This is a genomic window from Bacillus sp. 05T21, from assembly GCF_056396785.1.
Map to the genome: position 1 here is coordinate 1 of NZ_JBFTMD010000005.1, position 57671 is coordinate 57671.

The following is a 57671-nucleotide window of genomic DNA, read 5'->3' on the forward strand; positions in this document are numbered from 1 at the left end:
TATAAAAAATAGTAGTGCGAACCAATGCCTTGGCCTGCACTACTAATCTTAGTATGTTTTCTTTTTTCAACTGTTCAATTGCTATAGGATAAGCTGGGTTCTTATCGACCGTTATCACACGTGGCTTTGAAACATGAAAAGACCGCAAAGCTTTCTTGAAAAAGCGCTTTGCAGCCTTATGATTTCTTGTTTTGCTTAGGCAAAAATCGATTGTGTTTCCGTTCGAATCAACAGCACGATACAGGTACATCCATTGACCTGTTACTTTGATATATGTTTCATCGACTCTCCAAGAGTCATTTATTTGTTTGAGGTAACGTCGGATCCGTTTGTCCAATTCAAGACCATACTGATGAACCCAACGCATAATCGTTGTATGAGAAATGGATAAACCCCGTTCCTCCATTATTTCCACCAAATCACGAAAACTTAGGTTGTACCGTAGGTACCATCTTACCGTTAATAAGATAATATCAGACTGATAGTGCTTACATTTGAACCGATTTTTCTTTTCCATACCGATCACACACCTTTTTAGAGTAATAGTATCAGTATGTCCGAATTTTAGAGATTACTTGTAATTACATTGAAGTTTTTGCACCAGAACCAGAAAATGAATATGATAAAGTAACGAATACGATTATCATTAAACATGAAAATATAGTACATTAAAAAGAGTAAAGTATTTTATTAAGTAGGTGAGAAAATGATAGATACGGCAGATGCTTCAATAAGTAATCATATGTATACAGAAGAAGAACAACAAAAAGTATATAAACGAACGTTAATCATCGTAAGTATTTCACAAATGTTTGGCGGGGCGGGGTTAGCTGCTGGAATTACAGTGGGGGCACTTCTTGCGCAGCAAATGCTTGGAACAGATGCATATGCAGGATTACCGGCCGCTATGTTTACATTGGGATCTGCGGTAGCGGCTTTCTTTGTTGGGAAGTTATCGCAAAAATATGGTCGCCGAATAGGGCTTGCAACAGGGTTTATAGTAGGGGGACTAGGGGCTATTGGAGTTGTATCGGCTGCGTTAACAAATAGTATTATTCTATTACTAGTCTCTTTACTCATATATGGTGCAGGTACAGCGACGAATCTACAAGCTCGTTATGCTGGTACAGATTTAGCGAATAAGAAGCAACGAGCAACTGCTGTTAGTATTACGATGGTCATGACGACTTTTGGTGCGGTAGCTGGTCCGAATTTAGTAGGCGTAATGGGGGATTTTGCCCATTCAATTGGAATTCCTGAACTAGCTGGCCCGTTCATATTATCAGCAGCGGCATTTATACTTGCGGGCCTTGTCCTTTTTGTTATGCTTCGTCCAGATCCATTAATTATCGCTAACATAATAGAAACATATAAACAAGAACATACATATAAAGGGCAACCAGTAACAGAAGAAATGATAGAAAATAAACGTGGTGTTACTGTTGGAGCAATCGTAATGATACTTACTCAAATAGTGATGGTTGCGATTATGACGATGACTCCAGTTCACATGGGACACCACGGTCATGGTTTAAGTGCAGTAGGTCTCGTGATTGGTTTTCATGTAGGCGCAATGTACCTTCCATCGCTTGTTACAGGAATGTTAATTGATAAAATTGGCCGTACTACGATGAGTATAGCTGGTGGGATGATTTTACTTGCAGCGGGTGTCATAGCTGCGATAGCACCGAGTGATTCTTTATTATTATTAATTGTTGCTCTTTCTTTACTTGGATTAGGATGGAATCTCGGATTGATTAGTGGTACAGCACAAATCGTTGACTCCACAACTCCTTCTACACGTGCTAAAACACAAGGGGAAATAGATGTTTTTATTGCGTTAGCCGGAGCTTCAGGTGGAGCGATGTCAGGAATGGTAGTAGCTAATTCCAGTTATGCGGCATTATCATTAGCGGGAGGCGCTGTAGCCTTATTACTTATTCCTGTTGTGATATGGTCTCGGAAAGGTAAATAAATTTCATGAAATTAAAAAGAGGTTCTAGTTATTTCTAGAACCTTTTTTCATACATTTAATTCAAATCCCACTCCACAATAAGCCCTAAATGCGTAAGTCCACCGCCAAACCCGTACAGTAAAAGTGTATCTCCATTATTTAATTTTCCTTCTTTTCTAGCTAAATCTAAAGCGAGTGGAATGGAAGCTGAAGATGTATTCCCCCTGTATTTTACACTGGTTAAAGTTTTTTGAATTGGAATTTCGGTTTTCTCGCAAATAGATTCAATCATTCGTAAGTTAACACTGTGTGGTACGAACCAGTCTATATCATCTATTTGCATATTTGTGGTATGTAATAGTTCTTTTATACCTGCTGGCACTGTGCGTGTTGCCCATTTATATACTTCTCTTCCGTTTTGAACGATTTTTTCATTTGTTTGCAGTGGTGTGCCATTCATAGTAGTAGATAAGTTTGTTCTGTATAGATGAATGCCACCGTCACCGTTTGTTCCCATGTGAGCAGCGATAAAGCTTGGTTTGATTTCATCTCTTTCTAATAAAATAGCTCCAGCACCATCGCCAAATAAAATGCAGGTCGTTCTATCGGTGTAATCAGTAACTTTAGATAATGTCTCTGTCGCTATGACGAGTACTTTTTGATGTGATCCAGAAGTGATTAAGCTATTACCGACATGCAGTCCGTATGTGAAACCAGCGCAAGTTGCATTTAAATCAAAAGCTAGTGTATGAGGTATGTTGAAGTATTGTTGTATTTGGCAAGCAACACTAGGGAAAACATAGTCAGCAGTAGTTGTAGCGACGATGATACAGTCAATATCTTCTAAGTTTTTCTTATATGTTGTACACAAATTTTCGATTGCTTTAATGGCTAAGTGTGAGGAGTATTCGTCTTCGTTAGCAATTCTTCTTTCTTTCATGCCTGTTCTTTGTACAATCCATTCATCATTCGTATGGACCATCTTTTCTAAATCGTTATTAGACAATACTTGATCTGGAACATAAGTACCAATTGCGGTAATACGAGATTTAGAATTCATAGGGACATCTCCTAATTTTTATTTTGTAACCTGATACTAATATCAGGTTATAAAAATGTCAATAAAGACTTTTATTGTATGGAAACGATAATGTTTAATTTACTCTGGAGGAATTTGGCGAGTAGCGTAAAAAGAATATACGAGAAGCTTTTGAAATTGATAATGAAGGGAGTGGGGCTCCTTGAAAAGAATTTTGCGCATGTTGCCTGTTGTCATTATTTGTAGCTTTATTCTTATTGTTTTTCCAGATAAATCTTATGCTTGTGACTGTATTAAAAAATCTCCAGAGGATGCATTTCAAAAAAATGATGTGGTGTTTGAGGGGAAAGTAATTGAGGTTGGAAGGAAAGAGGGGATTGGAACTGAATTTCTATTTGAAGTGAAGAATATTTGGAAAGGGACAAGTTCTTCGCAAATTATTATGTATACAAGTGTTAGTAGCTGTGAATTTCCTTTTGCAGAGGGAGGAGAGTACCTAGTCTTTTCTTCTTACAGAGGAGAAGAAAAGTTAGAGACATCTATCTGCAGTGGAACGAAGAGATTAGATGAGGCAGAGATTCAGAAAAATGCTTTAAGTCATATTGCAAAAGAGTCTGTTCCGACGAAGAAAGTGTATTTAAAAGATGAAATGGTAAGCGGTTTAAGTTGGTGGCAAGTGACTATCATTTCTATAGGTGTGTTATTAATAATTGCTGTTGTTATTTTCATTGTGAGAAGAACTCGCAAAAAATGACGATTAAAGTAAAAATATAAAGATTTTCTTTCGGTTTCTATAGGTGGTTTAATCTTGTGAAAGCGAATTACTTATGCTACACTTTATTTAACTTAAAATGAACGGAGGGGCTTCCTTTGATCTTAATCAGATTACGTCTCAATACTTTGTGCCGATAATTGAATAGCGCTCAAAGGCTCTGTCTGTGTACAGAGTGAACGGGATTGGTCTGCCTATTTTAAAGGAACCCTTTATTAAGCTTATATGTGAAAAAGAGGGAGGGACGAATACGCCCTCTTTTTGTTTTGCCTTTATAAATAGAATGGGATAGTATAGGTGAACACTTGTTGGATACGTATACTATCTTGGGACTTTTTGACCATGTATAGGACGAAAGCACTGCTTTCTTCTATTTCTTTGGTGAACCCTTATCCGTTTACGAAAACACAGGCAGTGACCTGTGTTTTTTATTTTGCGTAATCGAAATGGAGGAATAAATATATGGAAGAATTATTACAAAGAGCAATATTAGTTGGAGTAAATTTAGGTAAGGAAGCTGATTTTGCATATTCGATGGAAGAGTTAGCAAATCTTACGGAAGCTTGTGATGTGGAAGTAATCGGTCAAGTGATGCAAAATTTACAACGAGTAAATCCGTCGCATTATATTGGAAAAGGGAAGATTGAAGAAGTAGCAGCGTATGTGAAAGAAGCAGATGCAAATATGGTCATCTTTAATGACGAATTATCTCCTTCACAAATTCGAAATTTAGAAGAGGATTTAGATTGTAAAGTAATTGATCGTACCATTTTAATTTTAGATATCTTTGCGCAACGTGCGAAAACGAAAGAAGCGCAGTTGCAAGTAGAAGTGGCCCATCTTCAGTACATGATGCCTCGTTTAATCGGTCTTCGTGAATCTTTAGGAAGACAAAGCGGGGGAGTTGGCACGAAAAATAAAGGTGTCGGTGAGAAGAAGTTGGAATTAGATCGTCGTAAAATTGAAGAACAAATTGCGGCTTTAAATAAAGAATTAGAAGCACTTGTTGCACAGCGTCAAACGCAGCGTAAACAACGTAAGAAAAATGAAGTTCCGGTTGTGTCATTAGTAGGATATACGAACGCAGGTAAATCAACGATAATGAATGCGATGCTTGAAATTTTTAATGGTACTGTAGAGAAACAAGTATTTGAAAAGGATATGTTATTTGCGACGTTAGAGACATCTGTACGAAATATTGATTTGCCGGATAATAAATCATTTTTATTAACGGATACTGTTGGATTTGTAAGTAAATTACCACATCATCTTGTGAAAGCATTCCGTTCAACGTTAGAGGAAGTGGCGGAAGCAGATTTACTTATTCACGTCGTAGATTACTCAAATCCTAATTATGAGCAATTAATTGATATTACAAATGAAACGTTAAAGAAAATTGGCGTGGAAAATATCCCGACGATTTATGCATACAACAAATCAGATTTGGTAGATGTTGAAATCCCGAAAGTGCAAGAAGATCGCGTTTATCTATCTGCGAAGAAACATGTTGGAATTGAAGAGCTTGTAGAAGTAGTTCGTTCACACATTTATAAAGAGTATACGAAGTGTGAAATGTTAATTCCGTATGATCAAGGACAGGTAGTTTCGTATTTCAACAATCATGCACACGTTTTATCTACGAGTTATGAAAACGAAGGTACGAAAATGGCACTAGAATGTAAGACGAGTGATTATGAGAAATATAAGCGTTTTTCTATTTAATAAAAAAAGGCGATCTTAATATGTTTTAGGATCGTCTTTTTCTTCATAGTTGCAAGCCTTCCTTTCATCCTGCCTTAGTATAAAAGAAAATACAAAGAGCTCATATAAATAAATCCGACAAAGCAGATAGAAAAAATATATTTTTTTAGAAGTTGAATTTCTGGAAAAAGAAATGAAACCAGTATAGAATAGAAATGTTTCAAAACTCAGAATTTATTCTGATTAAAGTCTAAATTTATTACACTAACTGTAATAAATATATATTTTGTACAGGAAGGAGAAATACACATATGCAGGCAGTTTCACAAAAAAATACAGTAGAAACACCGACGATATATCGAATATTATTTGCGATTAGTTTCGGACATTTTTTAAATGATTCGATGCAAGCGGTTGTGCCCGCGTTGTTTCCTATTTTGGAAAAAACGATGAATTTATCCTACATGCAAGTAGGGTGGATAGCGTTCGCGTTAAATATGACGTCATCGATTATGCAGCCGGTTTTTGGTATGTATTCAGATAAGAAGCCGTCACCATTTTTATTACCACTCGGTATGTTTTCGAGCATGCTTGGGATGATTGGGCTCGCGTTTGCCCCGAATTTTATTATTGTTATTATTTCTGTTTTATTTATTGGATTAGGTTCCGCAGTCTTTCATCCAGAAGGTGCCCGAGTTGCTTATATGGCGGCAGGTGCCAAACGTGGTTTAGCACAAGCGATTTATCAAGTGGGAGGAAATACAGGGAATTCTCTAGCACCTATTTTTACAGCATTAGTTTTCGTTCCGCTCGGTCAAATTGGTTCTTTAGGTTTTACAGCCTTTGCAGCAGTAGGAATTGTATTACTAATTTTCGTATCAAATTGGTATAAAAATGAATTAGCCACTGGTGCTGTAAGAAGGAAAAAGAGGGCTGCACTTGAGGCTGAAAATGCGATTGTAAGTACGCACATTAAATTTGTTATTATACTTCTTGTTTTTCTAACATTCGTACGTTCTTGGTACGGTGCTGGTATCGGGAATTTCTATCAATTTTATTTAATAGAGCATTACGGTTTATCTATAAAAAATGCACAGTATTTCGTCTTCGCTTTTATGATTGCTGGTGTATTAGGTACTTTCTTTGGTGGTCCGCTAGCGGATCGATTCGGTAAGAAAAAGATTATTGTCTTTTCGATGCTCGGTTCAGCGCCGCTTGCACTATTGTTACCTCACGTTTCTCTTATGTGGGTTGTACCGTTATTTTTATGCATTGGATTTATTAGCTCTAGTAGTTTTAGTGTAATCGTTGTATATGCACAAGAACTTGTTCCAGGGAAAGTTGGAATGGTGTCAGGATTAATTGTCGGTCTTGCGTTTGGCCTTGGAGCATTAGGTGCTGTAGTCCTTGGGAAATTAGCTGATATGTATAGTCTTCAATTTATTATGCTATTATGTAGTTGTTTACCATTAATTGGACTGACTTCATTGTTACTGCCAAATGATAAGAAAACGATAGAATAGGAGATGTGCTATGAAAGTATGTGAAAACGTTACAGAATTAATAGGAGATACACCTGTCGTTCGATTATCTAAATTTATTCCAGAAGGCGCGGCGGATGTGTATGTAAAACTGGAAATGTTTAATCCGTCACGCAGTGTGAAAGATCGTGCTGCTTATAATTTAATTCATATTGCCGAGGAACACGGCCTCATTAAGCCGGGTGATACAATTATTGAACCGACGAGTGGCAATACAGGAATTGGTTTAGCGATGAATGCAGCAGCTAAAGGATATAAAGCTATTTTAATTATGCCAGACAATATGTCCAAAGAGCGTATTAATTTATTGAAAGCATACGGAGCAGAAGTAGTTTTAACACCAGCGGAACAAAGAATGCCAGGAGCAATTGCGAAGGCGATAGAGTTACAAAAAGAAATTCCAAATAGCTTTATTCCGCAGCAATTTGAAAACCCAGCAAATCCGAATATTCATCGTTATACGACTGCACTTGAAATTTATGAACAAATGGATGGAGAGCTTGATGCATTTGTAGCAACCGCAGGAACAGGCGGAACAATTACAGGGACCGGTGAAACGTTAAAAGAGAAACTACCAAACTTATATATTGCAGTAGTAGAACCGAAAGGATCCCCAGTGTTATCTGGCGGTGTTCCAGGCCCTCATAAACTAGCCGGAACAAGCCCAGGGTTTATTCCCAAAAACTTAAATACAGAAGTGTATAACGAAATTATTCAAATTGCGGATGAAGAAGCATTAACTACAATGAGAAACATAGCAAGACAAGAAGGCTTATTAGTAGGACCATCTTCAGGAGCTTCTGTGTACGCTGCAATTATGATTGCAAAACGCTTAGGCGCTGGTAAAAAAGTTTTATGTATTGCACCTGATACAGGGGAGCGTTATTTGAGTATGGGATTATTTGAATGAAAATGATAGAAACCCCTTAATGGTGAAATAGAGCTATTAAGGGGTTTGTTGTAGGTTATTAAGAGAGGGGAAGCACAATGAAACTATTAAAACCAATAAATGAATATAGTGAACAAATTATGGAATATCGGGAGGTATTTTTACATACTGATGAACAACCACACGGTAGTAGTTCTCTACAAAATTTTGCTTCTCTTGATAAATGGTTTGCAAAAGTGAGTATACAAGAAGTAGGAGAAAACTTACCATCTAATCGAGTGCCGTCTAGTCAGTTTTTAAGTATTGAAAAAGGAGAACTTATTGGTTTTGTGAATATTAGACATCGATTAAATCCAGAATTATTACTGGAAAGCGGTCATATCGGTTATAGTGTCCATCCGAATAAACGTCGCCTAGGTTACGCGACAAAACAATTGAAACTTGCATTAAGTGAAGCGCAAAAGTTAGGGCTGAAGAAGGTGTTAATAACTTGTGATAAAGCTAATATTGGTTCGGCTAAAACGATTCAAAAGGTTGGCGGTGTGCTAGAAAATGAAGTAGTTTCTTCTAATTCTGGCGAAATTGTTCAGCGTTATTGGGTAGAAATATGATTTAGTGGAAATTTGAAAAGGTAATATAATGTTTAATATCGAAATAGATAAATGAAAAGTAAGGGGAGTACTGCAGTTTTAGGGGGAAATGCAATGGTATTAAAAGAGAAAGCGATAGAGATGTCGGAGATTTATAGGCAAAACCAGAAAGTCGAAGCTATTATTTTAGCAGGCTCTGTAGCGAGAAAATTAGAAGATGAGCATTCGGATATCGAATTACATATTTTATGGTCAACACCACCAGAGGATGAAGATCGTCTAGGTCCGATTAACAATATTGGTGGAACAATTTTGTCATATCATCCATACGAGGAAGAAGAATGGTCGGAAACGTATTTGACGAAAGAAGGAATTAAACTAGAGATTAGTAATTTTTTAACAGTGACAGTAGAAAGGGTTATTTCAGAAGTTATGGAGCAGTATGATATAAATTATGAGAAACAATGTATTGTATCATCGGTTCATGATGGTGTGAGTTTGTATGGGGAAGTGAAAGTACATGCTCTAAAAGATAGAGTTGAAGCATTGCCAGAAGAACTGGCGAAAAGGATGATTTTAGAAAACCTTTGGTTAAGCAATCGTTGGCATAATCGAGAGGCGCTTTTAAAACGAAAAGACTGGCTTATGCTTTATGATGTTATTTGTGAAGTGCAAAGGGATTTATTCGGTTTGAATAGAATGTACGTGCACCATCCTGCATTTAAATGGATGGCTTATAATGTAGAGCGCATGACTATCAAACCTGAAAATCTATATGAGCGTATGGCGGATACGCTGATAGGGGAACCAGAGTATAGTGTACAGGAGTTAGAAGTGTTGATCGAAGAGGTATTACATTTAGTAGAACAATATGCTCCAGGACTAAATATTGCTGAACAACAAAAGCTCATTCAATATGCGAAGTAAAAAAACAAGAGATGTAACAACGAGTTACATCTCTTGTTTTTTTATTTAACTAACTTTCCTAATACAGGTAAACGTTGAATACGATTACCGAGAATATGCGAAGCAAGTCCACTCGTTAATACGAATAAAAGATAAACAAGTCCTCCTGCTGATGCGCATATAAATACAATAATCAGTGATTCTACATAAGATTGGCCAGGAATAATCCAGCTTATAAATGCTCTTAATACGATCACAACAGCAGACATTGCTGTGGAGTAAATCGTAATAAGAAATACTGTTTTTGCTGTTTCGCCAATTTTAAATTTCGCAAACTTAACGATGCAGTACAACATAATAATATTTGAAACGAGATATCCAAGAATTGTTCCAAGTACAGCACCATGTCCACCGAATAAATGTAAGAGCGGTGTGTTCACCACAATTTTAACGAGAATACCGGCTGAGAATGCAATCATTGTTTTTCTTTGATAATCAATTCCTTGTAATATAGCTGCTGAAACTGTGAAAATTGCACTTAATACAGCAGAAGGTGCAAATGAAATTAAATATTGTGATCCACCAAGTGCAATTTCAGGATTTACATAAACCATGCGGAATGCATCGTAAGCGATACTAGCAAGACCGAATGCGGCTGGGATAGTGAAGAATAACAACACTTGAAATATCTTTGAAATTTGTCCTTGTAATTCATCTAGCTTCCCGCTTGTAAATGATTTCGTTATAGCCGGAATAATTGTTAATGAGAATCCAGTTGCAAGTGAAGCCGGAATCATAATTAACTTTTGGGCATAGTTCGTTATATAAGCGAAAACTGCATTCGCGGTTTCTAAAGGTTCTCCCATCGCTCTAAGGACATCAGCTACGGTATATTGATCTACTAACGTATAGAGCGGGATTGCAATGCCTACAAATACAATTGGAATTGCATAACGTAGTAACTCCATATAAATACTTCTTAACGGAATGTTTGATGATCTCGTTTTCAGCTCACCTTCAGGAGGTTTTAATCCATTATATTTTTTCCAGTACATCATTAAAATAGAGACGCTTGCAAGTGCCCCGATAACAGCACCAAATGTAGCAACTGCAACAGAAGAAGCTACTGAACCTCCTAATAGTTTTGAGACGATAAAACTACCAACTAAAATGAAAACGACACGTGCGATTTGTTCTACGACTTGAGAAACAGCACTTGGTTTCATATGTTGAAAACCTTGGAAATAACCACGTGTAACACTCATAGCTGGTACGATAATAAGCGCGAAGCTTAATGCTCGCATTGTAAGTGTTACGTCTGCGATAAATTGTGGATCTGGTGTTTTCGAGCGAATAATAAATTGTGATATGTACGGTGCTCCAATAAATAAAGTTAAAAATCCTAAAAAGCCCATAAACATCATTAATTTTACGCTCGAGTTATACAATTTTTTACTTGTACTATAATCACCAAGTGCATTATGTTTTGCAACAAATTTTGAGACGGCAATAGGAATACCAGCTGTTGAAAAGCTTAATAAAATACCGTACCAAGAGTATGCGTATCCATATAAAGCGACCCCTTGCGTTCCAACTAATAATTGAAAGGGGAAAAAGTATATAAAACCTAAAATTCGTGAAATCATTGTTGCACCACTTAATAAAGCGGTACCTTTTAAAACTTTTGAAGTAGACAAAATTCTTTCCTCCTACTCGTGCTGTCTTGCATTTATCCCGCTATTTGCGGGCAGTAAGACTCCCACCTCAAAATGCGACTGGAGCAAAGAAGTTAGGTGGGAGATCAACTGCCCGTAAACGCCCGATTGGTTCAACTAATAATCAGTGAGGGATGAACAAAACCCCCACTGATTAAAGTTTCACTTTATCGTATACTACTATAAACCTGCTAGAGAAGTTAATACAGTATAAACCATAAATGTTCTAATACTATTCATACAAAAGTCATATTTTGAATTTTTAAATAGAATGTAATGCATAAAATTTCAAAATATAAGTTGACACTATTTTTAATGTATGATAAAAATGATAGTAATCAATTCGGAAAATAATATTTGGGCAATGAAAGGGTATAGTAGTGAAAATCTCCCTATTTCAGAGAGCTGATGGTTGGTGTGAATCAGTATATAGATTATTCATGAAGTTCGTCCTGGAGCATCTTTCATAAATCTCACATTATGAGGAAATGAAAGACGGTAGTTTATACCGTTATCAAATAAAGTGGTGAAGATTGTTTCACAACTAGGGTGGTACCGCGATATTTATCGTCCCTACGTATTTACGTAGGGACGTTTTTTATTTAGGTCTTAACTTTGTTGTGTCTTCATAACTAGGGTGGTACCGCGATATTTTATCGTCCCTACGTATTTGCGTAGGGACGTTTTTTATTTAGGTCCTAACTTTGTTGTATCTTCATAACTAGGGTGGTACCGCGATATTTTTGTCGTCCCTACGTATTTACGTAGGGGCGTTTTTTATTTGAGAGGAAGTGGTTGGATTAGAACGGGCTAGTAATAGAACAATATGAACATAGAGCGAATTATAATGAAAAGAAAAAGAAAAAGAGAGGAGATAAAAAGATGAATTCACAGCAATGGACATCGAAATTAGGTTTCGTATTAGCTGCAGCAGGTTCAGCAATTGGTCTTGGGGCGATTTGGAAATTCCCGTATATGGCCGGCATCGGAGGAGGCGGAGCATTCTTCCTTATTTTCATCGGTTTCACATTATTAATTGGTTTACCGCTATTATTAGCTGAATTCGTTATTGGAAGAAGTACACAAAAAGAGGCTGTTGATGCGTATAGAGAGATTGCTCCTAAAACGTTATGGCCGTGGTTAGGTAAATTAGGGATTGTAACATGTTTCATATTACTTTCTTTCTACAGTGTTGTAGGGGGTTGGATTTTATTATACTTATGGAATGCAATTACAGGTAGATTATGGGAAGGAAATGGAGCATACGAAGCTACGTTTGGTGAAATCATTTCCAATCCGTATTTAGCAGTTGGATCACAGCTATTATTCATCCTTATTACTATTTTTATCGTAAGTAAAGGTGTACAAAATGGTGTTGAAAAAGTAAATAAATATTTCATGCCAGCACTATTCGTTTTATTCTTTGTATTAATTGTTCGTGCACTTACGTTAGACGGTGCTGGAGAAGGAATTCGATTCTTCTTACAACCTGATTTCTCAAACGTAACATCAGAAATCATTTTATATGCAATGGGGCAATCGTTCTTCTCGCTATCCGTCGGTGTAGCCGTTATGGTAACGTATAGCTCATACTTACCGAAAGAAGAAAGTTTACCGCGTTCAGCATTTTCTATCGTAGCTTTAACGCTTGTTATTACATTACTTGCAGGGCTTGCAATTTTCCCAGTTGTGTTCGCATTTGGAATGGAACCATCTCAAGGACCAGGACTATTATTTATCGTATTGCCAGCTATTTTCAGTAAAATGGCGTTCGGAAAATTATTCTTCATCGTTTTCTTATTACTATTCTTCTTTGCTACTGTTACATCAGCAATTTCGATGTTAGAAATTAGCGTTGCGTCCTTAACAACAAAAGGTAAAAGCAAAGGGAAACGTGAAAAAATGGCTTTAATTGTTGGGTTGTTAATCTTTGTTGTTGGGGTTCCATCAGCATTATCATTCGGTTTGTTAAGCGATGTGAAGCCATTTGGAAAAACAATTTTTGATTTAGCAGACTATGCGGTTAGTAACATACTAATGCCGCTTGGTGTTTTATTAGTTTCCATCTTTGTTCCGTTGAAAATGAAGAAAGATGTATTAATGAAAGAGCTTGGTGTAAGTAAAAATAAAGGCTATAAACTATTCGTATTATGGTTATTCTTACTTCGCTATATTGCACCAATTGCGATTGTTATCGTATTCCTAAATGTATTAGGAATCATTTAATGTAAAGCGTTAGTCTATCGTTTTAACGAAAAGACTAGCGCTTTTTTTAAAAAAGATTATGAAGATGCAAGGCGAGAAAAATTAGCATATAATAAAATACAAAAGGTATATTAGGAGGTATTGATATGGCGATTACAATTCAATTGCCAGACACTGCAGCGTCTCATGCAAAGCCAAGTATGGAAATGGCGATACTTTGCGTGAGGTAGACAAGTAATATACAATCAATCGCCAAAATGAGCTCGTATCATTTTTTATATTTGGCTTTGCACCTTATTGAAATGAACCATAAAAAATAAGGGGCGAGCAGAAATGAAATACGTAAAGGCTAAGGCCGTTTTACCAGAAAGTTTAATTGCTGAAATTCAAAAGTATATACAAGGTGAAACAATTTACATTCCAAAACAAGAAACAAAACATTATAAATGGGGTACACGATCTGGCGGAAGAAAACAACTGGATGAAAGAAATAAAGCAATTAAAGACGCTTTTAAAAGTGGAATTGCAATTCATCAATTAGCAGAAGAATATTTTCTGTCTGGAGAAACGATTAAGAAAATCGTGTATTCTAAATAAGGAAGCCGCCTTTAATTGGAAACTTAGAGGCGGTTTTGTTATGTAATGTTCTTTTGTAAATCGTCTTTTACATACCGTAAAAGATAATTATTGTATACAATAAAACTAATTCAACAATTTGTATGGAGTGATAAAGATGGAAGCTTTTATTAGAAGTGATCAATACAATTTTATAAAGTCACAAGCTTATATTTTAGCAAATGGACACGCGACGGCAAATGATAGAGGAGTAATTCAAGCGTTAAAGTCACTTGCAATTGAAAAGATAATACATGTATTTGAGAATTTAACGGATGAACAGAAAGAGTTAATTGATACAGTATTAATAGTTCAAAATAGAGAAGATGCAGAATCGTTTTTAATGAAAATAAATCCGTATGTCATTCCGTTTCAGGAAGTTACAGCACAAACGTTAAAAAAACTATTCCCTAAAGCAAAAAAATTAAAACTGCCTGATATGGAAGAACTGGACATGAAAGAATTATCTTATTTAAGCTGGATTGACAAAGGATCAAGTAGGAAATTTATTGTAGCGAAAAATGATAAAAATAAGTTTGTTGGTCTGCAAGGAACATTTCAAAGTTTAAATAAAAAAAGCATTTGTTCATTATGTCATGGGCATGAAGAAGTAGGAATGTTTTTAGTTGAAATTAAAGGTGATGTACCAGGAACTTTCGTTAGAAAGGGAAACTATATTTGCAAAGATGGTGTAGCTTGTAATCATAATATGAAATCGCTTGATAAATTACAGGATTTTATCGAGAGATTAAAGAAATAAAATGGAAGACCTCTAGTACTTAAACTGGAGGTTTTTATTTTTTGAAGAAGTAATAATAGGCTTCTTTTGTAGCTGTAGATTTATAAAAAAAGTCAGGTCATTTATAATGAAATTTGATAAAAACATCTATTTGGATACAGTTACTTATATGCAAGGAGGTAAAACATGAATTACATTTCACCGAAAGATGAGGTGTTAAAGGTGAAACGATGGCCTAAAGATACGATAGCGGCGGGGCGTGGTCATACTGTTGGTCTTAAATCGGATGGCACAGCGGTAGCGGTGGGGCGAAATAAAGAAGGTGAATGCAATGTAAGCGGCTGGCGTGATATTGAAGCGGTCGCGGTGGGGAATGTTCATATGGCGACGAACACAGGTAATGCTCATACAATAGGTCTTACCGCTGACAGTACTGTGGTAGCAGTGGGGTGGAATAAGCATGACCAATGCGATGTAAACGATTGGCGCGATATTGTAGCGATAGCGGCGGGGTGGCGTCGTACCATTGGTCTTAAATCGGATGGCACGGTGGTAGCAGTGGGACGAAATAAAGAAGGTGAATGCAATATAAATAGCTGGCGTGATATTGTGGCGGTCGCGGTGGGTGACTGGCATACAGTCGGTCTTAAATTGGACGGAACGGTGACGACTGTGGGTAATAATCGATATGACCAATGCAATGTAAGTGGCTGGCGTGATATTGTGGCGATAGCGGCAGGATATCTTCATACAGTTGGTCTTAAATCGGACGGCATGGTGATGGCTGTGGGTAATAATAAACATGGCCAATGTGATGTCAGTGGCTGGCGTGGTATTGTAGCGATAGCGGTGGGTAGTAATCATACAATCGGTCTTAAATCAGACGGCATGGTGACAGCTGTGGGTAATAATAAACATGGTCAATGTGATGTAAGTGATTGGCGCGATATTGTAGCGATAGCGGCGGGTTGTGCCCATACAGTCGGTCTTAAATCAGACGGCACGGTGGTAGCGGTGGGTGATAACGAATATGGCCAATGCGATATAGACAGCTGGCATGGTATCCGACTGCCCGATCCAAACATTTTGTCAATCTAAATATTTGTTGATGGGGAATAGGAATGTTTAATTTCTAATAAATCGCTGATAATATTATTTTACTCAAAGATAAAAACGCATCGCACTTTGAAAAGAAAGCACGATGCGTTTTTATTATTTTTTTTGCCAATTTTCTTTTATGAAATCTTCACGGCCAGATTCTTTTTGCTCGGTAGCATATTTCTCTGGATTCTTTTTATAGAAATGTTGGTGATATTCCTCTGCTTCATAAAAAGGTGCAGCTGAGCGAATTTCAGTCACAATAGGATCTTTAAACATACCGCTTTCTGCTAGAGTTTGCTTCGATTTTTCTGCAAGCTCTTTTTGTGTTTCATTATGATAAAAAATTGCTGTGCGGTAAGAGGGACCACGGTCAAAAAATTGTCCGCCGTCATCAGTTGGATCAATTTGTGGCCAATATAAATCTAGTAATTTTTGATAAGGAAAAATAGAAGGATCGAATGTAATTTGTACAACTTCTAAATGTCCAGATGTTCCAGTCTTTACTTGTTCGTATGTTGGGTTTTCTACATGACCACCTGCATAGCCGGAAAGTATTTTATGAATACCAGGAAGTTCATCAAATGGTTTTACCATGCACCAAAAACAACCGCCTGCGAAGGTTGCGAGTTCGTATGTTTTTTCAGACATTGCTGTAACCCTCCTAAATATATATGTTTTATACAGTATTATATAAATTGTTTTATTGCGCAATAAAAAAGATTTGAAAATATATGTTTTTTATAAACAAGATCCTCCGCTCACATCAATCAATTGTCCAGTAACCCAGCGACTATCAGGAGAAGCGAGAAATGCAGCAGTGTCGGCAATGTCTTCTACTTCACCTAATCGATTGAAAGCTGAAATGTTAGTAGCGTACTGTTTCATCATTGGATCACTCAAGAGTTCCACATTCATATCTGTTTTAATGAAGCCTGGAAGTATTGCATTTACAGTAATACCTCGTGTGCCAAGTTGTTTTGCTAGAGTGAAAGTCATTGTGTTAATTGCACCTTTCGTCATACTATATGCAACGAAATCAGGTAAAGAAATGCGAGTTGCGGCTGATGAGATATTAACAATCCGGCTATTGTCACGTAAACGCGGTAGAGCTTGTTGGATGATGAAGAATGGTGCTTTTGCATTTACTGCAACGATTCTATCAAAAAATTGTTCAGTCGTTTCTTCAATAAAAGCACCAGGTCCAATTCCAGCGTTGTTTATTAAAATATCAAATTCCGTTCCACCAGTTCGCTTTTGCAATTCAGTATCTAAAGAATTATATAGGTTTTCTACACCGTGTAAAGATTCAAGATTTGCACCGATAGAAAAAGCTGATCCGCCATTTGATTGAATTTCATGAACAGTTTCTTCAGCATCTTCTTTTCGGTTACCATAATGAACAGCAACTAATGCACCATCGTTTGCTAACCGTTTTGCGATAGCACGTCCAATTCCTCGGCTTGCTCCTGTAACTAATGCTATTTTTCCTTTTAACATAGTTTTCTCATCTCCTCATAAATTTTATATGTTTTTAAGTTGTTTTTCTTTATGTAGTAATGCGAACATACTTAAGTAATATATGAGTATGTGTAAGAGGTTCATTCCGATTTTGTTTTGAGAAAAAATAAATAGATTTCTAGTGAATAGAATGAATTTTAATTTTTTTCTAAAAACATGTTGACAATGAAAAGAACCGCGTCCTATAATACGTGTAACAAATAAAAGCGAATTAAGAATTTTCTAACTTTATATGTTGTATATGCAAAGAAGAGGAAAGTAGATGATTATGGTCGTTTCAGAGAGCTACTCCTAGGCTGCGAGAGTAGTAGCAATCGAATCATTGAAGATCACCTCGGAGCATCGCTTGCGAAAGGGAAACTGAGTAGAGGGCGGCGGCATCGTCTCCGGTAAAAGGACGGAGGTCTGATTGGACCTATGAAGCTTATATTTCGTGAGAAGTATAAGGAAGCTGAGTGGTAACGCGAAACTCTCGCCTCAGCAATCAAAGCTACTAATTTGTAGTAGTTGATTGCTGAGGCGAGAGTTTTTATTTTAAAAATAGAATAAAAGAATGCGAGGAAGAGGAGAGTAAATGATAAAGATTGTTTCAGAGAGCCGCCCAAAGGCTGTGAGGGTGGTAACAATTGAATCATTGAAAATCACCTCGGAGCACTGCTTTTGAAGTTAGTAAAAAGTAGCGGAGTTGTTTCCGATAGAAAAACAAAAGTCTAATTGGACTTGCAGAGCTTATATTTCGTGAGAAGTGTAAGGAAGCTGAGTGGTACCACGAGTCTCTCGTCTCAGCAATGGATTGCTACAAGTGTGTAAGTAATCGATTGTTGAGACGAGTATATTTTTAAGATTAGTATACTGAATATTCTGTTAAAAATACTCATCTCAGCAATCGATATAGAAATAGATTGCAAAAACAGAGATAAAACAGAGGAGCGATGTGAGATGGGAAACCAGTACATTTATATGAATGGGGAATTTGTAGAGAAAGAAAAGGCAGTTGTTTCAGTATATGATCACGGTTTTTTATACGGAGACGGTGTATTTGAAGGGATTCGTAGTTACGGAGGAAATGTATTTTGTTTAAAAGAACATGTGAAACGATTATATGAATCGGCGAAATCTATTTTACTTACAATTCCAATGACGGTAGATGAAATGGAAGAAGCAGTTGTACAAACATTGCAAAAAAATGAATACACGGATGCCTACATTCGATTAATTGTTTCAAGAGGAAAAGGTGACTTAGGGCTCGATCCGAGAAGCTGTGTGAAACCGAGCGTAATTATCATTGCAGAACAATTAAAGTTATTCCCTCAGGAATTTTATGATAATGGACTAAGCGTTGTGTCTGTTGCATCAAGACGTAATACGCCAGACGCATTAGACCCACGCATTAAGTCAATGAACTATTTAAATAACGTGCTTGTAAAAATTGAAGCGGCACAAGCGGGAGTGCTAGAGGCTCTTATGTTAAATCAACAAGGATATGTTTGTGAAGGGTCAGGAGATAATGTTTTCATTGTGAAAGATGGAAAAGTGTTAACACCTCCTTCGTACTTAGGGGCGCTAGAAGGTATTACGAGAAATAGTGTGATTGAGTTATGTGAGCGTCTAAGTATTCCGTGTGAGGAAAGGCCATTTACTCGCCATGACGTATATGTAGCAGATGAAGTGTTTTTAACAGGAACTGCAGCGGAACTAATTCCTGTAGTGAAAGTAGATTCAAGAGAAATTGGAGATGGAAAACCAGGAGATGTAACAAAAAGATTAACCGAAGAATTTAAAAAATTAACGAGAGAAAGAGGAGTACGTGTTCCAGGATTGGTGGAAAGTTTAGCGTAAATAGGGAGAGGAGTTAATTAAAATGGAGGAACAGTATACAGCATGTGATGAACTGCAGAGTGAAGAAGCTACAGGTGCTGGACACGTTATTCAATGTTTGAAGAAATTAGGTGTAACGACCGTTTTCGGTTATCCAGGCGGAGCGATTTTACCAATATACGATGCGTTATACGAAAGTGGTTTAAAGCACGTGTTAACTCGTCATGAACAAGCTGCAATTCATGCAGCGGAAGGATATGCGAGAGCTTCTGGAAAGGTTGGGGTAGTCTTTGCTACCTCTGGCCCAGGGGCGACGAATTTAGTTACGGGTTTAGCAGATGCTTATATGGATTCGATTCCTTTAGTTGTCATTACAGGGCAAGTTGCAACGCCTTTAATTGGTAAAGACGGATTTCAAGAAGCGGATGTTGTCGGAATTACAGTACCTGTTACGAAGCATAATTACCAAGTTCGTGATGTAAATCATTTATCACGAACTGTGCAAGAAGCTTTTTACATCGCCAAAAGCGGGCGACCGGGACCGGTATTAATCGATATTCCAAAAGATGTTCAAAATGCAAATGTAACATGTTTCTTTAATGAAGAAGTGGAGATTCCAGGATATAAACCAGAACCTTTGTCAGACAGTTTGAAACTGAGGGAGGTAGCAAAATCAATTTCAAAAGCAAAACGCCCACTCCTTTATATCGGGGGAGGCGTCATTCATTCAGGCGGATCTGAAGAACTCATCAAGTTTGCGAGGGAGAATCGTATTCCAGTCGTTTCAACTTTAATGGGACTGGGTGCATATCCGCCGGGAGATCCGTTGTTTTTAGGAATGCTCGGTATGCATGGAACGTACGCTGCAAATATGGCAGTAACAGAATGTGACTTATTACTGGCGTTAGGTGTTCGTTTCGATGATCGTGTAACAGGAAAATTAGAACTTTTTTCTCCCCATTCGAAAAAAGTACATATTGATATTGATCCTTCTGAGTTCCATAAAAATGTAACTGTAGAGCATCCGATTGTTGGTGATGTGAAAAAGGCGCTATATATGCTATTACATATGTCTATTTATTCACAAACAGATGAATGGCTTCAGAAAGTGAAGAAATGGCAAGAAGAATATCCACTTTCATATAAGCAAAAAGAATTTGAGTTAAAACCACAGCATGTTATCAACTTAGTAAGTGAATTAACGAATGGTGAAGCGATTGTCACGACAGAGGTAGGACAGCATCAAATGTGGGCTGCTCACTTTTATAAAGCGAGAAAACCACGGACTTTCCTAACATCAGGGGGATTAGGGACGATGGGATTTGGTTTTCCAGCAGCAATTGGTGCTCAGCTTGCAAAAGAAGAAGAACTTGTCATCTGTATTGCTGGTGATGCTTCTTTCCAAATGAACATTCAAGAGCTGCAAACAATTGCTGAAAATAATATTTCTGTCAAAGTATTCATCATAAACAACAAATTTTTAGGAATGGTAAGGCAATGGCAAGAAATGTTTTATGAAAACCGTTTGTCGGAATCGAGAATTGGGTCACCAGATTTTGTGAAAGTAGCAGAAGCTTATGGTGTAAAAGGGCTAAGAGCAACAAATTCGTTTGAGGCGAAAAAGGTAATGTTAGAAGCATTTTCTCATGAAGGTCCTGTCGTAGTTGACTTTTGTGTAGAAGAAGGTGAGAACGTCTTTCCGATGGTTCCGCCAAACAAAGGGAATAACGAAATGATTATGAAGAGGTGGGAAGAATGAGTCATACTTTTTCATTAGTTATTCATAACGATCCGAGCGTCTTATTACGTATAAGTGGAATTTTTGCTCGGCGTGGTTATTATATTTCTTCTTTAAGCTTAAACGAAAGAGATACAAGTGGTGTTTCTGAAGTGAAACTAACAGCAGTTTGTACTGAAAATGAAGCAACGTTACTTGTCAGTCAGTTGAAAAAATTAATCAATGTACTGCAAGTAAATAAATTATAAGGAGTGTATGGAATATGAAAACTTATTATGAGAAAGATGCAAATTTAGAGCTATTAAAAGGGAAAACAGTTGCGGTAGTCGGATATGGATCTCAAGGTCATGCACAAGCACAAAATTTACGAGATTCTGGTGTGGAAGTTGTAGTTGGTGTTCGCCCTGGTAAGTCATATGAAGTAGCAAAAGCTGATGGATTTGAAGTAATGTCTGTTTCAGAATCGGTTCGAACCGCACAAGTTGTACAAATGTTATTGCCGGATGAACAACAAGCGTATGTATATAAAACAGAAGTAGAAGAGAATCTTCGTGAAGGACAAATGTTACTTTTCTCACATGGTTTTAATATTCACTTCGGACAAATTAATCCGCCAAGTTACGTAGATGTAGCGATGGTCGCGCCGAAAAGTCCAGGTCATCTCGTTCGCCGTGTATTCCAAGAAGGAAATGGTGTCCCAGCATTAGTCGCAGTGCATCAAGATGCAACGGGAACAGCATTAAGTGTAGCACTAGCGTATGCTAAAGGTGTAGGTTGTACACGTGCAGGTGTAATTGAAACGACATTCCAAGAAGAAACAGAGACAGACTTATTCGGTGAGCAAGCAGTACTTTGCGGAGGAGTAACAGCACTTGTGAAAGCTGGTTTTGAAACGTTAACGGAAGGTGGATATCGTCCTGAAATTGCATACTTTGAATGTTTGCATGAATTAAAGTTAATTGTTGATTTAATGTACGAAGGCGGATTAACGAATATGCGTCATTCTATTTCAGATACGGCAGAGTTTGGAGATTATGTAACAGGATCGAGAATTGTTACAGATGAAACGAAGAAGGAAATGAAACGTGTTCTTACAGAAATTCAGCAAGGTGAATTTGCGAAGAAATGGATTTTAGAAAATCAAGCAGGGCGTCCAACGTATAATGCGATGAAAAAAGCAGAACAAAATCATCAGCTAGAAAAAGTAGGAGCAGAGCTTCGTGAAATGATGAGCTGGATTCATGCACCGAAAGAATTAGTAAAGAAATAGATTAATAGAGTATAAGTGAAAAATATGTAAGAAGGGATTTGACAAGATGAGAAGTGACATGATTAAAAAAGGTTTTGATAAAGCTCCGCATCGTAGTTTATTAAAAGCAACTGGTTTAAAAGATGAAGATTTTGATAAACCATTCATAGCAATTTGTAATTCTTTTATTGAAATTATTCCAGGTCATAAGCACTTAAATGAGTTTGGGAAACTTGTTAAAGAAGCAGTACGTGCAGCAGGCATGGTTCCATTTGAATTTAATACAATTGGAGTAGATGATGGTATTGCGATGGGTCATATCGGTATGCGTTATTCGCTTCCGAGTCGTGAAATCATTGCAGATTCAGTAGAAACAGTTGTAAATGCACAMTGGTTTGATGGAATGATTTGTATTCCAAACTGTGACAAAATTACACCAGGTATGATGATGGCTGCACTTCGAATAAACATTCCAACTGTTTTCGTTTCAGGTGGTCCGATGGCAGCGGGGAAAACATCTAAAGGGGAAGTTGTCGATTTAAGTTCTGTTTTTGAAGGGGTAGGAGCCTATCAATCTGGGAAAATTTCAGAAGAAGAATTAAAGGATATTGAAGATCATGGCTGTCCATCTTGTGGTTCTTGTTCCGGTATGTTTACAGCGAACTCTATGAACTGTTTATGTGAAGTGTTAGGTTTAGCTCTTCCTGGTAACGGGAGTATTTTAGCGATTGATCCAAGACGTGAGGAGTTAATTAAACAAGCAGCAGAAAAATTAAAAATTTTAATTGAAAGAGATATTAAACCACGCGACATTGTAACAGAAGAAGCAATTGATGATGCGTTTGCACTTGATATGGCGATGGGTGGATCAACGAATACAGTATTACACACGTTAGCACTCGCACAAGAGGCGGGGTTAGATTACGATATGAACCGCATTGATGCAGTTTCAAGGCGTGTACCGCATTTATGTAAAGTAAGTCCAGCTTCTAATTGGCATATGGAAGATATCGATCGCGCAGGCGGGATTAGTGCAATTTTGAAAGAGATGAGCCGAAAAGAGGGGGTACTTCACCTTGATCGTATAACTGCTACTGGGCAAACATTAAGAGAAAACATTGCTCATGCAGAGATTCAAGATAAGGAAGTTATTCATTCTCTAGAAAATCCTCATAGTGAAGAAGGAGGATTACGTATATTAAAAGGAAACCTTGCGAAAGACGGAGCGGTTATTAAAAGCGGAGCAACAGAAGTAAAACGATTTGAAGGACCTTGCGTTATTTTTAATTCACAAGATGAGGCGCTTGCCGGTATTATGCTTGGAAAAGTTAAGAAAGGAGATGTAGTTGTTATTCGTTATGAAGGGCCAAGAGGCGGACCTGGTATGCCGGAAATGTTAGCACCAACATCAGCAATTGCTGGTATGGGATTAGGAGCAGATGTTGCACTTTTAACTGATGGTCGCTTCTCTGGTGCTTCACGTGGTATTTCAGTAGGGCATATTTCACCAGAAGCAGCTGCTGGCGGAACGATTGCACTTCTTGAACAAGGAGATATTGTATGTATTGATGTTGAGGAACGCTTGTTAGAAGTGAGAGTTAGTGATGAGGCATTAGAGAAGCGTAAAAAAGGATGGAAACGACCAGAACCAAAAGTGAAAACTGGGTGGCTTGGACGTTATGCACAAATGGTAACATCGGCGAATACAGGTGCAGTTCTGAAAATCCCGAATTTTGATTGAGCCAATATAAAAAGAGATAAGGATGATATAAAATGGTGCAAAATGTAAAGGAGAGAGTGAAAATTGAAGATATCTTAATGGCTCATAATTGCATGAAAGATATCGTTATTAAAACACCGTTACAACGAGATTCAGTTTTATCTGAGAAATATGAATGTGACGTATATGTTAAGCGAGAAGATTTACAAGTTATTCGTTCTTTCAAAATTCGTGGTGCGTATAATTTAATTCAAAGTTTACCGAAAGAAAAGTTACAAAATGGTGTTGTTTGTGCAAGTGCTGGTAATCATGCACAAGGAGTTGCTTATACGTGTAATTTATTGAAGATTCCGTCAAAAATTTTCATGCCAACAACGACACCTAAGCAAAAAGTATCACAAGTTGAATTTTTCGGTGGTGATTTCGCAGACATTGTATTAGTTGGTGATACATTTGATAGTTCTTTCCAAGAGGCGCAGCGCTATTGTGTGGAAAATAGGATGACATTTGTACATCCGTTTGATGATCCGTATGTCGTTGCTGGTCAAGGAACAGTCGCTGTTGAAATTATGCATGATATGGAGAAACCAGTTGATTATATATTTACAGCAATTGGCGGTGGTGGATTAGCATCTGGTATTGGTACATATGTAAAGGGGGTTAGTCCTACTACAAAGGTAATCGGTGTAGAACCGATGGGAGCTGCATCTATGAAAGAAGCTTTTCTTCAAAATGAGAATGTTGCATTAGAAAAGATTGATAGTTTTGTTGATGGTGCAGCTGTTAAGAAGGTAGGAAAGTTAACTTTTGAAACATGTAAAGATGTAATTGATGACATAGTTTTAGTACCAGAGGGAAAGGTTTGTACGACGATTTTAGAACTGTATAAGAAAAATGCAATTGTAGCAGAGCCAGCTGGTGCGCTTTCTATTGCGGCACTTGATCTATACAGAGATGAAATAAAGGGAAAAACAGTTGTATGCGCGTTAAGTGGTGGAAATAATGATATTGATAGAATGCAAGAAATGAAAGAACGATCCCTTATTCATGAAGGATTAAAGCACTATTTCATCATTGAATTTCCGCAACGTTCAGGAGCACTACGAGAGTTTCTTGATAAAGGATTAGGACCGGAAGATGATATTACTCGCTTTGAGTATATTAAGAAACATAATAAAGAAAATGGTCCAGCTTTAGTGGGGGTAGAATTAAAGCATAAGGAAGACTATGAAGCTTTAATTACTCGTTTTCAAGAAAATAACATTCAATTCGTGGAGCTTAATAAAAATCCTGTGCTGTTTGATTTACTTATTTAATAAATGAAAAGAGTTAACATACAATTCTACTTGAAATAAAAAAGGTAGATACAAGCGGAGGGAAATCCTGCTTGTTCTATCTTTTTTATTCTTTGAAAGTTAAACGAAATACGCTCCATATTCAAGAAGGATAAAGCTAGTTAACCAAAAAAGTATTGCAATACAAATGATTACATACATTGTAAATTCAAAGGGAATAAGTTTTCTCTCTCGCTTTATTTTTCTTAGAAGTCTAACAGAAAAAAATGAACATAAAAGCAGGATCGCTATAGATATTTTATACACGTTTTCTAACAGACTTATATTTTCTAATAAGTTTTTCAGCATATACATCACCTATCCCATAATGTATGTTACAGAGAAATGAATCTCGTGCTGTTTAGTTGCGTTTATTTATTATTTTCCCAGTATCATCAATTTCTACATCAGTTGAAACCGTTTGTAAATATTGCAGTGCTTTTTTCTTTTCTTCTTCATTTACAGGAGAAACTTGGTTGTTGCGAATGATGTAAGGATTGAATGACATTTGGACATCCTTATCTCTAAAGGTTAAAGTTAATACGCCTGTTTCGGCACTCTTTCCATTTACATAATTCGGGAATAAAAAGTTTCCTAACGAGTATGCGATAGGAACTTTATTGTAATACTCAAATCCTTGTAACCAATGCGGGTGACTTCCAACGATTGCATCAGCACCCGCCTCTACCATTTTCGGAACATATTGTTTCTGGTATTCTATTGGACGATTAGATTTTTCGACGCCCCAATGCATATAGACGATTACATAATCAGCATCTTTCTTTTGCTCTTGAATCGTTTTTGTTACAAGATCTAGGTCATATCCGTTTGCAACGCCGGGTTTATTGTCACCAGCTACCCAATTAAAGTTGGGCATAAAGCGTACAAAGGAAAGAAATTTAAACTTTTTTCCTTTTACAGTTAGTTCACGAGCAGTATAAGCATCTTCAGCATTTTTTCCGGCTCCAGTGTAAGGTAGTTTTAATTTTTCGACGTGAGAAATGGTGTCTAGTAGTCCATCTTGCCCATAATCAAGCGTATGGTTATTGCCAATGTTCACGATGTCATATCCGGTGTTTTTAATGGCTTGTAGTGTGGATGGATCACTTTTAATCCAAAATTGTTGCCCAGGTACTTTTTTTTCTCTCGTTGTAAATGCTGACTCTAAATTAACAAAAGAAATATCAGCTTTCGCTATTTCTTCTTTTACGTGTTGGAATGGATAATCAGCCCCATTTTTTTCGATTACGGGACGTAATTGCCAATCGAACATTGTATCACCAGAGAAGGTGAGTGTGATTTCCGGGTCTTCTATTTTCTTTGCACTTGTTGAAGCTGTTTTACTAGATTTGTTTTGCAAATCGGGTTTGTCTTTCGCTTTTGAAATAAAAGAGTAGTTGATTAATAAAACAATTGGTGTAATGCAAAAGGCTATTAACAGAAATCGTTTTAGTAAAGTTTTCATAAATACCTTCCCTTTTGAGTTTATACCGCAATTTGTGGGCAGTAAAACTCGCGCTAGTTAAAGTTTCACTTTATGTATAACTACAAAAAAATTGCGGTTTATGTAGTGAAAATATTTGTTAATATTCTCAATATTACGTTAACATATAGATAACCTGTAAATCAATGTATAAACCAAAATATAGAAATAAAGAATTCGAAGGGTGAAGAACGAGAAATGGTTATATTAGGAGCAGTTGTAAATGGGATTTGTATTATATTTGGTACTTTACTAGGAAAATTATTTAGTAGGATTCCAGAAAGTATGAAGGGAACAATTATGCATGCAATCGCTTTAGCGATTACTGTGCTTGGACTTCAAATGGCATTGAAAAGTGAAAATTTTCTTGTTGTCATTTTAAGTTTAGTTATTGGTACCGTCATCGGGGAATGGCTACAACTAGAGGAAAAGTTAAAGCTGTTAGGAGATTGGCTAGAAAATAAAGTTGGATCGAAAGGGAAAGGGAGCATATCAGAAGGGTTTGTAACAGCTACTTTAATTTTTGCAATTGGTGCGATGGGCATACTTGGTGCACTCGACAGTGGGATTCGCGGAAATCATGATATTTTATTTACAAAGGCGATTATCGATGGGTTTATTTCTATTATATTAACGACAACTTTAGGAATTGGTGTAGTATTCTCGGCGATTCCAGTTATTTTATATGAAGGAGGGATTGCGGTTTTTGCAACACAAATTAATAGTGTGGTCCCGAAAGAATTAATGAATCAATTTATAGTGGAAATGACAGCTACAGGTGGTATTATGATAGCCGCTATTGGATTGAACTTACTGGGTGTTATTAAAATCAAGGTGGCAAATTTACTGCCAGGTATATTGGTAGTTGGAATAATCGTTTCACTTATTTATGGTTACGGTTTAATAGTAAAGTAGTAGGGGATGGATATATATATGGAGGAATTTCAATATACAAAACGTGTTCATAACATATTGAAGATTGCAGCAGAAGAGGCGGAAAATAATATTATTCAACCAACTCATCTGTTTATCGGAATGAGTAAAGAAGGCACTGGGGTTTGTAGCGAGTTGTATATGTATTTGTTTCGTAACTTAGGTACGGATTTTTTAGAAAAACTTTCAATACGAAAACAATACGATTCACCGTATCAAGAGTATAAAAAAATAGGACAATATAAGGTATCTTATAAGGTGCTAGAAATTTTACAAATAGCGAAGAAACGTATGGAACGTTTCCAGCAAGTAATAATAAATGAAGGGCATGTTATATATGCACTATTTCGTGTAGATACGTTTATTGGAAATGCACAAATAAAAAAAGATATATTACGTATTATAGCTGAGCCAAGAGATTTAGCGGTCGATCTAAAATGTTTTGTTCCTACTTATAATCATTTAATTTGTACTGTTAGAAAGGCTAACCCTTCTGATTTTGAAAAATTAGCAAGTTTTATTAATGAGGAATTTGGTGAACGTTGGTTACATTCAATAGAGTATGGATTTCGTACATATAAAGAAAATTTACCTATTTATATAGCAGAAAAAGAAGAAGTGATAGTAGGTTTCGCTTGTTATGATGTAGTGAGAGGAAAGAAGGGATTGTTTGGTCCAATGGGCACAGCGAAACAAAATCGCGTGAAAGGTGTAGGTAAGGAATTGTTACATCGTTGTTTACATAGTATGAAGCAAGAAGGATATGAATACGCAATTATTGGACAAGCAGGCCCGATTGAGTTTTATGAGCGAAATTGTGATGCGCGTTTAATACCATTAGAGAATAAGTAACCAACTCCATATATGGGAGTTGGTTTTTTTATAGAAATAATGTAGAGATGTAGTGATTTTCACTAGAAAATAGCGGGTTTTTTAGTAAATCTTACAAATAAAGCAAATTACTAAACTTTTTACAAGAAAGGGTGTAGAATGGGTATCTAATGAAAGAAGGTGTGAAAATGGCCAACTGGAAACGAAATTTAATGATTTGTTGGCTAGGTTGTTTTACCACTGCAGCCGGTATGAGTTTAGTAATTCCTTTTTTATCTTTTTATATTGAGGAATTAGGGGTGACCGGCACTGCTAGTATTGCACAGTGGTCGGGACTTGCATTTGGTGTGACATTTTTAATGGGTGCGATCGTATCACCAATATGGGGCAAGCTTGGTGATATACATGGACGGAAATTGATGCTTATACGTGCTAGCCTTGGTATGGCGATAATTATGACGCTTATGGGGTTTGTGACAGATGTGTATCAATTAGTCGCACTTCGGTTTTTAATGGGATCGGTATCAGGTTTCCTTTCTACAGCGATGACATTTATTGCAGCAGAAACTCCGAAAGAGCATTCAGGTTGGGCAATTTCCACAATTTCAACTGGGGGCGTGAGCGGTTCTTTACTTGGCCCGTTACTTGGAGGATATTTGTCTGAGTTAATTGGAATGCGCCATGTTTTTCTTGTTACAGGAGCTTTTTTATTCCTTTCTTTTCTCATCGTTTTTTTCTTTCTACATGAAGAGAATCACTCCGCTCAAGCAAAAAAAGTACAACCGAAAAAAGTATGGACGATGGTTCCAGCAAAGCATTTAATTATTAGTTTATTTGTAACAACATTTATTATTCAACTTGCGAACATGTCAATTCAACCTATTATTACATTGTATGTAAAGAATTTAGAAGGCCCAGGAACAGCTCATATTGAAATGATTGCAGGCGCAGTCATGTCTGCGACAGGTTTAGCTATTATTATGGCAGCTCCTAAGTTAGGTAGATTATCAGATCGTATTGGACCTCAAAAAACGTTAGTTGTGGCGTTGTTTGCGGCAGGAATTATTTTTATTCCGCAAGCATTTGTAACCTCAGCTTGGCAACTATTAATTCTTCGCTTTTTATTAGGTATTGCACAAGCAGGACTATTACCTTCCGTACAAACTCTACTAAAACAACATACACCAACCCATGTAACGGGAAGAATATTTGGGTATAATCAATCGTTTCAGTTTTTAGGAAATATGATTGGACCAGTACTTGGTGGACAAATTGCAGCACATGCGGGCTTCCAATATGTTTTCTTTTCTACTTCATCACTATTATTTATTGCGTGCATTTGGGTTTATTTTCACAATAAGAACGAAGAGGTATCAGAGAAACGACATTTGGAAGTTAGTTAACTAAGTGAATGAAAAAGAAAAAGGATGAAGCAACGATTGCTTCATCCTTTTCTTTAAAATTGAAGACAAAGATAGCTTAATGTACCAAGCTCGTAACTGCGGTGAATGACTTCACCGTTATTATCGCCACTTCCCATAGCGACAAATAAAGGAACAAAATGCTCTGCTCTTGGTACTGCTAATTGTGCATGAGGGGCATTTTTCTCCCAATTAAATAATGCATCTTTATCAGTAGTCTGCATATGTTTAATAATCCAATCATCAAATTCAATTGCCCATTGTTCAGGTGTAGTTTGATTCCATTTCAAAGCTCGTAAGTTATGAACGGTAACACCGCTCCCGATTACTAAAATATCTTCTTGTCCAAGTCCTTTTAGTGCTTCTCCAATTTCAAATTGTTCTTTTGCAGGAAGGAATGGATTGACTGATATTTGTACGACAGGAATATTGGCTTCTGGGTACATACGATGCAGGAGTGTCCATGAACCATGATCTAAACCTCTCGTCATATTATGATGGACTAGAATGCCTTTGTTTTTAAATTTTGTTTCTAGCATAGACGCAATGCTAGAAGAGCCTTTCGCACGATATTTGATTTCGTATAACTCAGGAGGAAAACCTCCAAAATCATAAATTGTTTCATATTCGTTATCTGAAGAGGAGATCGTTAATACTTCACTTTCCCAGTGAGCGGTAAAAATAACAATAGCTTTCGGTTTATATGTTTCTCCAAGTGTCTTTAAAAAGCGTGTATAGTCTGTATCTTGAATAGCAAGCATAGGTGATCCATGTGCTAAAAATAGTGAGGGCATCATGATTAAAACCTCCTAAAAATATATTAATTACTTTATGTAAGTAACTATATAATTTTAATTTAAATTCGTCAAGAGAATAGTTTAATATGTAAGCGGAAAAATAGATCATTTGTCATAATGAAAGCAATTGCATATAATACATAATAAGAATAATGAATGTTTATTCATTATAAAAAAAGATATACATAATAGATTTGGAGGCTGTCGGAATGAGCATACGGGAAAATTTCGTTACGGCATTGGATAAATCAGAAATTTACTTGCGTAAATGGTTACCAGAAGCAAATCCGCGGGGGATTGTTCAAATTGCACATGGTATGACAGAACATGCAGGTGTTTATACAGAATTTATTGATGCTTTATTAGAAGCAGGATATGGTGTTTATGCTCATGATCATAAAGGGCATGGAAAAACAGTGAAAAGGGAAGAAGACTATGGTCATTTTGAACCAAATGTAGGTTGGAATCAGGCTGTTTCTGATGTTATCTTTGTTTCGGAAATGATAAAAGAAGAGCAGACATGCCCGTTATTTTTACTTGGACATAGTATGGGTTCTTTTTTATCAAGACGTGCTGTACAATTTAAAGGTGAATTATATGATGGATTCCTTATTTCAGGAACTGGTGGAAGTCCAGGGCTTTTAGGAAGTATCGGTCATAAATTAGCGACAATTGAGATGAAACTTCGCGGAAAGAAAACGAAAAGTCCGATGCTGAACTTCTTATCTTTCGGAAACTTCAACTCGCACTTTAAGCCAAATCGTACGAAATTTGATTGGTTATCTTCAGATATTAATCAAGTTGATAAATATATTGCGGATCCGTTATGTGGATTCATTTGTACGACTAGTTTTTACCGAGAATTGTTTCATGGAGTTCTAGAAGTAAATAAAATAGAAGAATATAAGAAGACACCAAAAAATCTTCCAATACATATATTCTCTGGTGATCGTGATCCTGTTGGGGATATGGGGAAAGGTGTAAAAGAAGTATACGAAAACTATAAAAAATGTGGTGTGAAAGATGTAACACTTCGTTTATATGAAAATGGTAGACATGAAATGTTCCATGAAGTGAATAGAGAAGATGTATTTCAAGATTTGATTTCATGGTTAGATGAGCATATTGTATAAGAAGAAACCTCACTTCATGCTGAAGTGAGGTTTTTTGAAAAATTGGAGGATTGATTATGAGCGAATTTGTAAATAAAGAATATGTAGAAATAGATTTTCAAGATGTCTGGATAAAAGAAGAGGAATTGAAAAATTGTACCTTCATAAAATGCCGTTTTAGAGGGATAGATGCATCAGAAGTTTTTACTAAAAATTGTAATTTCATAGAATGCGATTTTACTGGTTCTCTTTTTAATGCTTCTATCCATCAAGGAACTACATTTGCTAATTGTAGGTTTTTTGGTGCGAATTTATTTGTATCTAAGTTTGAAGAATGTAAAATGACTGGTTCTGATTTCGAAGAGGCGAATTTAGACGGAATAACAATTATATCAGGTGATTGGTCATATACGAATTTAAGGTTTGCGAACTTAAGCAAACAAATTTTAAAGGGTATTCGCTTAATTGAAGYTGACCTATGTGAATGTAATTTAGAAAAAGCAGATTTACGTGAAGCGGATTTAACGGGCGCACAATTAGGCAAGGTAAAACTTAGCGGCGCAGATTTAAGAGGAGCTGTAGTTGATAGAGTTGATTTTAAAGCTTTTGATTTAAAAAACGTGAAATTAGATATAGCGCAGGCGGTTGCAGTTGCGAGATGTTATGGGGCTAAGGTGAACTGAATTGTTTGTAAAACCGTTCTAATTGTTGAACGGTTTTACAAATCATAATAGTAGTATAATAGTGAATGAGGTGTTAATAATATGGAAGATAAAACATTAGGTATACTACTAGATGTTGTTGGGGAATTATTTTCAGATGAAATATCAATCGCCGTTTCGAATACGAAAGAATATATTTACTATCGGCCAAGTAAACGAATTGATTTAAAGATTAGCGCCGGTGATCCTATAAAGGAAGGGACGATTGCTCATAAAGCAATGGTAACGAAGCAAAAAGCCTCTGAGTTTATTAACCGGGATGTTTTTGGTATTCCTTATCATGGAATGGCCGTACCATTTTCAAATAATGGCAAGATTGAAGGTTGCGTGACGGCAATTTATCCAGCTTTAACGGATGGTAAGTCAGTCGTTACTTTAAAAACAACAGACGGCTGGGTTCCGGTTCCTTTTTCAAAGGTCATGTATTTAGAGGCTAAAGATAAAAAGACGTATGTGAATTCAGAAGAGTTAACAGGAACACATAAGTACTCGCTACAAGAATTTGAATACTTGCTGCCGAAAGATTCATTTATTAGATGCCATCGTTCATTTATTGTAAATGTTAATCATATTAAAGCGATTTATCCTGATACTCATTCTACTTTTTTGCTTTCGATGGATAACGGGGAGAGGGTACCAGTTAGTCAATCGTATGCTAGCTATTTTCGTAAGCTTTTAGGATTCTAGATTTTTCTGCTTTGGAACCTAGATTCGCTGTTTTATCTGAATTTTCGGCATTGTATACTAAAATCCCTATTTTGATAGTGTTAATGTGTAAAATAATTATAAATATTCATTAAGAGAGGGATTACATATGGAGAATAATTTGGATAGAATCAGGGATCAACGTTTAAAAGATCGGGTAGTTACACCTGAAGAAGCAGCTTCATGGATTGAAAGTGGAATGACTTTAGGATTAAGTGGATTTACACGTGCTGGGGATGTAAAAGCAGTCCCATTTGCGCTAGTGAACCAAGTTAAGAATGATAAATCTTTTAAAGTAAATGTTTATACTGGAGCTTCCTTAGGTTCGGATGTAGATAAAGTATTTGCTGAGGCAGGAATTTTAGGGAAAAGGCTGCCTTTCCAAGCCGATACGACTATGCGAAAAGGAATTAATAACGGAGACTTTTTATTTGTGGATCAGCACTTGTCTCATACAGCAGAGTTACTCCGTGCTGACGTTATGGATATAGATTTCGCTATTTTGGAAGCGGTTGCGATTACCGAGGACGGAATGATTATTCCAACCACTTCAATTGGAAATTCCTTAGCATTTTCCCTAAATGCTAAGTCCATTATTATTGAAATGAATATGGCCCAATCCGCGCAATTAGAGGGGCTACATGATTTATATGAACCAGGTAAACAAGGAGAGAGACTTCCAATTCCGCTCGTAAAAACGGATGATCGAATTGGAACGATCGGTATTCCGATTGATGCTGAAAAAGTGAAGGGGATTGTGTTTACGAATCAACTGGATTCTCCATCGACAATTGTTCCTCCGGATGAAGAAACTGTTATTATGGCACAACATTTAATAGAGTTCCTTCGAGAAGAAGTAAAAGTAGGTCGGTTAACAAATCGTTTAGCGCCGTTACAATCGGGAATTGGTTCAGTGGCCAATGCAGTTCTTCATGGAATGTTAGATTCGGAGTTTGAAGATTTAGAAGTGTATTCTGAAGTTTTACAGGATGCGGTCTTTGATCTAATGGATGCTGGGAAAGTCAATTTTGCTTCCTGTTGCTCGATCACGCTTTCTGAAGAGAAAATGCAACAAGTATTTTCCGACTTTGAAAAATATCGTGACAAATTAATGATGCGCCCGCAAGAGATTTCTAATCACCCTGAAATCATTCGCCGCCTTGGATTGATCTCGATTAATACTGCTTTAGAATTAGATATATACGGAAATGTTAACTCTACTCACGTTTTAGGTACAAAAATGATGAACGGTATTGGTGGTTCTGGTGATTTCGCGAGAAATGCACGTTTAGCGATCTTTGTTACGAAATCGATTGCAAAAGGTGGTAACATTTCAAGTATCGTTCCTTTCGTTTCTCATGTAGACCATACTGAACACGATGTAGATGTTATCGTCACTGAACAGGGCTTTGCTGACCTAAGAGGACTAGCGCCAAGAGAAAGAGTGGAACTAATTATTGAGAATTGCGCACATCCAATGTATCGTGACCAGCTACGAGCTTATTTCGAAGAAGCACAAACAAGAGGTGGGCAAACCCCTCATGTTTTAGAAAAAGCTTTTTCTTGGCATACGAATTATGCTAAAAATGGAACAATGCTTGAAGCAGTAGTAGAAACTGTATAGGTGTGTATTATAAGAAGTGGTAATACAAGTGATTGAGTTTGAAGTTGAATGTAGTATGTTACAAATAAGAGGGTTAAAGTTAAAGAAAAAGAACGCCAATTTTTAGAAATGGCGTTCTTTTTCTTTAACTAAATTGTTACAAACCGTTCCCCGTAAAAGCCGATTGGTGAGGGCACATAATCAGTGGAGGATGAACAAAACCCCACTGGTTAAAGTTTCAATTTATAAAAGTTATCTCTAATCTATGAAAATAAAAGGTTTTTTGGAGTACTTTCCGAATCAATTTAGTAGTTTACATATCGAAGGTGAGGAGAAATAATCATGAAGATGAGAGAAGCGTTATTAAGTGAAGCAAATGAATTAAGTGAATTCGCACTATATTCAAAAGCAACTTGGAATTATAGTGAAGAATTTATCATTGCTTGTAAGGAAGATTTAACAATTACGGAAGAGTACATAAAAAGTAATTATGTATATGTTTTAGAAAACGATAATATGAAGATTGGATTTTTCTCATTTTTACGTAATGACAATGCCCTCGATTTCCTATACTTGCATCCTCGTTACAAAGGGAAAGGGTACGGGAATATATTTTGGGAGTTTGTAATAGAAAAAGCACATGAACTAGGATTAACAAGTTTTACAATTGATAGTGATCCGAATGCAAAAGGATATTATTTAAAAATGGGAGCGAAGTTAATCGGAGAGACGCCATCAACGGTTTTTAAGGATCGACTATTACCGCTTTTGCAATATGATGTGTAAAACTATTAATGTCAGGGGAAGATGAGAGTGGATAATGTGAAGAAAAAACAAATATATGATATGTTAACAAAATCGTGGTCGATTGAAACAAGTTCAAAATGGACGAGCGAAAATCCGGCAAAGGGACAATGTGGTGTAACGGCTCTAGTTGTTCAAGACTTATACGGGGGAGAGATTAAAAAAACGAAAGTAGGAGAAGTATGGCACTTTTATAACCTTATAGATGGAAAGGTGTTTGATTTTACAGAGACACAATTTAATGAAGAAGTGAATTATATGGGCGTGAAATCTAATCGAGAAGAAGCACTTGCAGATACAAATAAAAAACAATATAGCATTTTGAAGGAAAAGATAATGAAAGAATTCAAATTATCTTTTGACTCTTAATCTTTAATAAGTTACTATAATGGTGGTAACTTATTAAAGTGAACTTCATAGAGTTGAAAGGGGAAATACTTTTGAAAACAACTTATGTAAACGCTACAATTGCAACGATGAATGAACAAAATGAAGTGATAGAAAATGGATATATCATTGTAGAAAATGATCAAATTATAGATATAAATAGTGGAGAATTCGCTAACGATTTTGAAGTAGATGAAGTAATTGACATGAAAGGAAAGTGGGTTTTACCAGGGCTTGTCAATACACATACACACGTTGTTATGAGCCTTTTGAGAGGTATCGGAGATGATATGTTATTGCAGCCATGGCTTGAGACGAGAATTTGGCCACTTGAAAGTCAGTTTACGCCAGAGCTTGCGGTCGCTAGCACGGAATTAGGATTACTTGAAATGGTGAAAAGTGGTACAACATCATTCTCTGATATGTTTAATCCTATTGGAGTAGACCAAGATGCAATTATGGAAACGGTATCAAGGAGTGGAATGCGTGCTGCTGTTTCAAGAACTTTATTTAGCTTCGGAACGAAAGACGATGAAAAGAAAGCAATTGAAGAAGCTGAGAAATATGTGAAGCGTTACTATAACGAAAGTGGTATGTTAACTACGATGGTTGCACCGCATAGTCCATATACATGTTCCACAGAACTGTTAGAAGAGTGTGCTCGTATTGCAGTAGAAAATCAAACGATGGTTCATATTCATCTTTCTGAAACAGAGCGTGAAGTACGTGATATTGAAGCACAGTATGGGAAGCGTCCAGTAGAATATGCAGCAAGTTGCGGATTGTTTAAACGCCCAACAGTTATTGCGCACGGTGTAGTATTAAATGAAAATGAGCGTGCATTTTTAGCAGAACATGATGTTCGAGTAGCTCATAACCCAAATAGTAATTTAAAACTAGGTTCTGGTATAGCGAATGTAAAAGCGATGCTAGAAGCAGGAATAAAAGTAGGAATTGCAACAGATAGTGTGGCGTCTAACAACAATTTAGATATGTTTGAAGAAATGCGCATAGCGACTTTATTACAAAAAGGTATTCATCAAGATGCAACAGCGTTACCAGTTGAAACAGCTCTTACACTTGCGACTAAAGGAGCTGCTGAAGTAATCGGGATGAAACAAACGGGCTCACTTGAGGTTGGAAAGTGTGCTGATTTTATTACGGTTGACCCATCTAATAAGCCGCATTTACAACCGGCAGATGAAGTGTTATCACATCTTGTGTATGCAGCTAGTGGAAAAGATATAAGCGATGTAATTATTAATGGTAAACGTGTCGTTTGGAATGGTGAATGTAAAACATTAGATGAAGAGCGTATTATATTTGAAGCAAGTCGTTATAAACGAGGTTTACAAAGATAGGTATTTATATGTCAGTTGAAAAAGCTGTCCTTTTTTAAAAGGATAGCTTTTTTTCTTGAACGAATAAATATTCAAAAGAATGTCGCATCTTTCTGTTAGTATTTCTGCTATAATATATAACGTTTTACAATATTATATTTTTAAGGAGAACAACTCATGAAGCGAAAAAAGAGCCATTTAATGGTAATGGCACTTGTTACAACTTTATTATTAACAGCTTGTAATAATAAAGCGAATAAAAGTGACACAGAGGCAAAAAAACAAGTATTAAATGTAACGGTATCAGAAGAAATTCCTTCTCTTGATACTGCGAAAACGATGGATGGTACGTCAGCGCACGTTATGCAAAATATATTTGAAGGGTTGTATGTATTAAATGATCAAGATCAGCCTATTCCAGCAGTAGCAAAGTCGTTTGAAAGAAGTGAAGATGGTAAAAAATATACATTTGATTTGCGTAAAGATGCAAAATGGTCAAATGGAGACAGTGTAACAGCCAATGATTTTATGTTTGCGTGGAGACGGGCGGTAAGTCATGAAACAGCGTCTCAATATGCGTATATGCTCTTTTACGTGAAAAATGCGAAAGAGATAAATAAGGGAACAATGCCTCTTGATGAACTTGGGGTTAAAGTCATAAATGATTATAAGTTAGAAGTGGAACTAGAACAGCCAATTCCGTATTTTTTACAGTTGTTAGCGTTACCTATATACTTACCACAGTACGAATCATTTTTAAAAGAACAAGGAAAGAATTATGCATTGGAACCTAGTAATCTCATATATAACGGTCCATTTGTATTAGAGAAGTGGAAGCATGAACAAGAATTTCAATTAAAGAAAAATGATACATATTGGGATAAAAAGAAAGTGAAATTAGAAGAAATAAACTTTCAAATTGTGAAGGATACAATGACAGCAGTAAATTTATATGAAGCTGGCGATTTGGATCGAGTACCAATTAATTCTCAATTTGTAGACAAGTATAAAGGGAATAAGCAATTGCATATGTCGAGCGATCCTGGAATTGCAATGCTCCGTTTTAATGAAAAAAATAATGCGTTAGCAAATAAGAAAGTGCGTCAGTCTATCTCATTAGCGTTAAATAAAGAAGATTTTGTAGCTCACTTTATTAATAACGGCGCAAAACCTGCAAGTGGACTTGTACCAGTTGGTCATATAAATGAAGCGACTGGCAAAGATTTTAGAAAAGAAAACGGAGATATTTCTCCATACGACTTACAAAAAGCGAAAAAGATTTGGGAAGAAGCGAAAAAAGAACTTGGAGTAGAACAAATAAAACTCGAGTTTTTAACGTTTGAACAAGATAACGCAAAACGTATGGCGGAATATATAAAAGGTGACTTAGAGAAGAATTTGCATGGATTAACGATACAAATTAAACAACAGCCATTTAAGCAAAAGTTACAATTAGAACAAACAGGTGATTACGATATATCTATGGTAAATTGGGGACCAGATTATAAAGATCCAATTAGTTATTTAGAGCTATTTACGACAAGTAATCCAAATAATAAAATGAATTATTCTAATCCTCATTACGATGAGCTAATAAAAAAAGCTAAAAATGATCTTATACTAGATCAAAAGAAAAGATGGGAAGCGTTGCGAGAAGCTGAGCAGGTCATATTAGAGGACGCTGCGGTAGCACCGCTTTATCATATTGGTTCCGCTTATGTACAAAGGGATTATGTAAAAGGAATTGAAAAGCATCAATTTGGTGGCGTTTATACTTATAAGAATGCTTATATCGATAATAAGTAAAACTATTAATCAAAAAAGAAACCTTACTTTTAAAAGTGAGGTTTCTTTTTTTGGAATTATATCTATTAAACCGATTTTAATAAAGAATAAAAATTCGTATCATAGGGGATATCATCTTGATACATATAGTTTTTTAGAACTCCTTCTTTTTCAAAACCTAATTTTAATAGTACTTTATTTGAAGCCTCATTTTCAAGAAAGACAATTGCTCCGATGCGTTTTAAATGAAGTGTGTGGAAACCGTATGATATAACTTCAGAAACCGCTTCAGTCGCATATCCATTTCCCCAGTGTTCAGGGAAAAAGGCATAACTTATATTTGCTCGTTTATGTTCGGAAGACCAATCATGAAAACCAATTGTTCCAATGAGACCTTTCTTGTCTTTTAATTCGATTCCCCATTTAATGCCGTTTCTTGCGTTGTAACCCAACTTAAAATTATTAAGGATTTGCTTTACTTGATCCAAATTTTGCAATGGTTTTTGGCCATAATGGCGCAGGACATCGGTATTAGAAAAGCACTGTAATATACTCGGTGCATCTTCTTCGGTAAGTTCTCGTAAAATGAGCCGGTTGGTTTTTAATATAGGAAACATGCCTTCACTCCATTTCTTCTGAAACTAGAATGTGTTGTTATTATATAATTTAATCTGAAAATAAAGATTATTCAAGGTGTAATGATGATTTTGATTTATGTTAAAATTAATTGTGGAATATATTTCAAAAAGAGGTTTAGATATGGAGAAAAACTCAATTTTAATTGTAGATGATGATCGAGATATTATTCGATTCGTTAATGAAAATTTAAAACAAGAAGGTTTTACTGTCTTTAGTGCTGACAACGGAGAAGAGGCGTTAGAGGTATTGAATAATAATGATGTTCAATTTGCTATCCTTGATGTTATGATGCCTCAAATGGATGGGATTGAATTGTGTAGAAGGATAAGAGAGAAATATAGTTTACCAATTATGTTTTTAAGCGCGAAATCATCGGACATAGATAAAGTCGTTGGATTTAGTACTGGGGCAGATGATTATATTGTGAAGCCGTTCAGTACAATTGAATTTATAGCAAGAGTGAAAGCTCAATTAAGAAGGTATACATATTTCAATCAAAATGCTGTTCAAGTAATAAAAAAGGAAATAAACATTAGAGGTTTAGAAATAGATGAAGTGTCGAGAACAGTAATGTTATATGGAGAAACAATCAATCTTACGAAAACTGAATATGATATTTTGTACTTAATGGCCGCTGCAATGAATCGTGTGTTTACTATTGAAGAAATATATGAAAGCGTTTGGAAAGAAAGGGCCTATGAAAGTAATAATACAGTAATGGTTCATATTGCAAGATTAAGAAATAAAATTGAAGAGAATCCAAAAGAGCCGAAGTTTATTCAAAATGTTTGGGGAGTCGGATATAAAATTGAAGATTAAATCATTACAAGGCATGAGAGCTAAGTTTTTTATCGCATTCATATGTAGCATTTTGTTAGCAACTGTAAGTATAATAGCGTTTCAAATTGCAATTGGAAATATATATAGTCATGTTACTGCGTTAGAGGAAAAATATTCATTTTTATATTTAATAGTTTTTTTAATTTTTACTACAATATACTTTGCATTCATGACAAAAACAACGATGAAAAGATTATCTGAAATTAACAAGAGTCTGAAGGAAATAAGTAATGGTAATTTGGAAATACATATACCTATTTCAAAAAATGACGAGATTGGTGAATTAGCAGCGAATGTTAATAGAATGGCCAAAAGTTTAAAAGAGTCTATAGAGAATGAAAAAAAATCGCAAGAAATGAAAAATGAAATGATTAGTAATATTTCTCATGACTTACGAACACCTGTAACATCCCTAATAGGTTACGCGGACCTGTTAGGAAATCAGCTGCATTCAAATAGAGAAGAATGTGAACAGTATGTAAGTATATTAAAGCGAAAAAGTTATGAATTGAAAAATCAAGTAGATGATTTATTAGAATATTGTCAAATAAATTATAGAGAGATCGAATTACATAAAAGTGTAGTAAATATGAAAGCGTTCATTGAACAAATCATGATTGATTTTGTACCACAACTAGATGATGCCGATATGAGCTTTTGTATTAAAGGTGATAAGGTGTTACATGTGGAAATGGATGTAGCGGTTATGGTGAGGCTATTCGAAAATGTAATTAGTAATAGTATTATGTACGGGAAAGACGGAAAGGAGCTTTTAATTCAAGTTTCTAAAAGAGATATGAATGTTGAAATAGAAATTAAAAATTTTGGACAATGCATTCCGAATGAGAACCTTCCTTACGTTTTTGAAAAGTTTTATCGTGGTGAAAAATCACGTAGCTCTCATACGGGTGGAAAAGGAATGGGGCTTGCAATTGCGAGAAGTATTGCGGAACTTCATAAAGGAGATATCACTGTACGTAGTAACGATAAAGAAACGGTTTTCACTATCGTTTTACCGCGGTATAAAGAAATGTAAGAAAGTCGTAAGTATTTCTTTCATATGTCGTAATTTTTACTTCGTATCATGGGGAACAAAGATAGGAGAGTAGGGATACAGCATGTGGAAGAGACTTTTATTAGCGATTATAGTTGCTTTTTTAATTATAAGTTGGAGTTTAGTTTATTTAGGTAATGGCGTTACATCAGTCTTTGTGTGGTGGATTATACAGGCTTTTAGTGTAATTTCAGTTTGTCTCTTAATAGGCTCAGCAGTAATGTTTGTTTGGAAAGGCATTTTTAGAAAGCGGATAGATGGAACGCTACTATTAATAGTTCTGTTTTCTACCATTGGAGCTTGGCCCGTGGGGTGGTTCGCTAACATTGGGAGAATTGCATACCCAGTAGATGTACAGTCTATGAGTCCTAAAGTAGTCGTTCGTTTTCCTTTGAATGAACGAGCATTGATAGGTTGGGGCGGCGATAAATTAGAAACGAACTATCACGTTATAAAACCAAATGAACGATGGGCATACGATATTCTCATTCCACCTGCTGAAGTGAAAAGTAGTAAGTTAGAGGATTATGGAATATATGGAGCGAAAGTAATGGCACCAGCTTCTGGGACAGTTGTATCAATTAAAAATGATGAAATAGATTTAGTTCCGGGATCGGATGATTTTCAATCGATGGCGGGAAATCATATTTATTTACGACTGGATGAAACAGGTACATTTTTGTTTCTTGCCCATTTAAAGAAAGGATCAATTAAAGTGAGGGAAGGCGAACATGTAAATGAAGGAGAATTTCTTGCCCAAGTCGGTAACTCAGGAAGTTCAAGTGAGCCGCATTTACATATTCATCATCAAAGGCAGGATCCATCTAAGGTGAGCATATTTCTTTCGGAAGGATTACCACTTTATTTTCGAACTGAAAAAGGTGCGATAATGCCAGAAAGAGGGACATACATAAGTGGTAAGTAGAAGGAAATCATTTCATCCAAAAAGGGTATTCCAAATTAAATTTGGAATACCCTTTTTTATTAACCTACAAATGTTTGATACAGTAAGAAAATATTTAAAGCGATAATAAGTGCAGCGATTAACCACGTGATAAATGTTGTAATGCGATGGTTGACGAGTGCGCCCATAATCTTCTTATTACTTGTAAACATAATAAGTGGTACTAATGCAAAGGCAATACCGAACGATAAGACAACTTGACTCATAACGAGAGCGTAAGTTGGATTTACACCTAAAGCGATAATAACGAGAGGCGGAATCATTGTTATAAATCGGCGTAAGTATAACGGAATATGCATTCGAATGAATCCTTGCATAATAATATCACCAGACATCGTACCAACAGAAGAACTAGATAAACCTGCTGATAAAAGTCCAATTCCAAATAATGCAGCAGATACAGGACCGACTAAATTACTGAACTGGTTAAAAGCAACATCAAGGTCTTCAACGTGCAAGCCGTTTTTAAAGAATAGTGCAGCTGCTACAATTAACATACTTGCATTAATTGCTCCAGCGATAACCATTGCAATAATAATATCGATGAATTCGAAGCGGAAAATCTTTTTCTTTTGTTCATCATTTGTTCCGACTACACGGCGCTGCGTTAAGGCCGAATGTAAATATATCGCGTGCGGCATTACTGTCGCACCTAAAATTCCAGCTGCTAAAAGGATGCTATCTACACCTTGGAATTTTGGAGTGAAAAGTCCTGAGAGTAGAGGGCTTAATTCCGGTTTTGCGTAAAAGATTTGGATACCAAAAGCGATAACAACGATAAAAATCATACCTGTTATGATAGCTTCTAATGGACGAAAGCCTCTGCGTTGAAATTCAAGAATAATAAATGATCCAACTGCTGTAATTAAAGCAGCTGGTAACATCGGAATTCCAAATAGTAAGTATAAGCCAAGTGCTGCCCCGATAAATTCAGCTAAATCTGTAGCCATAATAACGAGTTCCCCTTGTATCCATAAACCGATGGAAACTGGTTTGGGGAAGTTTTCGCGAGCTACTTCAGGAAGATTTCTCCCAGTAGCGATTCCTAATTTAGCTGATAAAGTTTGAATTAATACAGCCATTAAATTAGAAGCGAGTATTACCCAAAGTAATAAATACCCATATTGTGATCCAGCTGCGATATTTGTAGCGAAGTTCCCAGGATCAATATAAGCAACTGATGCGATAAAAGCAGGTCCTAAGAATGGTAACAGTCTTTTAAAGCCTTTTGTTTGTCCACTTAACGCTAAATGGGCTGATTGAACTGTTGTACTTTGAGAAGGGACTTGTTTATCTTTTGTTATATCTTTATTCATAGTAGTATTCCCCTTTGAAATCTTAACTTGATTAAAGTTTCACTTTATTCTTACTCATTATTTCAATACATTTAGATATATGATGTGGCAATTTCATTTGAACATAAAAGTTTCCTTAATGCAAATTATATGACTGTGTGCAATGAATGGTGTGACGATGCAAAAATATTTTGGGAGTTTATGGTTGATGAATAAGGGAGAAGATAATAAATTATAGGGCTGTTTTTGAAATTTATGTGAACATACAGCCTATATTACATCATATTAATTGATGGAAATGAAATTGTATGATATATAATATATTGGGATTACAACCTAACCGTAGTGTTTTGTTCTGTAATCTTGTTTTTATTTTTGTTAACTTATAGAAAAAATTGTAAATAGAAGAAAATAGGCTAAGTACAATTTAGTATGTATTTTCTTATTATATATGTTTTGATATGAACGTTAACTTATACATGATTTTAAAATTTAGATAGGTGGTAGAAATACATTGGCAACTACAAAACCATATAGAGTATTACTGTATTACATGTACACAACAATTGAAAATCCAGAAGAATTTGCTGAACAGCATTTAGAATTTTGTAAATCACTTGAGTTAAAAGGAAGAATTCTTGTAGCGACAGAAGGAATTAACGGAACTTGTTCTGGAACTGTTGAGCAAACAGAAAAATACGTGGAAGCGATGAATAATGATCCACGTTTTGCTGGAATCGTGTTTAAAATTGATGAGGCGGATGAACATGCATTCAAGAAAATGCACGTACGTCCTCGTTCAGAGTTAGTTACACTTCGTCTAGAAGACGACATTAACCCGAAAGAAATTACTGGGAAGTATTTAGAACCAAAAGATTTTTATGAGGCAATGAAACAAGAAGATACAGTTATTATTGATGCACGAAATGATTATGAATTTGATTTAGGGCACTTTAAAGGTGCAATTAAACCAGATATTGAATCATTCCGTGAATTACCAGATTGGATTAGAGAAAATAAAGAAACACTTGAAGGTAAAAAGATTTTAACGTACTGTACAGGGGGAATTCGTTGTGAGAAATTCTCAGGTTGGTTAGTTCGCGAAGGTTATGAAGATGTAAGCCAGCTTCATGGCGGAATTGTAACGTACGGAAAAGATCCAGAAGTACAAGGTGAACTTTGGGATGGTCAATGTTACGTATTTGATGAGCGTATCGCTGTACCAGTAAACCAAAAAGAGCACGTTATCGTTGGTAAAGATCATTTTACAGGTGAACCTTGTGAGCGCTATGTAAACTGTGCAAACCCTGAATGTAACAAGAAAATTTTATGTTCTGAAGAAAGTGAAGCAAAACATTTACGTGCATGTTCTCATGAATGTCGTGTACACCCACGTAATCGTTATATCGTGCAACACGAATTAACTGAAGAGCAAGTAGCTGCTACATTAGAAAAAATCGAAGCAGGTAAGTAAGCGGAAATAGTTTAACAAAAACGAGAAGAAGTTACTCCAAAGTTTATTTTAGAGTAACTTCTTTTTTGCCAATTTTTATCGGTAAGTCGATATATTTAAAAAATCGCTGATATATTTTGAGTTGCACCGATATATTCGGAAAATCGCTGATAAAAATTTCATTTACTGAAGTGCGCCATGAATTTGTAATTTGAAAATAATCGTCTTTAATTCTTATCTTCTTTTTCTTTAACGGCAGAAAGTACAGTTTGTTTTACCCATGCTTTTCGGTTTTTATGTTGCATCGCCCATTGATATAAACTATGAGCACCTAAAATTAGAGATATACATATCCCACTAATAGATAAAAATAGGGCGAAATATTCAAGAGGAGTATAAGAAACTACATGCCCCTCACTTTTTTTTCCTATAAGATCAATTAGTGTAAATCCAAACATTTGGCCCACTACAGAGTAGAGAGTTAAAATTAATAATAAAAGGCTATCTTTTTTAGATGCAACATTTTCTTGATATTTAAACAAGCCATCAAGATTTTGTTTCGCATTCGTGAACAGTATTTCAATATTGAAAAGTTTTCTTAAACGAAAGAAAATATCTTCACTTTGTGACTGAGATACTAACTCTAAAGAAAAATAATTAGCTGTAAACGAATTAATAGAGTAAATTAACTTTTCTATCTCATTTGTATCTTGTTCAATATTTAGTTCAGCATAAGCGTTTGCCATTTTTAACAATACAATTTTATGGAATAAGTTTAATAATAAAGCGTAATAAAACTCCCCATACATTTGGCTAGCAAGTTTAGCTATTTTATTATCATCTTCGTTCGTAATACATGTGAAAATATGTTCTTCCATTATGAAATAACGATTAGGAGCCCACCTTTGATAGGCGTGCTGTTTCAAGTAATCATTTATATAAGGGAGATTGTTCGCACTTACATACGGTTTACCATCACTTGTTAATCCAGAAAGACTGGAAGTACGATAAACATCAATAACGTTAAGTTCCATATGTTGTTTTAGCGATAACAAAGTTTGCACGTACATTCTTTGGTCTTCAAAAAAAGGAAAAGTTTGAAAGTAAGAACTTCTTAATCTTTTCTTTTCAAAAAAATCTGTTAAACCGTTAAATAAATAACCGAAAATGAACTTTTCAACTTGGGAATATTTTTTCCCCGCACATGTTATGCAAATGCTTTCGTCCATTTCATCTCTCGTTTCAAGTACGCGGAATCGTGCAGCGAATTCTATTGCTTCTGATAATGTCATATTTGGAGAGATGTTAACTTCTGTTCGGATTGTTAGAAACCCAAGTTCATAAGGACAAAGTGTTACATCAATTGAGTGCACTGTGAATGGGACAGAGATAAGATTTGTTGTTAAATGGCCGTTTAAATTGAGACCTTTAGAATAGCGCTGTAATCCTTTTTGATGCTCAGAATGAGGGAAGAGAATTTTATTCGTAAATGAAAGATAGTATGCTTCCATATTTTGATGTGAAACATGGAACTCCCCGTAATATGTATTTTCATCTTCAAGATGATCGAGTCGAAAGGGCCGGAAATCATTTTTTTGTAAGAAAGGGAACATATTTTGTTCATATCCACTTTTGAACGAAAATGGGAAAATAAATTGAAAAATAGCTGTTGATACATATTTTTCTTCGATCGTTTGTATTGCCTCCATTTATATTGTTTCCTTTCAATGTAAGCTATAGAAACAACATGCCCTAATCTGCTAAAAAATAACCAGAGGATTTTTATATAATTAAGAATGAAAATTCAGCTTATTTATTAGGCGACATGTATAATGTTATGTATACTAAAAGGAGTAGAATTGTGTTTTGAAAAGGGGGATGTATTATGCGTATTTTAGTATTAGGAGCTGGAGGCGTTGGAGGTTTTTTTGGTGGACGACTTGCCGAAAAGGGAGAAGATGTAACTTTTCTCGTACGTAGTAAACGGAAAGAACAATTAGAGGAAAAAGGTCTTGTTATCCGAAGTATTAACGGCGATTTTTCATTTCAACCGAAGCTAATAACGAAAGAAGATATTACCACTCCATTTGATGTGATTTTATTCTCAACAAAAGCGTATCACCTAAACGAGGCAATAACAGATTTGAAACCATTTGTAGGAGAGAATACAGTAATAATTCCAGTGTTAAATGGTATCGCTCATTTAACACTATTACAAAAGGAATTCGACGTGGAAAAAGTAATTGGCGGTTTATGCTTTATCGAGACGACGTTAAACGATCAAGGAGAAATTGTACAAACTAGTGTTGCCAACAGACTTGTATTTGGGGAAATTAAGCCTCAAGATTCAGAGAGAATAAAGCTTATTTCTAAAACATTTGCAGATACAAAAGCTAGTTTTGTTTTAAGTGAAAATATTGTGCAAGATATGTGGCATAAATATTTATTTATCACCGTAATGTCAGGTGTGACAACATTAATGCGTGCGCCGATAGGACCGATTCGCGAGAGTGATGGAGGCCGAGAATTTATTAGAAACTTATTTGAAGAATCAGTGCAAATCATGAAATCTATGGGGGCTCCAGTTAAGGACAATATCGTCCAGGAACATATGAAAACGATTGATAAAATTTCGTATGATATGAAGTCATCTATGCAGCGTGATATGGAAAAAGGCTCGCTCATTGAAGGGAAATACTTGCAAGGGTATTTACTTGATTTAGCAGAACAGTTTTCGATAGATACTCCTTTGTTAGGAGCTGTGCATCAAAATTTAAAGGTATATGAAAAAATGATTTTAAATAAAGAAATGGTATGAAAAAGAGTAAAGGATAGCAAAATATAAATGTTGCTATCCTTTTTTTGTTTCTTTTTGACAATTTATTCGTTTCTTTTCGGTTTATCTGTCGTATTTCGTTCTCTTTCACGTTTACCATATAGCTGATTAATTTCATTTGCTACTGCATCTAAATATGAATCGGAAAAAAGTGGCTTCTTTTCTTTAGACATACGGGTCTCCTTTGTGGATTTTTAGTATTCATTATGTATATTTTTCAGTGGATTATGCGCAATCGTTTTAATTTTTTTCTTTTTAAAAATTTTTGTTTACTTTTTGAAAATAAAGGAGTATTATAATCCACAGTTTCAATTTTCTAAATCGCTGAAGCCGCATGGTGCGGGGGACCCGTTCTTATGGATTAGTACATAATCCAATGGGGTGAATCCTTGAAAAAGGTAGGGCTACTCATAGGCCCGAATCCGACAGCTAACCTCGTAAGCGTTATATTGAGAAGGAAGGTGGAGCTTGTGCGACAAAAAAAATAATGTCTACAAGTCTATTTCATTATGGCTTGTAGACATTTTTTGTTTTCTGAAGAAATAGTTTATCCGCTGTAATTAGCAGAAAAATTCGTGCAAAATTATTGGAGAGTGGACAGCGTTGGTTTCATCTATCAAAAGGTTTTTAATTGGAAGGCCGTTAAAATCAACTGAGTTAGGAGAGCAAAAGCTTAATAAAACGAAGGCGCTAGCAATTTTATCTTCTGACGCATTGTCATCGGTTGCATACGGACCAGAGCAAATTTTAATTGCTTTAGCAGGTCTTGGAGCAGTAGCTTATTGGTATTCCATTCCGATTGCTATTGGGGTATTAGTATTATTGACAGCTCTTATTTTATCTTATCGACAAATTATTTTTGCTTACCCTCATGGCGGCGGGGCATATGTTGTATCAAAAGAGAATTTAGGGATGAATCCAGGCTTAATAGCAGGAGGATCTTTATTAGTTGATTACATTTTAACGGTTGCAGTAAGTGTATCTGCGGGTACAGATGCGCTCACATCTGCTTTTCCTAGCTTACATGCACATAATGTAATCATTGCGATTATATTTGTCATATTGATTACCATCTTAAATTTAAGAGGCGTAACGGAATCAGCTTCCGTTTTAGCATATCCTGTTTATTTATTCGTTTTAGCACTATTTATATTAATTGGTGTAGGGATATACAATATTTTAACGGGACACGTTTCGCAGGCTTTGCATTCGCCAATTGGAACGCCAGTTGCAGGAATTAGTTTGTTCTTACTGTTACGAGCATTTGCTTCAGGAAGCTCTGCTTTAACGGGTGTTGAGGCGATATCTAACGCAATTCCAAACTTTAAAGATCCTGCACCTAACAATGCAGCGAAAACATTGCTTGCAATGGGTGCATTACTTGCAGTTTTATTTTCTGGAATTGTCTTTTTAGCTTATTATTACGGAATTAATCCAAGTAAGGAAGTAACAGTCGTTTCACAAATTGCTGAACAAACTTTTGGACGTAATTTCATGTACTATTTCATACAAGGTACAACAGCTTTAATATTAATTCTTGCGGCTAACACAGGTTATTCTGCATTTCCGCTATTAGCGGTTAATCTTGCAAAAGACAAGTTCATACCGAGAATGTTTACGATTAGAGGAGACCGCCTAGGTTATTCAAACGGTATTATTATACTTGGGATTTCTTCGATTATTTTAATTGTAGCTTTTCAGGGGAAAACAGAACACTTGATTCCGCTATATGCAGTAGGGGTATTTATTCCGTTTACACTTTCTCAAACTGGAATGGTACTAAAATGGCTTCGTGAAAAGCCTGAAGGATGGGCTTTAAGATTAACGCTTAATTTAATTGGTGCAGTCATTAGTTTTATCGTAATGAGTATGTTCTTTTTAACTAAATTCGCACAAGTTTGGTCGATCCTTATTTTCTTACCTGCCATTATCTTCTTGTTCCATCGAATAAAGAAGCATTATGATGCAGTGGGGGATCAATTAAGTTTAAAAACTTGTGAACCACTTGTTCCGATTGAAGGGAATGTAATTGTCGTTCCTGTAGCTGGTATGACTCATGTAGTAGAAAATTCATTGAACTATGCTAAGGCTCTTTCTGCAGATCAAGTTATCGCTGTATATGTTGCTTTTGACAGAGAAGAGGAAAAGAAATTTGAAGAGAAATGGGAGAAGTGGCAACCTGAAGTAAGGCTTGTTACATTACATTCTCATTATAGAAGCATTATTCAGCCGCTTACAAAATTTATTGACACAGTGCAATATAAAGCGAGTGAATCAAATTACCGAGTTACGGTCGTTATACCACAGTTTATTCCGAAAAAAGGTTGGCATAACATTCTTCATAATCAGTCTAGTTTACTCATTCGTGCGTATTTACTCTATAAAAGAAATGTTGTTATTACGACAGTACCGTATCATTTGAAAAAGTAAGGAAATTTTTTAAGGATAACTTCACGAAAGTGAAGTTATCCTTTTTGTGTATATGCTATGCATAATTGCATATGGATCCGAAAAGTATATTAGTATAATTTTAATGATTATGAATATGTAGTGTTTCCTGTTGTGGTATATAGATAGTTTAATCGAGAAAGTGAATTGAATTTTATTTTGGGATAAGGACATGAGATCTTGAAAATAAAGGGAATTAAAATACTTCTTTACGTTATATAAATAGCTGTGTTTAAATGACCTTACAGTACAAAACTTACATGAAAACAAAACGAAATTTCATACTTTCATACGTTAATTGGTTTAAAATGAATAATATTTTCATGTAATATATTCACTGTGTGAATGTGGAAATCGCAATAAAATAGAAAATTTATACAGTTTTATTCATACTAAGCACATATGAAAAGTTATGAAGTGTTTTATAACAATAAGTAAGTACTGTAGAAAAAAGTTAGAAGAGATGGTTCGTACATGACTCACGGTGAGAACGTTCTCTATTTTTAACCATCTCAAATCATTTGCAAGAAAATAGAATAATAAAATGCGATAGTAATAGTTGCTAATACATAGGAGGAGTTAAAGTGAAAAAGACTTTAATTACAGGGTTATTGGTTACAGCAGTATCTACGAGTTGCTTCGTTCCTGTAAGCGCTTACGCTAAGGAGGGGCAAACAGAAGTGAAAACAGTATATGCGCAAAATGTAATTGCTCCAAATACATTATCCAATTCAATTAGAATGTTAGGGTCACAGTCACCACTTATACAAGCATACGGATTAGTTATTTTGCAACAGCCAGACATTAAGGTAAACGCTATGAGTAGTTTAACGAATCATCAAAAATTTGCAAAAACGAATGTACGAGAGTGGATTGATGAATATAATCCGAAGCTAATCGACTTAAATCAAGAAATGATGAGATACAGCACAAGATTTAATAGTTATTATAGTAAGCTCTATGAACTAGCAGGAAAAGTAAATGAAGATGAACAGGCAAAAGCAGATTTTACAAACGCATATGGAAAATTACAATTGCAAGTCCAAAGCATTCAAGAGAGTATGGAGCAAGATTTATTAGAGTTAAATCGATTTAAAACGGTATTAGACAAAGATAGTAACAACTTATCAATTAAAGCTGATGAGGCAATAAAAACACTTCAAGGATCAAGTGGAGATATTGTGAAATTAAGAGAAGATATTAAAAGAATTCAAGGGGAAATTCAAGCTGAATTAACTACTATTTTGAATAGACCGCAAGAAATTATTAAAGGTTCTATTAATATCGGTAAACAAGTATTTACAATCACAAATCAAACTGCACAAACGAAAACAATCGACTTTGTTTCTATCGGTACTTTAAGTAATGAAATTGTAAATGCTGCAGATAGTCAAACGAGGGAAGCAGCTCTTCGTATTCAACAAAAGCAAAAAGAGTTATTACCGCTTATTCAGAAGTTATCACAAACTGAATTAGAGGCGACTCAAATTACATTTGTTGAAGATCAAGTAAGTAGCTTTACAGAACTAATTAATCGCCAAATTACAACTTTAGAAACGTTATTAACGGATTGGAAAGTTTTAAATAATAATATGATCCAAATTCAAACAAATATTGAAGAAGGTACGTATACAGACAGTATTTTACTTCAAAAACATTTCAATCAACTTAAAAAAGTAAGTGATGAAATGAATAAGCAAACAAATCAATTTGAAGATTACGTTACAAACGTTGAAGTACATTAAACAGAAAAATAATTAGCGATATAGGGAGAGAAGAAAAATGACAAAAAAACCTTATAAAGTAATGGCTCTATCAGCACTTATGGCAGTATTTGCAGCAGGGAATATTATGCCGGCCCATACGTATGCAGCTGAAAGTACAGTGAAACAAGCTCCAATTCATGCAGTAGCAAAAGCTTATAATGACTACGAAGAATATTCATTAGGACCAGAAGGCCTGAAAGATGCAATGGAAAGAACAGGTTCAAACGCTTTAGTAATGGATCTGTACGCTTTAACAATTATTAAACAAGGTAATGTTAACTTTGGTAATGTATCGTCAGTTGATGCAGCTTTAAAAGGTAAAGTGATTCAGCATCAAGATACAGCTAGAGGGAATGCACAACAATGGCTAGATGTATTGAAGCCACAGCTTATTTCAACAAATCAAAATATCATTAATTACAATACGAAATTCCAAAACTATTATGATACTTTAGTTGCTGCGGTTGATGCAAAGGATAAAGCAACTCTTACGAAAGGTCTAACTAGATTATCAAGTAGTATTACTGAAAATAAAGCGCAAGTAGATAAGTTAGTAGAAGACTTAAAGAAATTCCGAAATAAAATGACGTCGGATACTCAAAATTTCAAGGGAGATGCAAATCAAATTACATCTATCTTGGCTAGTCAAGATGCTGGAATTCCGCTTCTGCAAAATCAAATTACAACGTATAATGAAGCAATTAGTAAATATAATGCAATTATTATCGGTTCATCTGTTGCGACAGCTTTAGGCCCAATTGCAATTATCGGTGGTGCAGTAGTTATTGCTACTGGTGCAGGAACGCCGCTAGGAATCGCATTAATTGCAGGTGGTACAGCAGCTGTAGGTGGTGGAACAGCTGGAATCGTATTAGCGAAGAAAGAGCTTGATAATGCACAAGCAGAAATTCAAAAGATAACAGGACAAGTTACAACTGCCCAATTAGAAGTGGCAGGACTAACGAACATTAAAACACAAACTGAGTATTTAACAAACACAATTGATACAGCAATTACAGCGTTGCAAAATATTTCAAACCAATGGTATACAATGGGATCGAAATATAATTCATTACTTCAAAATGTAGACTCTATTAGTCCAAACGACCTTGTTTTCATTAAGGAAGACTTGAATATAGCTAAAGATAGCTGGAAAAACATTAAAGACTATGCAGAAAAGATTTATGCTGAAGATATTAAAGTAGTAGATACGAAAAAAGCATATTAGTAATTAAACTGTTACAACATTATGTGTAGATAATTGATTATTATAAAATAGAGAGCTCCTGTTCAGTAGTGAGCAGGAGTTCTTTTACCTCTAACGTTTCATATCCTCATAAAAAGAATAGGTGATAAGTATGCGTAATAATTTCTATAAAAAATGCCTTTTAACGATAATGATTGCTGGAGTGGCAACGAGTAATGTGCTTCCTTTACATCCTTTTGCAGCGGAACAAAACGTAAAAACATTGCAAGAGAGTGCAAAAAAATATTCTCTCGGACCAGCAGGGTTCCAAGATGTAATGGCGCAAACGACATCAAGTATATTTGCGATGGATTCATATGCAAAATTAATTCAAAATCAACAAGAGACTGATTTGAGTAAAATAAGTTCAATTAATGGTAATTTAAGAGGGAATATGATTCAGCACCAAAGAGATGCAAAAATTAATGCGGCGTATTGGCTAAATAATATGAAGCCTCAAATTATGAAAACGGATCAAAACATTATTAATTACAATAATACTTTTCAAGCGTACTATAATAGCATGCTAGTAGCGATTGATCAAAAAGATAGCGTAAAGTTAAAAGCGGATTTAGAAAAGTTGTATGCGGACATTTTAAAGAATCAAAATGAGGTAGATGTATTATTAGGGAATTTGAAAGCTTTTCGCGATAGAATGGCGAAAGACACAAATAGTTTTAAAGAGGATACAAATCAATTAACAGCGATTTTGGCAAGTACGAATGCTGGTATTCCAGCTCTAGAGCAACAAATAAATACATATAACGATTCGATCAAAAAGAGTAACGATATGGTGATTGCTGGTGGTGTACTTTGCGTAGCATTAATAACTTGTCTTGCGGGCGGACCGATGATTGCGATTGCGAAAAAAGATATTGCAAATGCAGAACGAGAAATAGCCAGTTTAAAGAATAGAATTTCTGGAGCACAAGCAGAAGTGGCAATTTTGACAGATGTGAAAAATAAAACGACTAATATGACAGAAACAATTGATGCAGCAATTACAGCACTGCAAAACATATCAAATCAGTGGTATACGGTAGGTGCGAAATATAACAATTTACTACAAAACGTAAAAGGAATCAGCCCTGAAGAATTTACCTTTATAAAAGAAGATTTAAATACAGCGAAAGATAGCTGGAAGGATGTAAAAGATTATACAGAAAAATTACATGAAGGCGTGGCGAAATAAACAGCGGACTAGTTCCACTGTTTATTTTTTTATCCCGTTTTTTGTGAGAGCCGATCTTGTAATTTTACCCATAAGTTTGCCGTACATTTTATCAATGTAACTTTAGGATAATGTTTGGTCAAATTGATACTAATAACCTAGATAAACTCCTGATCACGCTTTTTATATTTAATATTTTAAGTAAAAAAGCTATACTATAGGCAAAACTAAAAATTGGAAAGGAAATACTAGAACATGGAAAATTATTTGTTATTTATTCTTACAGCAATCCTAATCATAATAATGCCTGGTCCCGGTTTTGCCTTGGTTACAAAAAACACTATCTCGCATGGTAAAAATGGTGGGATAAAGACCGTCTTAGGAACGGTATCTGGAATGATGATTCATACAATAATGGCTACACTAGGACTTTCTGCTATCCTAATGAAATTTGCTATGCTATTTACATTAATAAAATATGCTGGGGCTTTTTATTTAATTTACTTAGCTGTAAAGTCAATTAAAAGTGCCTTACATAAAAAAGAAGATATGTCAGGTTCAGTAGAAATGGACTCTAAGGATATTGGAGCGCTTAAAAGCTTTAGACAAGGATTTACTACGGCGATTTTAAATCCAAAAACTACTGTGTTTTTCCTTAGTTTTCTACCCCAATTTATTGTGAGTAATCAAAATCATTTCCTCCAATTTCTTTTATTAGGAGTCACATTTACGACTTTGACAGCAATATGGTATTTACTTTATATCTCACTCATACGTCAATTAAGAACTTTTTTAAGAAAAGAAAAAGTGAACCGTACAATAGAGGGTATTACTGGCGCAGTATTGTTAGTATTTGGAGTTAGGTTGTTTTTCCAAAAATAAATATGTATATGAAAAGAGAAATAATCAATGGTGGTTATTTCTCTTATTTATTTATTCTAAAACTGCCATTTTACAATTGACTTCACACCTTCATACTAATTTTATGCCCATATCTAATTTGAACTTTAAAAATGAGTTCCTTAATAACCTGACCGGTTTGCTTTGTAAGGAAAAATATTACATTACGGGGCGGGCTGATAATAAGTAAGGGATGGATAAAAAACCATTGATTAAAGTTTCACTGTATATACTAAGGGGAGTAGAAGTTTAGGCAGAGAAATTTAGGGAGTCGAAATTTCTTGCATAAAGCTGTATAATGCTTGTAACGAAAGGGAAATACAGGAAAGGGTTTGTAATGAGTTACTATGGATAAGGATAAACAACAATTAAGCGTTGAAGTTGCAAGATTATATTATCAATCAGATTATAGTCAGCAAGAAATTGCTAACAAATTAAATATCTCAAGACCGACAATCTCAAGATTATTAAAGTACGCGAAAGAAAAAGGATTTGTTCAAATTAGTATAGCTGATCCGTTTGCTGATTTAGATAACGTCGGGAACTTACTTAAAGAAAAGTACAACTTGTTAGAGGCGCATGTTGTATTTTCTCCAGTGCCAGAATATGCAACGATTACTGAGTATATTAGTAAATATGCAGCTGAGTATATGGAAAAGACAGTGAAAACTGGTGATATCGTTGGTGTAAGCTGGGGAATGACGATGTATGAAATCGCTAGGAAAATCGTACCGCAACATGTGAAAGGTGTAGAGGTTGTCCAGTTAAAAGGTGGCATTAGTCACTCAAGTGTAAATACATATGCGAATGAAACGATCGCGTTATTTGCAGATGCTTTTCAAACGACGCCAAGAAATCTACCTCTTCCAGTTATATTTGATAATGCGGTGACAAAAGAATTAGTGGAGCAGGATCGACATATTCATCACATTATTGAAATGGGAAAACAAGCGAATATTGCAATTTTTACTGTCGGAACAGTGCGTGATGAAGCGTTATTATTCCGATTAGGATATTTAGATAAGGATGAAACTAGCTTACTGAAAAAACAAGCAGTCGGTGACATTTGTTCACGTTTCTTTGACGGAGATGGAAATATTAGTAGTGAAGAAATTAATAAGCGTACAATTGGAATTGAGTTAGAAGAGTTAAAGTTAAAGAAACGTTCTATTTTAGTTGCAGGTGGTAATAGAAAAATAAAAGCAATTGACGGTGCGTTACGTGGCGGGTATGCAAATGTACTAATTATAGATCAGCATACAGCGAAAGAATTGTTACATTATCAAAAAGGTTAGAAATAAAAGGCTTTCTCAAAATATTAATTTTGAGAAAGCCTTTTATTTTTAGTATGAATAAATCAATGTGCAGTACCTTGTAAAGTATTTGTAAGGAACGCTCTTTGATTGATCTCCTTTTTCAAAAATTAGTGAGTTAGCCATAATATCTCTATCTACAAAACTCCATCCATCTTGCTCCATCATATCGATAAAAGGTTCCATTTTTCCGCGCTTTACTAAGTAGGGGTATTGATTATCTATCGGTTCTACTTCCACCATTTCTTTATCTTGAATAACCATCTTAGACATAGCTAAAGCAAATGGAACTGGGTTTCCTTATTGGAAAATAACATCCCTTTTATAAAAAATAAATATGGATAGTGAGGTGCATACTAGCAATGTGAATATAAAGAATTTTGACTTAAACAAGTGGTTCACATCCTTTATTTACAAGCTTATACTACTTTCAATGTATTACAAGAAATTCCCTTCTGAAAAAGAATGAACAAAAGTTCAAAAGTGTATTTACATTTGTTCAACTAAGGGTTAGAATGAAGTTGTTAAAAGATATGAGGAGTGAAGATAATGAACATTGCAAAGTTAATTGACCATACAATTTTAAAACCAAATTCTACAAAAGAAGATGTTATGAAAGTAATCGAAGAGGCAAAGCAATACAAATTTGCTTCAGTTTGTATTAATCCTACATGGGTAA

52 protein-coding genes, 1 pseudogene, 1 riboswitch and 2 other annotated features (1 of these 56 running past the window's edge) are annotated in these 57671 nt (G+C 35.5%); of the genes and pseudogenes, 40 read left to right on the top strand and 13 right to left on the bottom strand.

The window, feature by feature from the left end; genetic code table 11:
• Positions 1–517 (bottom strand): IS6 family transposase (locus AC1DKZ_RS12205; RefSeq protein ID WP_476996435.1); only part of this gene is annotated, 517 nt, incomplete at its 3' end.
• 189 nt (positions 518–706) lie between these two features.
• On the opposite strand from AC1DKZ_RS12205, the gene AC1DKZ_RS12210 reads away from it, so the two are divergent.
• The gene (locus AC1DKZ_RS12210) at positions 707–1975 is read left to right on the top strand and encodes an MFS transporter (RefSeq protein ID WP_476996326.1); all 1269 of its coding nucleotides are present in this window, start codon (positions 707–709) and stop codon (positions 1973–1975) included.
• 55 nt (positions 1976–2030) lie between these two features.
• On the opposite strand, the gene AC1DKZ_RS12215 is transcribed toward AC1DKZ_RS12210, so the two are convergent.
• Positions 2031–3014 (bottom strand): ketoacyl-ACP synthase III, encoded by a 984-nt coding sequence (locus AC1DKZ_RS12215; RefSeq protein ID WP_431182015.1) that lies wholly within the window; start codon positions 3012–3014, stop codon positions 2031–2033.
• 181 nt (positions 3015–3195) lie between these two features.
• Between AC1DKZ_RS12215 and AC1DKZ_RS12220 the strand changes: the two genes are divergently transcribed.
• The 6 genes from AC1DKZ_RS12220 to AC1DKZ_RS12245 all read left to right on the top strand — a co-directional run bounded on the left by AC1DKZ_RS12220 (position 3196) and on the right by AC1DKZ_RS12245 (position 9413).
• Positions 3196–3747, top strand: a complete 552-nt coding sequence (locus AC1DKZ_RS12220; protein ID WP_476996327.1) for a cobalamin biosynthesis protein CbiN — start codon at positions 3196–3198, stop codon at positions 3745–3747.
• A 480-nt stretch (positions 3748–4227) separates the two neighbouring features.
• Positions 4228–5487 (top strand): GTPase HflX, encoded by a 1260-nt coding sequence (hflX, locus tag AC1DKZ_RS12225; RefSeq protein WP_219301981.1) that lies wholly within the window; start codon positions 4228–4230, stop codon positions 5485–5487.
• 290 nt (positions 5488–5777) lie between these two features.
• Entirely contained in the window at positions 5778–6989 is a 1212-nt protein-coding gene (locus AC1DKZ_RS12230) for an MFS transporter (protein ID WP_427328150.1), read from the top strand.
• A 10-nt stretch (positions 6990–6999) separates the two neighbouring features.
• A complete protein-coding gene (gene cysK / locus AC1DKZ_RS12235) occupies positions 7000–7917 on the top strand; it encodes a cysteine synthase A (RefSeq protein ID WP_476996328.1) in 918 nt (305 codons plus the stop codon).
• A 77-nt stretch (positions 7918–7994) separates the two neighbouring features.
• Complete coding sequence (locus AC1DKZ_RS12240) at positions 7995–8507, top strand: GNAT family N-acetyltransferase (protein ID WP_242308883.1); 513 nt, start codon at positions 7995–7997, stop codon at positions 8505–8507.
• Positions 8508–8600: 93 nt separating this feature from the next.
• Positions 8601–9413 (top strand): DUF4037 domain-containing protein, encoded by an 813-nt coding sequence (locus AC1DKZ_RS12245; RefSeq protein WP_476996329.1) that lies wholly within the window; start codon positions 8601–8603, stop codon positions 9411–9413.
• 41 nt (positions 9414–9454) lie between these two features.
• Here AC1DKZ_RS12245 and AC1DKZ_RS12250 read toward each other — a convergent pair whose 3' ends face one another.
• Positions 9455–11089: a putative polysaccharide biosynthesis protein gene (locus AC1DKZ_RS12250; protein ID WP_431182017.1), complete on the bottom strand. Its 1635-nt coding sequence runs from the start codon at positions 11087–11089 to the stop codon at positions 9455–9457.
• A 373-nt stretch (positions 11090–11462) separates the two neighbouring features.
• Positions 11463–11685 (top strand) — a binding site (T-box leader).
• A gap of 304 nt (positions 11686–11989) precedes the next feature.
• Here AC1DKZ_RS12250 and AC1DKZ_RS12255 point away from each other — a divergent pair.
• From AC1DKZ_RS12255 to AC1DKZ_RS12270, 4 genes are all read left to right on the top strand, one after another.
• The gene (locus tag AC1DKZ_RS12255) at positions 11990–13333 is read left to right on the top strand and encodes a sodium-dependent transporter (protein ID WP_219301985.1); all 1344 of its coding nucleotides are present in this window, start codon (positions 11990–11992) and stop codon (positions 13331–13333) included.
• A 312-nt stretch (positions 13334–13645) separates the two neighbouring features.
• Positions 13646–13909 (top strand): CD3324 family protein, encoded by a 264-nt coding sequence (locus AC1DKZ_RS12260; protein ID WP_000878314.1) that lies wholly within the window; start codon positions 13646–13648, stop codon positions 13907–13909.
• 136 nt (positions 13910–14045) lie between these two features.
• Positions 14046–14687: a FusB/FusC family EF-G-binding protein gene (locus tag AC1DKZ_RS12265; RefSeq protein WP_219301986.1), complete on the top strand. Its 642-nt coding sequence runs from the start codon at positions 14046–14048 to the stop codon at positions 14685–14687.
• Between the two features lie 165 nt (positions 14688–14852).
• Positions 14853–15764 carry an RCC1 domain-containing protein gene (locus tag AC1DKZ_RS12270; RefSeq protein WP_476996330.1) on the top strand — a complete coding sequence of 304 codons (912 nt, stop codon included), beginning with the start codon at positions 14853–14855 and terminating at the stop codon, positions 15762–15764.
• 114 nt (positions 15765–15878) lie between these two features.
• Here the strand turns inward: AC1DKZ_RS12270 and msrA are convergent, their stop codons facing one another.
• Together msrA and AC1DKZ_RS12280 are read right to left on the bottom strand one after the other, a co-directional pair.
• The gene (gene msrA / locus AC1DKZ_RS12275) at positions 15879–16415 is read right to left on the bottom strand and encodes a peptide-methionine (S)-S-oxide reductase MsrA (protein WP_214934032.1); all 537 of its coding nucleotides are present in this window, start codon (positions 16413–16415) and stop codon (positions 15879–15881) included.
• Between the two features lie 90 nt (positions 16416–16505).
• Entirely contained in the window at positions 16506–17264 is a 759-nt protein-coding gene (locus AC1DKZ_RS12280; RefSeq protein WP_219301988.1) for an SDR family oxidoreductase, read from the bottom strand.
• A 570-nt stretch (positions 17265–17834) separates the two neighbouring features.
• Positions 17835–18073 (top strand) — a binding site (T-box leader).
• Between the two features lie 151 nt (positions 18074–18224).
• Between AC1DKZ_RS12280 and ilvE the strand changes: the two genes are divergently transcribed.
• From ilvE to ilvA, 6 genes are read left to right on the top strand one after another with little or no spacing between them, the layout of a single operon-like run.
• Positions 18225–19124, top strand: a complete 900-nt coding sequence (gene ilvE / locus AC1DKZ_RS12285) for a branched-chain-amino-acid transaminase (RefSeq protein ID WP_002135606.1) — start codon at positions 18225–18227, stop codon at positions 19122–19124.
• A gap of 22 nt (positions 19125–19146) precedes the next feature.
• Positions 19147–20862: an acetolactate synthase large subunit gene (gene ilvB, locus AC1DKZ_RS12290; RefSeq protein WP_476996331.1), complete on the top strand. Its 1716-nt coding sequence runs from the start codon at positions 19147–19149 to the stop codon at positions 20860–20862.
• Positions 20859–21089: an ACT domain-containing protein gene (locus tag AC1DKZ_RS12295; RefSeq protein ID WP_002126787.1), complete on the top strand. Its 231-nt coding sequence runs from the start codon at positions 20859–20861 to the stop codon at positions 21087–21089. The genes ilvB and AC1DKZ_RS12295 overlap by 4 nt, the downstream gene beginning before the upstream one ends.
• A gap of 14 nt (positions 21090–21103) precedes the next feature.
• Positions 21104–22111: a ketol-acid reductoisomerase gene (gene ilvC, locus AC1DKZ_RS12300; RefSeq protein WP_002086292.1), complete on the top strand. Its 1008-nt coding sequence runs from the start codon at positions 21104–21106 to the stop codon at positions 22109–22111.
• A 46-nt stretch (positions 22112–22157) separates the two neighbouring features.
• Entirely contained in the window at positions 22158–23831 is a 1674-nt protein-coding gene (ilvD, locus tag AC1DKZ_RS12305) for a dihydroxy-acid dehydratase (RefSeq protein WP_476996332.1), read from the top strand.
• Between the two features lie 32 nt (positions 23832–23863).
• A complete protein-coding gene (gene ilvA, locus AC1DKZ_RS12310; protein WP_476996333.1) occupies positions 23864–25126 on the top strand; it encodes a threonine ammonia-lyase IlvA in 1263 nt (420 codons plus the stop codon).
• Between the two features lie 99 nt (positions 25127–25225).
• On the opposite strand, the gene AC1DKZ_RS12315 is transcribed toward ilvA, so the two are convergent.
• Complete coding sequence (locus tag AC1DKZ_RS12315) at positions 25226–25453, bottom strand: hypothetical protein (RefSeq protein ID WP_476996334.1); 228 nt, start codon at positions 25451–25453, stop codon at positions 25226–25228.
• 52 nt (positions 25454–25505) lie between these two features.
• Positions 25506–26609 (bottom strand): CapA family protein, encoded by a 1104-nt coding sequence (locus AC1DKZ_RS12320; RefSeq protein ID WP_476996335.1) that lies wholly within the window; start codon positions 26607–26609, stop codon positions 25506–25508.
• A 216-nt stretch (positions 26610–26825) separates the two neighbouring features.
• Here AC1DKZ_RS12320 and AC1DKZ_RS12325 point away from each other — a divergent pair, with 216 nt between their 5' ends.
• The 3 genes from AC1DKZ_RS12325 to AC1DKZ_RS12335 all read left to right on the top strand — a co-directional run bounded on the left by AC1DKZ_RS12325 (position 26826) and on the right by AC1DKZ_RS12335 (position 29794).
• Positions 26826–27542, top strand: a complete 717-nt coding sequence (locus tag AC1DKZ_RS12325; protein ID WP_476996336.1) for a DUF554 domain-containing protein — start codon at positions 26826–26828, stop codon at positions 27540–27542.
• An 18-nt stretch (positions 27543–27560) separates the two neighbouring features.
• Positions 27561–28412: a GNAT family N-acetyltransferase gene (locus AC1DKZ_RS12330; RefSeq protein WP_242308834.1), complete on the top strand. Its 852-nt coding sequence runs from the start codon at positions 27561–27563 to the stop codon at positions 28410–28412.
• A gap of 167 nt (positions 28413–28579) precedes the next feature.
• Complete coding sequence (locus tag AC1DKZ_RS12335) at positions 28580–29794, top strand: multidrug efflux MFS transporter (protein WP_088039188.1); 1215 nt, start codon at positions 28580–28582, stop codon at positions 29792–29794.
• 53 nt (positions 29795–29847) lie between these two features.
• Here the strand turns inward: AC1DKZ_RS12335 and AC1DKZ_RS12340 are convergent, their stop codons facing one another.
• Complete coding sequence (locus tag AC1DKZ_RS12340) at positions 29848–30609, bottom strand: DODA-type extradiol aromatic ring-opening family dioxygenase (protein WP_088039189.1); 762 nt, start codon at positions 30607–30609, stop codon at positions 29848–29850.
• 209 nt (positions 30610–30818) lie between these two features.
• Between AC1DKZ_RS12340 and AC1DKZ_RS12345 the strand changes: the two genes are divergently transcribed.
• The 8 genes from AC1DKZ_RS12345 (at position 30819) to AC1DKZ_RS12380 (ending at position 39088) form a co-directional block, all read left to right on the top strand.
• Positions 30819–31742, top strand: coding sequence for an alpha/beta hydrolase (locus AC1DKZ_RS12345; RefSeq protein WP_476996337.1), 924 nt, complete (start codon positions 30819–30821; stop codon positions 31740–31742).
• 56 nt (positions 31743–31798) lie between these two features.
• Entirely contained in the window at positions 31799–32404 is a 606-nt protein-coding gene (locus AC1DKZ_RS12350; protein ID WP_476996338.1) for a pentapeptide repeat-containing protein, read from the top strand.
• A gap of 81 nt (positions 32405–32485) precedes the next feature.
• Entirely contained in the window at positions 32486–33130 is a 645-nt protein-coding gene (locus AC1DKZ_RS12355) for a LytTR family DNA-binding domain-containing protein (protein ID WP_000389700.1), read from the top strand.
• 127 nt (positions 33131–33257) lie between these two features.
• Entirely contained in the window at positions 33258–34772 is a 1515-nt protein-coding gene (locus tag AC1DKZ_RS12360; protein ID WP_476996339.1) for an acetyl-CoA hydrolase/transferase family protein, read from the top strand.
• 321 nt (positions 34773–35093) lie between these two features.
• Entirely contained in the window at positions 35094–35537 is a 444-nt protein-coding gene (locus tag AC1DKZ_RS12365; RefSeq protein WP_476996340.1) for a GNAT family N-acetyltransferase, read from the top strand.
• A gap of 27 nt (positions 35538–35564) precedes the next feature.
• The gene (locus tag AC1DKZ_RS12370) at positions 35565–35924 is read left to right on the top strand and encodes a YunG family protein (RefSeq protein ID WP_404491374.1); all 360 of its coding nucleotides are present in this window, start codon (positions 35565–35567) and stop codon (positions 35922–35924) included.
• Positions 35925–35977: 53 nt separating this feature from the next.
• Positions 35978–37303 carry a bifunctional S-methyl-5'-thioadenosine deaminase/S-adenosylhomocysteine deaminase gene (locus tag AC1DKZ_RS12375; protein WP_476996436.1) on the top strand — a complete coding sequence of 442 codons (1326 nt, stop codon included), beginning with the start codon at positions 35978–35980 and terminating at the stop codon, positions 37301–37303.
• A gap of 156 nt (positions 37304–37459) precedes the next feature.
• Positions 37460–39088 (top strand): peptide ABC transporter substrate-binding protein, encoded by a 1629-nt coding sequence (locus AC1DKZ_RS12380; protein ID WP_427328508.1) that lies wholly within the window; start codon positions 37460–37462, stop codon positions 39086–39088.
• Between the two features lie 65 nt (positions 39089–39153).
• On the opposite strand, the gene AC1DKZ_RS12385 is transcribed toward AC1DKZ_RS12380, so the two are convergent.
• A complete protein-coding gene (locus AC1DKZ_RS12385; RefSeq protein ID WP_476996341.1) occupies positions 39154–39684 on the bottom strand; it encodes a GNAT family N-acetyltransferase in 531 nt (176 codons plus the stop codon).
• Positions 39685–39826: 142 nt separating this feature from the next.
• On the opposite strand from AC1DKZ_RS12385, the gene AC1DKZ_RS12390 reads away from it, so the two are divergent.
• The 3 genes from AC1DKZ_RS12390 (at position 39827) to AC1DKZ_RS12400 (ending at position 42525) form a co-directional block, all read left to right on the top strand.
• A complete protein-coding gene (locus tag AC1DKZ_RS12390) occupies positions 39827–40525 on the top strand; it encodes a response regulator transcription factor (RefSeq protein WP_476996342.1) in 699 nt (232 codons plus the stop codon).
• Positions 40515–41582, top strand: a complete 1068-nt coding sequence (locus tag AC1DKZ_RS12395; RefSeq protein WP_404444389.1) for a sensor histidine kinase — start codon at positions 40515–40517, stop codon at positions 41580–41582. Before AC1DKZ_RS12390 ends, AC1DKZ_RS12395 begins: the two co-directional genes overlap by 11 nt.
• Positions 41583–41664: 82 nt before the next feature.
• Positions 41665–42525: a M23 family metallopeptidase gene (locus tag AC1DKZ_RS12400; protein WP_476996343.1), complete on the top strand. Its 861-nt coding sequence runs from the start codon at positions 41665–41667 to the stop codon at positions 42523–42525.
• A 59-nt stretch (positions 42526–42584) separates the two neighbouring features.
• On the opposite strand, the gene AC1DKZ_RS12405 is transcribed toward AC1DKZ_RS12400, so the two are convergent.
• Positions 42585–43880, bottom strand: coding sequence for an Nramp family divalent metal transporter (locus tag AC1DKZ_RS12405; RefSeq protein WP_476996344.1), 1296 nt, complete (start codon positions 43878–43880; stop codon positions 42585–42587).
• 493 nt (positions 43881–44373) lie between these two features.
• On the opposite strand from AC1DKZ_RS12405, the gene trhO reads away from it, so the two are divergent.
• Entirely contained in the window at positions 44374–45333 is a 960-nt protein-coding gene (gene trhO / locus AC1DKZ_RS12410; RefSeq protein ID WP_002086277.1) for an oxygen-dependent tRNA uridine(34) hydroxylase TrhO, read from the top strand.
• A gap of 206 nt (positions 45334–45539) precedes the next feature.
• Here trhO and AC1DKZ_RS12415 read toward each other — a convergent pair whose 3' ends face one another.
• A complete protein-coding gene (locus tag AC1DKZ_RS12415) occupies positions 45540–47021 on the bottom strand; it encodes a hypothetical protein (protein WP_476996345.1) in 1482 nt (493 codons plus the stop codon).
• A gap of 176 nt (positions 47022–47197) precedes the next feature.
• Between AC1DKZ_RS12415 and panE the strand changes: the two genes are divergently transcribed.
• Positions 47198–48130 carry a 2-dehydropantoate 2-reductase gene (gene panE / locus AC1DKZ_RS12420; protein ID WP_476996346.1) on the top strand — a complete coding sequence of 311 codons (933 nt, stop codon included), beginning with the start codon at positions 47198–47200 and terminating at the stop codon, positions 48128–48130.
• Between the two features lie 62 nt (positions 48131–48192).
• On the opposite strand, the gene AC1DKZ_RS12425 is transcribed toward panE, so the two are convergent.
• On the bottom strand, positions 48193–48321 hold the full coding sequence (locus AC1DKZ_RS12425) for a hypothetical protein (RefSeq protein ID WP_002086273.1): 129 nt from the start codon (positions 48319–48321) through the stop codon (positions 48193–48195).
• 139 nt (positions 48322–48460) lie between these two features.
• A riboswitch (cyclic di-AMP (ydaO/yuaA leader) is annotated at positions 48461–48607 on the top strand.
• A 144-nt stretch (positions 48608–48751) separates the two neighbouring features.
• Between AC1DKZ_RS12425 and AC1DKZ_RS12430 the strand changes: the two genes are divergently transcribed.
• The 6 genes from AC1DKZ_RS12430 to AC1DKZ_RS12455 all read left to right on the top strand — a co-directional run bounded on the left by AC1DKZ_RS12430 (position 48752) and on the right by AC1DKZ_RS12455 (position 56974).
• Complete coding sequence (locus AC1DKZ_RS12430) at positions 48752–50578, top strand: APC family permease (protein ID WP_476996347.1); 1827 nt, start codon at positions 48752–48754, stop codon at positions 50576–50578.
• Between the two features lie 602 nt (positions 50579–51180).
• A complete protein-coding gene (gene nheA, locus AC1DKZ_RS12435; RefSeq protein ID WP_476996348.1) occupies positions 51181–52341 on the top strand; it encodes a non-hemolytic enterotoxin NHE subunit A in 1161 nt (386 codons plus the stop codon).
• A gap of 37 nt (positions 52342–52378) precedes the next feature.
• Positions 52379–53590 carry a non-hemolytic enterotoxin NHE subunit B gene (nheB, locus tag AC1DKZ_RS12440; protein WP_476996349.1) on the top strand — a complete coding sequence of 404 codons (1212 nt, stop codon included), beginning with the start codon at positions 52379–52381 and terminating at the stop codon, positions 53588–53590.
• Positions 53591–53720: 130 nt separating this feature from the next.
• Complete coding sequence (gene nheC / locus AC1DKZ_RS12445; RefSeq protein WP_476996350.1) at positions 53721–54800, top strand: non-hemolytic enterotoxin subunit C; 1080 nt, start codon at positions 53721–53723, stop codon at positions 54798–54800.
• A gap of 234 nt (positions 54801–55034) precedes the next feature.
• A complete protein-coding gene (locus AC1DKZ_RS12450) occupies positions 55035–55661 on the top strand; it encodes a LysE family translocator (RefSeq protein WP_002135644.1) in 627 nt (208 codons plus the stop codon).
• 365 nt (positions 55662–56026) lie between these two features.
• Positions 56027–56974, top strand: a complete 948-nt coding sequence (locus AC1DKZ_RS12455) for a sugar-binding transcriptional regulator (protein ID WP_002086262.1) — start codon at positions 56027–56029, stop codon at positions 56972–56974.
• A gap of 48 nt (positions 56975–57022) precedes the next feature.
• Here the strand turns inward: AC1DKZ_RS12455 and AC1DKZ_RS12460 are convergent.
• Positions 57023–57385 (bottom strand): annotated as a pseudogene (locus tag AC1DKZ_RS12460) (hypothetical protein).
• A gap of 156 nt (positions 57386–57541) precedes the next feature.
• Between AC1DKZ_RS12460 and deoC the strand changes: the two are divergent.
• Positions 57542–57671, top strand: partial view of a deoxyribose-phosphate aldolase gene (gene deoC / locus AC1DKZ_RS12465; RefSeq protein WP_002012110.1) — the 5' end (the start) only. Its footprint extends 542 nt past the window's final position; 130 of the gene's 672 nt are visible here — the first part of the coding sequence; the start codon lies at positions 57542–57544; its stop codon lies off the right edge, out of view.

Excerpts from the sequence above, each read along its gene's own strand:
- AC1DKZ_RS12210 (WP_476996326.1), top strand. The coding sequence starts at position 707 with ATGATAGATACGGCAGATGCTTCAATAAGTAATCATATGTATACAGAA.
- AC1DKZ_RS12215 (WP_431182015.1), bottom strand. The coding sequence starts at position 3,014 with ATGAATTCTAAATCTCGTATTACCGCAATTGGTACTTATGTTCCAGAT.
- hflX (WP_219301981.1), top strand. The coding sequence starts at position 4,228 with ATGGAAGAATTATTACAAAGAGCAATATTAGTTGGAGTAAATTTAGGT.
- AC1DKZ_RS12230 (WP_427328150.1), top strand. The coding sequence starts at position 5,778 with ATGCAGGCAGTTTCACAAAAAAATACAGTAGAAACACCGACGATATAT.
- cysK (WP_476996328.1), top strand. The coding sequence starts at position 7,000 with ATGAAAGTATGTGAAAACGTTACAGAATTAATAGGAGATACACCTGTC.
- AC1DKZ_RS12240 (WP_242308883.1), top strand. The coding sequence starts at position 7,995 with ATGAAACTATTAAAACCAATAAATGAATATAGTGAACAAATTATGGAA.
- AC1DKZ_RS12245 (WP_476996329.1), top strand. The coding sequence starts at position 8,601 with ATGGTATTAAAAGAGAAAGCGATAGAGATGTCGGAGATTTATAGGCAA.
- AC1DKZ_RS12255 (WP_219301985.1), top strand. The coding sequence starts at position 11,990 with ATGAATTCACAGCAATGGACATCGAAATTAGGTTTCGTATTAGCTGCA.
- AC1DKZ_RS12260 (WP_000878314.1), top strand. The coding sequence starts at position 13,646 with ATGAAATACGTAAAGGCTAAGGCCGTTTTACCAGAAAGTTTAATTGCT.
- AC1DKZ_RS12265 (WP_219301986.1), top strand. The coding sequence starts at position 14,046 with ATGGAAGCTTTTATTAGAAGTGATCAATACAATTTTATAAAGTCACAA.
- AC1DKZ_RS12270 (WP_476996330.1), top strand. The coding sequence starts at position 14,853 with ATGAATTACATTTCACCGAAAGATGAGGTGTTAAAGGTGAAACGATGG.
- msrA (WP_214934032.1), bottom strand. The coding sequence starts at position 16,415 with ATGTCTGAAAAAACATACGAACTCGCAACCTTCGCAGGCGGTTGTTTT.
- AC1DKZ_RS12280 (WP_219301988.1), bottom strand. The coding sequence starts at position 17,264 with ATGTTAAAAGGAAAAATAGCATTAGTTACAGGAGCAAGCCGAGGAATT.
- ilvE (WP_002135606.1), top strand. The coding sequence starts at position 18,225 with ATGGGAAACCAGTACATTTATATGAATGGGGAATTTGTAGAGAAAGAA.
- ilvB (WP_476996331.1), top strand. The coding sequence starts at position 19,147 with ATGGAGGAACAGTATACAGCATGTGATGAACTGCAGAGTGAAGAAGCT.
- AC1DKZ_RS12295 (WP_002126787.1), top strand. The coding sequence starts at position 20,859 with ATGAGTCATACTTTTTCATTAGTTATTCATAACGATCCGAGCGTCTTA.
- ilvC (WP_002086292.1), top strand. The coding sequence starts at position 21,104 with ATGAAAACTTATTATGAGAAAGATGCAAATTTAGAGCTATTAAAAGGG.
- ilvA (WP_476996333.1), top strand. The coding sequence starts at position 23,864 with ATGGTGCAAAATGTAAAGGAGAGAGTGAAAATTGAAGATATCTTAATG.
- AC1DKZ_RS12315 (WP_476996334.1), bottom strand. The coding sequence starts at position 25,453 with ATGCTGAAAAACTTATTAGAAAATATAAGTCTGTTAGAAAACGTGTAT.
- AC1DKZ_RS12320 (WP_476996335.1), bottom strand. The coding sequence starts at position 26,609 with ATGAAAACTTTACTAAAACGATTTCTGTTAATAGCCTTTTGCATTACA.
- AC1DKZ_RS12325 (WP_476996336.1), top strand. The coding sequence starts at position 26,826 with ATGGTTATATTAGGAGCAGTTGTAAATGGGATTTGTATTATATTTGGT.
- AC1DKZ_RS12330 (WP_242308834.1), top strand. The coding sequence starts at position 27,561 with ATGGAGGAATTTCAATATACAAAACGTGTTCATAACATATTGAAGATT.
- AC1DKZ_RS12335 (WP_088039188.1), top strand. The coding sequence starts at position 28,580 with ATGGCCAACTGGAAACGAAATTTAATGATTTGTTGGCTAGGTTGTTTT.
- AC1DKZ_RS12340 (WP_088039189.1), bottom strand. The coding sequence starts at position 30,609 with ATGATGCCCTCACTATTTTTAGCACATGGATCACCTATGCTTGCTATT.
- AC1DKZ_RS12345 (WP_476996337.1), top strand. The coding sequence starts at position 30,819 with ATGAGCATACGGGAAAATTTCGTTACGGCATTGGATAAATCAGAAATT.
- AC1DKZ_RS12355 (WP_000389700.1), top strand. The coding sequence starts at position 32,486 with ATGGAAGATAAAACATTAGGTATACTACTAGATGTTGTTGGGGAATTA.
- AC1DKZ_RS12360 (WP_476996339.1), top strand. The coding sequence starts at position 33,258 with ATGGAGAATAATTTGGATAGAATCAGGGATCAACGTTTAAAAGATCGG.
- AC1DKZ_RS12365 (WP_476996340.1), top strand. The coding sequence starts at position 35,094 with ATGAAGATGAGAGAAGCGTTATTAAGTGAAGCAAATGAATTAAGTGAA.
- AC1DKZ_RS12380 (WP_427328508.1), top strand. The coding sequence starts at position 37,460 with ATGAAGCGAAAAAAGAGCCATTTAATGGTAATGGCACTTGTTACAACT.
- AC1DKZ_RS12385 (WP_476996341.1), bottom strand. The coding sequence starts at position 39,684 with ATGTTTCCTATATTAAAAACCAACCGGCTCATTTTACGAGAACTTACC.
- AC1DKZ_RS12390 (WP_476996342.1), top strand. The coding sequence starts at position 39,827 with ATGGAGAAAAACTCAATTTTAATTGTAGATGATGATCGAGATATTATT.
- AC1DKZ_RS12400 (WP_476996343.1), top strand. The coding sequence starts at position 41,665 with ATGTGGAAGAGACTTTTATTAGCGATTATAGTTGCTTTTTTAATTATA.
- AC1DKZ_RS12405 (WP_476996344.1), bottom strand. The coding sequence starts at position 43,880 with ATGAATAAAGATATAACAAAAGATAAACAAGTCCCTTCTCAAAGTACA.
- AC1DKZ_RS12415 (WP_476996345.1), bottom strand. The coding sequence starts at position 47,021 with ATGGAGGCAATACAAACGATCGAAGAAAAATATGTATCAACAGCTATT.
- panE (WP_476996346.1), top strand. The coding sequence starts at position 47,198 with ATGCGTATTTTAGTATTAGGAGCTGGAGGCGTTGGAGGTTTTTTTGGT.
- AC1DKZ_RS12425 (WP_002086273.1), bottom strand. The coding sequence starts at position 48,321 with ATGTCTAAAGAAAAGAAGCCACTTTTTTCCGATTCATATTTAGATGCA.
- nheB (WP_476996349.1), top strand. The coding sequence starts at position 52,379 with ATGACAAAAAAACCTTATAAAGTAATGGCTCTATCAGCACTTATGGCA.
- nheC (WP_476996350.1), top strand. The coding sequence starts at position 53,721 with ATGCGTAATAATTTCTATAAAAAATGCCTTTTAACGATAATGATTGCT.
- AC1DKZ_RS12450 (WP_002135644.1), top strand. The coding sequence starts at position 55,035 with ATGGAAAATTATTTGTTATTTATTCTTACAGCAATCCTAATCATAATA.
- AC1DKZ_RS12455 (WP_002086262.1), top strand. The coding sequence starts at position 56,027 with ATGGATAAGGATAAACAACAATTAAGCGTTGAAGTTGCAAGATTATAT.